The sequence below is a fragment of the Pediococcus stilesii genome (genome assembly GCF_001437075.1).
GTDB classification, from domain to species: Bacteria; Bacillota; Bacilli; order Lactobacillales; family Lactobacillaceae; genus Pediococcus; species Pediococcus stilesii.
The window spans coordinates 1-57,671 of record NZ_JQBX01000011.1 but is presented as its reverse complement, the minus strand read 5'-3'; the positions used below and the strand labels follow the sequence as shown (position 1 = coordinate 57,671).

Annotated in this window: 50 protein-coding genes and 1 riboswitch (1 of these 51 running past the window's edge); of the genes, 12 read left to right on the top strand and 38 right to left on the bottom strand. The window is 37.3% G+C overall.

Features of this window, described 5'->3' with window-relative positions:
- Window positions 1-1,084: the 5' portion of an MATE family efflux transporter gene (locus IV81_RS06050; protein ID WP_057803299.1), read on the bottom strand. The gene continues 257 nt to the left of window position 1, outside the view; the window shows 1,084 of its 1,341 coding nt (coding positions 1-1,084); the start codon lies at window positions 1,082-1,084; its stop codon lies beyond the left edge, outside the window.
- Between the two features lie 18 nt (window positions 1,085-1,102).
- On the bottom strand, window positions 1,103-1,762 hold the full coding sequence (locus IV81_RS06045) for a CPBP family intramembrane glutamic endopeptidase (RefSeq protein WP_057803297.1): 660 nt from the start codon (window positions 1,760-1,762) through the stop codon (window positions 1,103-1,105).
- A gap of 175 nt (window positions 1,763-1,937) precedes the next feature.
- On the opposite strand from IV81_RS06045, the gene IV81_RS06040 reads away from it, so the two are divergent.
- On the top strand, window positions 1,938-2,183 hold the full coding sequence (locus tag IV81_RS06040) for a hypothetical protein (RefSeq protein ID WP_057803295.1): 246 nt from the start codon (window positions 1,938-1,940) through the stop codon (window positions 2,181-2,183).
- 136 nt (window positions 2,184-2,319) lie between these two features.
- Here IV81_RS06040 and IV81_RS06035 read toward each other — a convergent pair whose 3' ends face one another.
- Together IV81_RS06035 and IV81_RS06030 are read right to left on the bottom strand one after the other, a co-directional pair.
- The gene (locus IV81_RS06035) at window positions 2,320-2,952 is read right to left on the bottom strand and encodes an HAD family hydrolase (protein WP_057803293.1); all 633 of its coding nucleotides are present in this window, start codon (window positions 2,950-2,952) and stop codon (window positions 2,320-2,322) included.
- 182 nt (window positions 2,953-3,134) lie between these two features.
- Window positions 3,135-4,775: a peptide ABC transporter substrate-binding protein gene (locus IV81_RS06030; RefSeq protein WP_057803291.1), complete on the bottom strand. Its 1,641-nt coding sequence runs from the start codon at window positions 4,773-4,775 to the stop codon at window positions 3,135-3,137.
- Between the two features lie 449 nt (window positions 4,776-5,224).
- Here IV81_RS06030 and IV81_RS09530 point away from each other — a divergent pair, with 449 nt between their 5' ends.
- Window positions 5,225-5,719, top strand: a complete 495-nt coding sequence (locus tag IV81_RS09530; protein ID WP_236696839.1) for an FAD/NAD(P)-binding protein — start codon at window positions 5,225-5,227, stop codon at window positions 5,717-5,719.
- Complete coding sequence (locus IV81_RS06025) at window positions 5,641-7,092, top strand: FAD/NAD(P)-binding protein (RefSeq protein ID WP_236696838.1); 1,452 nt, start codon at window positions 5,641-5,643, stop codon at window positions 7,090-7,092. The genes IV81_RS09530 and IV81_RS06025 overlap by 79 nt, the downstream gene beginning before the upstream one ends.
- Before the next feature lie 144 nt (window positions 7,093-7,236).
- On the opposite strand, the gene IV81_RS06020 is transcribed toward IV81_RS06025, so the two are convergent.
- From IV81_RS06020 to IV81_RS05985, 8 genes are all read right to left on the bottom strand, one after another.
- A complete protein-coding gene (locus IV81_RS06020; RefSeq protein WP_057803289.1) occupies window positions 7,237-8,067 on the bottom strand; it encodes a YitT family protein in 831 nt (276 codons plus the stop codon).
- 100 nt (window positions 8,068-8,167) lie between these two features.
- Window positions 8,168-9,451 carry a D-alanyl-lipoteichoic acid biosynthesis protein DltD gene (gene dltD, locus IV81_RS06015; protein WP_057803287.1) on the bottom strand — a complete coding sequence of 428 codons (1,284 nt, stop codon included), beginning with the start codon at window positions 9,449-9,451 and terminating at the stop codon, window positions 8,168-8,170.
- Window positions 9,452-9,453: 2 nt separating this feature from the next.
- Entirely contained in the window at window positions 9,454-9,687 is a 234-nt protein-coding gene (gene dltC / locus IV81_RS06010; RefSeq protein WP_057803285.1) for a D-alanine--poly(phosphoribitol) ligase subunit DltC, read from the bottom strand.
- A gap of 21 nt (window positions 9,688-9,708) precedes the next feature.
- Window positions 9,709-10,905, bottom strand: a complete 1,197-nt coding sequence (gene dltB / locus IV81_RS06005; RefSeq protein ID WP_057803283.1) for a D-alanyl-lipoteichoic acid biosynthesis protein DltB — start codon at window positions 10,903-10,905, stop codon at window positions 9,709-9,711.
- A complete protein-coding gene (gene dltA, locus IV81_RS06000) occupies window positions 10,905-12,431 on the bottom strand; it encodes a D-alanine--poly(phosphoribitol) ligase subunit DltA (RefSeq protein WP_057803281.1) in 1,527 nt (508 codons plus the stop codon). Before dltA ends, dltB begins: the two co-directional genes overlap by 1 nt.
- An 18-nt stretch (window positions 12,432-12,449) precedes the next feature.
- A complete protein-coding gene (locus IV81_RS05995; protein ID WP_057803279.1) occupies window positions 12,450-12,599 on the bottom strand; it encodes a teichoic acid D-Ala incorporation-associated protein DltX in 150 nt (49 codons plus the stop codon).
- Between the two features lie 422 nt (window positions 12,600-13,021).
- A complete protein-coding gene (locus IV81_RS05990) occupies window positions 13,022-13,603 on the bottom strand; it encodes an ECF transporter S component (RefSeq protein ID WP_057803277.1) in 582 nt (193 codons plus the stop codon).
- A 125-nt stretch (window positions 13,604-13,728) separates the two neighbouring features.
- Window positions 13,729-13,851: riboswitch (FMN riboswitch) on the bottom strand.
- A 56-nt stretch (window positions 13,852-13,907) separates the two neighbouring features.
- Window positions 13,908-14,360, bottom strand: coding sequence for a MerR family transcriptional regulator (locus tag IV81_RS05985; protein WP_057803275.1), 453 nt, complete (start codon window positions 14,358-14,360; stop codon window positions 13,908-13,910).
- A 149-nt stretch (window positions 14,361-14,509) separates the two neighbouring features.
- Between IV81_RS05985 and IV81_RS05980 the strand changes: the two genes are divergently transcribed.
- Together IV81_RS05980 and IV81_RS05975 are read left to right on the top strand one after the other, a co-directional pair.
- Window positions 14,510-15,988 (top strand): MDR family MFS transporter, encoded by a 1,479-nt coding sequence (locus IV81_RS05980; protein ID WP_057803273.1) that lies wholly within the window; start codon window positions 14,510-14,512, stop codon window positions 15,986-15,988.
- Window positions 15,988-16,752, top strand: a complete 765-nt coding sequence (locus IV81_RS05975) for a DUF4811 domain-containing protein (RefSeq protein WP_057803271.1) — start codon at window positions 15,988-15,990, stop codon at window positions 16,750-16,752. The genes IV81_RS05980 and IV81_RS05975 overlap by 1 nt, the downstream gene beginning before the upstream one ends.
- Before the next feature lie 100 nt (window positions 16,753-16,852).
- On the opposite strand, the gene argH is transcribed toward IV81_RS05975, so the two are convergent.
- The 8 genes from argH to IV81_RS05935 all read right to left on the bottom strand — a co-directional run bounded on the left by argH (window position 16,853) and on the right by IV81_RS05935 (window position 28,763).
- Window positions 16,853-18,235, bottom strand: coding sequence for an argininosuccinate lyase (gene argH, locus IV81_RS05970; RefSeq protein ID WP_057803269.1), 1,383 nt, complete (start codon window positions 18,233-18,235; stop codon window positions 16,853-16,855).
- A 364-nt stretch (window positions 18,236-18,599) separates the two neighbouring features.
- Complete coding sequence (locus tag IV81_RS05965; protein WP_057803267.1) at window positions 18,600-19,823, bottom strand: argininosuccinate synthase; 1,224 nt, start codon at window positions 19,821-19,823, stop codon at window positions 18,600-18,602.
- A 21-nt stretch (window positions 19,824-19,844) separates the two neighbouring features.
- Window positions 19,845-21,314, bottom strand: a complete 1,470-nt coding sequence (locus tag IV81_RS05960) for an ABC transporter permease subunit (RefSeq protein ID WP_057803349.1) — start codon at window positions 21,312-21,314, stop codon at window positions 19,845-19,847.
- A 209-nt stretch (window positions 21,315-21,523) separates the two neighbouring features.
- On the bottom strand, window positions 21,524-24,466 hold the full coding sequence (locus IV81_RS05955) for an LTA synthase family protein (protein WP_057803266.1): 2,943 nt from the start codon (window positions 24,464-24,466) through the stop codon (window positions 21,524-21,526).
- 165 nt (window positions 24,467-24,631) lie between these two features.
- Window positions 24,632-25,822, bottom strand: a complete 1,191-nt coding sequence (locus IV81_RS05950; RefSeq protein ID WP_057803264.1) for a CDP-glycerol glycerophosphotransferase family protein — start codon at window positions 25,820-25,822, stop codon at window positions 24,632-24,634.
- A 212-nt stretch (window positions 25,823-26,034) separates the two neighbouring features.
- Window positions 26,035-27,156 carry a serine hydrolase domain-containing protein gene (locus IV81_RS05945; RefSeq protein ID WP_057803262.1) on the bottom strand — a complete coding sequence of 374 codons (1,122 nt, stop codon included), beginning with the start codon at window positions 27,154-27,156 and terminating at the stop codon, window positions 26,035-26,037.
- Window positions 27,157-27,230: 74 nt separating this feature from the next.
- A complete protein-coding gene (locus IV81_RS05940; protein ID WP_157059757.1) occupies window positions 27,231-27,776 on the bottom strand; it encodes a hypothetical protein in 546 nt (181 codons plus the stop codon).
- 171 nt (window positions 27,777-27,947) lie between these two features.
- Window positions 27,948-28,763, bottom strand: a complete 816-nt coding sequence (locus IV81_RS05935; RefSeq protein WP_057803258.1) for a glycosyltransferase family 39 protein — start codon at window positions 28,761-28,763, stop codon at window positions 27,948-27,950.
- Between the two features lie 225 nt (window positions 28,764-28,988).
- Between IV81_RS05935 and IV81_RS05930 the strand changes: the two genes are divergently transcribed.
- Window positions 28,989-32,279: a CDP-glycerol glycerophosphotransferase family protein gene (locus IV81_RS05930; RefSeq protein WP_057803256.1), complete on the top strand. Its 3,291-nt coding sequence runs from the start codon at window positions 28,989-28,991 to the stop codon at window positions 32,277-32,279.
- A gap of 258 nt (window positions 32,280-32,537) precedes the next feature.
- Here the strand turns inward: IV81_RS05930 and IV81_RS05925 are convergent, their stop codons facing one another.
- Entirely contained in the window at window positions 32,538-33,599 is a 1,062-nt protein-coding gene (locus IV81_RS05925) for an ABC transporter ATP-binding protein (RefSeq protein WP_057803254.1), read from the bottom strand.
- Between the two features lie 15 nt (window positions 33,600-33,614).
- The gene (locus tag IV81_RS05920; RefSeq protein WP_057803252.1) at window positions 33,615-34,430 is read right to left on the bottom strand and encodes an ABC transporter permease; all 816 of its coding nucleotides are present in this window, start codon (window positions 34,428-34,430) and stop codon (window positions 33,615-33,617) included.
- 192 nt (window positions 34,431-34,622) lie between these two features.
- On the opposite strand from IV81_RS05920, the gene IV81_RS05915 reads away from it, so the two are divergent.
- Window positions 34,623-36,125, top strand: coding sequence for a DUF6056 family protein (locus IV81_RS05915; RefSeq protein ID WP_057803251.1), 1,503 nt, complete (start codon window positions 34,623-34,625; stop codon window positions 36,123-36,125).
- A 63-nt stretch (window positions 36,126-36,188) separates the two neighbouring features.
- On the opposite strand, the gene IV81_RS05910 is transcribed toward IV81_RS05915, so the two are convergent.
- On the bottom strand, window positions 36,189-37,115 hold the full coding sequence (locus tag IV81_RS05910) for a glycosyltransferase family 2 protein (protein ID WP_057803249.1): 927 nt from the start codon (window positions 37,113-37,115) through the stop codon (window positions 36,189-36,191).
- Window positions 37,116-37,214: 99 nt separating this feature from the next.
- Between IV81_RS05910 and IV81_RS05905 the strand changes: the two genes are divergently transcribed.
- The gene (locus IV81_RS05905) at window positions 37,215-37,634 is read left to right on the top strand and encodes a GtrA family protein (protein WP_057803247.1); all 420 of its coding nucleotides are present in this window, start codon (window positions 37,215-37,217) and stop codon (window positions 37,632-37,634) included.
- An 11-nt stretch (window positions 37,635-37,645) separates the two neighbouring features.
- Here IV81_RS05905 and ligA read toward each other — a convergent pair whose 3' ends face one another.
- The 5 genes from ligA to IV81_RS05880 all read right to left on the bottom strand — a co-directional run bounded on the left by ligA (window position 37,646) and on the right by IV81_RS05880 (window position 43,765).
- A complete protein-coding gene (gene ligA / locus IV81_RS05900; RefSeq protein WP_057803245.1) occupies window positions 37,646-39,673 on the bottom strand; it encodes an NAD-dependent DNA ligase LigA in 2,028 nt (675 codons plus the stop codon).
- Between the two features lie 22 nt (window positions 39,674-39,695).
- On the bottom strand, window positions 39,696-40,451 hold the full coding sequence (locus IV81_RS05895; RefSeq protein WP_057803243.1) for an exodeoxyribonuclease III: 756 nt from the start codon (window positions 40,449-40,451) through the stop codon (window positions 39,696-39,698).
- 142 nt (window positions 40,452-40,593) lie between these two features.
- Window positions 40,594-41,223 (bottom strand): TetR/AcrR family transcriptional regulator, encoded by a 630-nt coding sequence (locus IV81_RS05890; protein ID WP_057803241.1) that lies wholly within the window; start codon window positions 41,221-41,223, stop codon window positions 40,594-40,596.
- A 9-nt stretch (window positions 41,224-41,232) separates the two neighbouring features.
- Complete coding sequence (locus tag IV81_RS05885; protein WP_057803239.1) at window positions 41,233-42,843, bottom strand: ABC transporter permease; 1,611 nt, start codon at window positions 42,841-42,843, stop codon at window positions 41,233-41,235.
- On the bottom strand, window positions 42,833-43,765 hold the full coding sequence (locus IV81_RS05880) for an ABC transporter ATP-binding protein (protein ID WP_057803237.1): 933 nt from the start codon (window positions 43,763-43,765) through the stop codon (window positions 42,833-42,835). The genes IV81_RS05885 and IV81_RS05880 overlap by 11 nt, the downstream gene beginning before the upstream one ends.
- 165 nt (window positions 43,766-43,930) lie before the next feature.
- Here IV81_RS05880 and IV81_RS05875 point away from each other — a divergent pair, with 165 nt between their 5' ends.
- Complete coding sequence (locus IV81_RS05875; protein WP_057803235.1) at window positions 43,931-44,431, top strand: YbhB/YbcL family Raf kinase inhibitor-like protein; 501 nt, start codon at window positions 43,931-43,933, stop codon at window positions 44,429-44,431.
- Window positions 44,432-44,515: 84 nt separating this feature from the next.
- Here IV81_RS05875 and IV81_RS05870 read toward each other — a convergent pair whose 3' ends face one another.
- The 3 genes from IV81_RS05870 to IV81_RS05860 all read right to left on the bottom strand — a co-directional run bounded on the left by IV81_RS05870 (window position 44,516) and on the right by IV81_RS05860 (window position 47,818).
- The gene (locus IV81_RS05870; protein WP_057803233.1) at window positions 44,516-45,058 is read right to left on the bottom strand and encodes a plasmid pRiA4b ORF-3 family protein; all 543 of its coding nucleotides are present in this window, start codon (window positions 45,056-45,058) and stop codon (window positions 44,516-44,518) included.
- Window positions 45,059-45,178: 120 nt separating this feature from the next.
- Complete coding sequence (locus IV81_RS05865; protein ID WP_057803231.1) at window positions 45,179-46,150, bottom strand: AEC family transporter; 972 nt, start codon at window positions 46,148-46,150, stop codon at window positions 45,179-45,181.
- Between the two features lie 39 nt (window positions 46,151-46,189).
- Entirely contained in the window at window positions 46,190-47,818 is a 1,629-nt protein-coding gene (locus tag IV81_RS05860; protein WP_057803229.1) for a malolactic enzyme, read from the bottom strand.
- Window positions 47,819-47,954: 136 nt separating this feature from the next.
- On the opposite strand from IV81_RS05860, the gene IV81_RS05855 reads away from it, so the two are divergent.
- Complete coding sequence (locus tag IV81_RS05855) at window positions 47,955-48,842, top strand: LysR family transcriptional regulator (RefSeq protein WP_057803227.1); 888 nt, start codon at window positions 47,955-47,957, stop codon at window positions 48,840-48,842.
- Window positions 48,843-48,967: 125 nt separating this feature from the next.
- Window positions 48,968-50,362: an FAD-binding oxidoreductase gene (locus tag IV81_RS05850; RefSeq protein ID WP_057803225.1), complete on the top strand. Its 1,395-nt coding sequence runs from the start codon at window positions 48,968-48,970 to the stop codon at window positions 50,360-50,362.
- A 59-nt stretch (window positions 50,363-50,421) separates the two neighbouring features.
- On the opposite strand, the gene IV81_RS05845 is transcribed toward IV81_RS05850, so the two are convergent.
- The 7 genes from IV81_RS05845 to IV81_RS05820 all read right to left on the bottom strand — a co-directional run bounded on the left by IV81_RS05845 (window position 50,422) and on the right by IV81_RS05820 (window position 55,932).
- Window positions 50,422-50,724 (bottom strand): type II toxin-antitoxin system RelE/ParE family toxin, encoded by a 303-nt coding sequence (locus IV81_RS05845; protein WP_057803223.1) that lies wholly within the window; start codon window positions 50,722-50,724, stop codon window positions 50,422-50,424.
- Between the two features lie 431 nt (window positions 50,725-51,155).
- Complete coding sequence (locus IV81_RS05840; RefSeq protein WP_057803222.1) at window positions 51,156-52,526, bottom strand: FAD-dependent oxidoreductase; 1,371 nt, start codon at window positions 52,524-52,526, stop codon at window positions 51,156-51,158.
- A 113-nt stretch (window positions 52,527-52,639) separates the two neighbouring features.
- Window positions 52,640-52,957, bottom strand: coding sequence for a TMEM175 family protein (locus IV81_RS09525; protein ID WP_236696837.1), 318 nt, complete (start codon window positions 52,955-52,957; stop codon window positions 52,640-52,642).
- A gap of 48 nt (window positions 52,958-53,005) precedes the next feature.
- Entirely contained in the window at window positions 53,006-53,179 is a 174-nt protein-coding gene (locus tag IV81_RS09520) for a TMEM175 family protein (protein ID WP_236696836.1), read from the bottom strand.
- 88 nt (window positions 53,180-53,267) lie between these two features.
- Window positions 53,268-54,062, bottom strand: a complete 795-nt coding sequence (locus IV81_RS05830) for an alpha/beta hydrolase (protein WP_057803220.1) — start codon at window positions 54,060-54,062, stop codon at window positions 53,268-53,270.
- A 255-nt stretch (window positions 54,063-54,317) separates the two neighbouring features.
- Window positions 54,318-55,232 (bottom strand): aldo/keto reductase, encoded by a 915-nt coding sequence (locus tag IV81_RS05825; protein WP_057803218.1) that lies wholly within the window; start codon window positions 55,230-55,232, stop codon window positions 54,318-54,320.
- Window positions 55,233-55,305: 73 nt separating this feature from the next.
- Complete coding sequence (locus tag IV81_RS05820; protein ID WP_057803215.1) at window positions 55,306-55,932, bottom strand: HAD hydrolase-like protein; 627 nt, start codon at window positions 55,930-55,932, stop codon at window positions 55,306-55,308.
- A gap of 103 nt (window positions 55,933-56,035) precedes the next feature.
- Here IV81_RS05820 and IV81_RS05815 point away from each other — a divergent pair, with 103 nt between their 5' ends.
- The gene (locus tag IV81_RS05815) at window positions 56,036-57,556 is read left to right on the top strand and encodes a ClC family H(+)/Cl(-) exchange transporter (protein ID WP_057803214.1); all 1,521 of its coding nucleotides are present in this window, start codon (window positions 56,036-56,038) and stop codon (window positions 57,554-57,556) included.
- The last annotated feature ends 115 nt before the right edge of the window (window positions 57,557-57,671 follow it).

The window sequence follows — 57,671 nt, the reverse complement described above, 5'->3', positions numbered from 1 at the left end:
TAACAATTACGAAATATTCGTGCGCTAAATTTGTGATATGTGTTTCTGAATTACCAATAAATAAATTAACTAACAGTCGACTATTAAGAATAATCAACGCACCCATTATAAAACTATAACTAACCGAGGTAATTAAAGTTTGTTTGATGCCCTTTAAAATTCTTTGATACTGACGTGCTCCATAATTTTGCGCCGTGAACGTTGCCATTGTAATTCCCAATGACATCATTGGTTGTGTCGCAAGCTGATCCACCTTGCCAGCTGCCGTATAAGCTGCAATCGCCGAAGATCCCAGATGGTTCAGTGAAACCTGTAAAATGATCGCACCAATTGCAATAATTGAAGCTTGGAAGCCCATTGGAAGTCCAATTCGAATTTGTTCTCGAACTAGCTTCATGTTGGTTTTAATTTCACTTAATTCTAGTGATAAAACCGGTACTTTTGCTTTTATATAAAACCAGCATAGAAAACACGAAATCAGCTGAGCACTAACGGTAGCAATCCCCGCTCCAGCAATTCCCATATGTAGGAAAACGATTAGCACAATATCTAAAACCACGTTGATAATACAGGCAATTACCAGAAAAACCAGCGGTGAGCGACTGTTTCCTAAGGCTCGTAACATATTTGAAAACAGGTTAAAAAACATTGTTGCGACTAGTCCAGCACAAATGATGGTTAAGAAAACTGTCGCTCCATCAATGATATTTGCGGGTGTTTGCATGGCCTGTAACAATGGTTTAGCTGCTAAAATACTAATCAATGTTAATCCAAATGTAAAAACGCCACAAATCCAAATACTGGTTGCAAAGCTTTGCTTAACGGCCTTTGCATCACCCGCACCGTAATGTTGTGCAGTAATAATCGAAAGCCCAGTCGTCATCCCCTGTGCGAATCCAATGATTAAAAAGGTTAACCCATTAGTCGCTCCAACGGCAGCCAAGGCCTTTACTCCCACAACCCGTCCCACAATCAGTGTGTCGGATAGGGTATAAATTTGTTGAAAAATGTTTCCTAAAAGGAGCGGGATACTAAATAAAATAATCCCTTTAATTGGACTACCCTTTGTTAAAATACTGTCCATCCGAGTCCTCCATGTTCTTTAAAGAAACGCAATAAAATTATTTAAAACGTGAATTGCCATTCCATACTTAACGTCCTTCGTATACACATAGGTCCAAGCCAAAAGGATTCCCATCAATGCATAAATTGGAAAACTAAGCCCCGTGTCATGGAGGGCTCCAAACATTATCCCATTCACAATCACTCCAATAACTTTCGTTGCACGCTCATTTTTTCTAAAGAATAATTCAAAAAATAATCCTCTAAAAATAAGTTCTTCCATAATCGGTGCAATTACGACGCCGTCAATAAATGTCCAGACTGGCATATTCTTAAACAACTGATTAATAACCGATTGATTCTCAGATGTGCTAATTCCAAACTGATTGGTATACCACGTTTGTAAGAATAAAAATACTGCCCACAATACCACCATCAATATCATAAATTTCAGCCGTTTCCGATTGATTCGGTGATTACCATAGATGCTATGATTTACCCTCAATCGCTGTTGATAAAATTGGATCAGAAATATAATTACCGCCGTTGCGGTCGCGGCGTAGACAATCACCAAAAGTACTAATATTATCACATTTGGATGCGTATACATCGCAATTATCTGAGGGACGGATACAATTTGATCCATTAAAAACAGTAAAAACAGATAGAAACAGTTTTTTAAAATTTCTAATATCTTCATTAAGATCTCCTTTTAAATTCATATTTTATTTAAAGATCACATTTAGACTATTAATTATAACTCACAAACTCGTAAACGTGATTTTGTTAAGATGCGATTAATTATTGGTATATTTTACGAATAATGTTCCATTCGGTGCTATTCTTAACTTGTGAGGAAGAAAGGTGATGCTTAAATGCTTATTAACGATAAATCAACCAATCAATATCTAGAAGTCCAATTAATTGGTCACGAGGATAATAAAATTAAGGCTCGGACTAGCGCTGGTAAATACATATTTGTTTATCCAACCGCCGAACAATCAAGTGATCCCTTATTTTGGAAATGTCTAAAAGATATTATTAACAATAAACTTTGGTTACCCATCACAAAGCAGTTTCATCAACTTCTAGAATGCGACTGGTTAGTGCCAACCATATAATAATGTAGATGATTGAGGAGTGTAACAGGAATCAGAAAGCGTTTATCGCACAGCTGATTTCTGGTACACTCCTTTTAATTTTTGCAACTCATCTACCGCAAAAGTCTCGGCTTCTTCAACAAATGGTGCTTTTTTGCTACTTAACGACCTGTAACAAATCCAACGGCGTTTTTAAAATGTACTCTGCTTCAGAAAAATCATTCGTTGGAATCGCACCCCAACGAGCATTAGCAAAAGCGACCCCTGCCGCGTGTGCTGCTTGCATATCAAATAACGAATCACCGACGTAAAGAACCTCTTTTTTATCAATATTCGGAAAATATTTTTTTATTCCAAATTCTAAAGGTTCAGCGTCAGGTTTATGTTTCTTAGTATCGTCTGAAAAGACAACCCGCTTAATTCGTTCAATTTTAGGAAAATGTTTCATCTCATCATCAAAAACCCGTTTTAATTTTGAAGTTACAATTCCAAATTCCACCCCTAAATCGGTTAAACCGGCAAACATATCATCAATTCCGGCATATTCTTTAATTAAATCAACTTCTTGCTTGATTTGTTCGTTGAAAATTCGAATTGTTTTTTCAGGATCCGGTGCACCAAGTTGTCTTGCCATATCAAGTCCGGGAATCCCCATTAATTTAATAATAGCTTCTGGTGTAGCCGTCATTCCATCTTGTTTTAAGGCATAGGTGAGCGCTGCCACGGATGCATCTTCAGTTTTTAACAATGTGTTATCTAAATCAAATAAAGCGACCTTATATTTAGTCATAAAATCCTCCATACGCTATTTAATATTTAACCTTTATACTACGCTCTCTGGTTCAATATAAAAAGAAAAAATTAGAAAGCTCAAAAAGGCCGTGACAAAATTAATTCGTCACGACCCTTATTTATATTATTAACCCTTGAAAACCACTTTCTAAAACAAATTATTTTTTAGTTAATTCCCACTTATTTTCCGATATAAGCGTATTTGTAACTCCATTGTGTACCGGCCGTGTTGTGAATAACGTCCTTTACCTTTGGATTTTTCAAATATGAATAGACTGTTTGATACAGTGGTGATACAGGTTGTTCTTTCATCACGATCTGTTCAGCCTCAATCATATCTTGCCAACGTTTTTCAGCGTTGTTGGCATCTTCATTTTGTGCTTTTTTAACAAGATTATTGTATTGGTCATTCTGCCATTTACCATAGTTATATGCACTACCATCTTGAAGGATTTGCAAGTGTGAAATTGGATCATTAAAGTCTGCACCCCAGTGTCCGACAAGAATGTCAAACTCACCACTTTGCGAACGAGAATAAGCTACCTGGGTTGGAACATTGACAATTTTAACGGTTAGTCCAGGCAATGCTTTTTCTAACGACTGTGCATAAAACTCAGCGTAGTTTTTACTATTACCTTCGTTATCCGAAGTTAAATCTAACGTCAAATCTTTAACACCAATTTCCTTTAGACCCTTCGTCCAATATTCTTCGGCTTTCTTCTTATCATATTCAATTGTGCCACTTAGATAAGCATCATCGGCAAAGTCTTTTCCTGTCTTAGGATCTTTAGCAAGCTCCGTTGGTACTAGTCCCTTGCTTTGTGTTGATGCATCACCAATTACCTTTGATATTAATTGCTTGCGGTCGATGGCATAGGACATCGCCTTTCGGATATTAACATTGTTAAAGGCTTTTTTCTTAGTTTTATCTTGGTCATTAAAATTATACTGTAAGAACGTCGTAATTGAATATGGGAACGTCGTGTAATCTTTATTATTCTTATAGTTTTTTACTTGTTCACTTGAAAGTTGGGTGTAATCCAATTTTCCAGATTGATAAAGATTTAGCTTGGTTTGTGGATTTTCCACAACCCGGTAGTTAACCTTATCCAGTTTAACGACCTTTTTATCCCAATATTGATTGTTTTTAACAAAAGTCCATGTATCATTTGTTCCCGTCCAACCTTTAACGGTAAATGGACCTGAATAAACTGTATATTGAGATTTTGTACCATATTTATCACCATATTTATCAACAGCTTTTTTGCTAATTGGTGAAAATAGTGGATAACTCATCAATACTTTGAAGTACTGAATCGGTTGATCGAGATGAACCACAAATGTTTGATCATCTGTTGCTTCCACCCCTAATTTTGAAGGATCCATTTTACCGGCATTAATCTTATCGGCATTTTTAATTCCTTCAAATAAGTATGCGTATAACGCTTTAGTTTTAGGATCGATCGTTCGCTTCCAAGAATAAACAAAATCATTGGCCGTAATTTTGCTGCCGTCACTAAACTTAGCATCGTCCCGAATTTTAAAGGTCCACGTCAGACCGTCTTTAGAAACACTAGAACTACTAGCAAGACCGGGCGTAACCTTTCCGTTATTTCCTAGTCGATAGAGACTTTCAAAAACATTTCCAGTTTGTCCATATCCGTTAGCCTTCGAAACATCGAGCGTGTCTAAAGGAGCATCTGCTGATAAATTCAATTCTTGTTTAGCAGCATACTTACCAGAGTTTGACCCACATCCGGCAAGTACCACCACTGAAATGAATACAACTGCAATAACTCCCAACCATCTTTTAATCTTCATCTTTCTTCTCCCCAAACTATCTTTTTATCAATTGCTCTTCTTTGTACTACAACAACTACATTCAGATTCCACTGTCATCACGTCCTCGTAAACAAAAAACCGGCTAACTACACCGCAGTGTAATTAACCGGTTCAACTGACACAATCTGCCGAATGTGCCCTTAATCGTTGAGTGACTCCGTTATTTACGCCTGCCAAATAACATGTTATCTTGATGACAACATGTTGCGCAATCTGCACTTTTGGCATTAGTAAAGAACACAGCAATCACTCCTTGTTTTTATTTCACTTTCAAGAATACACAATCACTTATTTTTTGTCAAACGAAAAATAATGCGAAGAATAAATTATTTAATAGTATCATGTGAAAACGTTTCGAACGTTACGCTACGGAATTTTTAATTATTATGATATTATGATGGTAATTAATAAACGGGGTGGACAATACAATGAAAATAGCACTTATCGGCGCCGGCCCACGGAATCTAATGGCTCTGGAACGTCTTGTTTACTGGGCCTTGGATCGTCGTTGGACTAAAGACGTTCGAATTCTTATATTTGATCCTTTTGGTATTGGTGGACGTGTTTGGAATCCTAACCAAAATCACGAATTAAAAATGAACTCACTTGCATCTAAGATCACGTTATTCACGGATGACTCGATCCAGATGGAAGGTAAACCGCACTTTGGACCCACGCTCTACGAATGGTCAACAAGCATTGGTCCCGACTTTATTCGCGACCATGATTTCAAACATCAAAGTCTCTTACTAGACGAAGTTACAAATCTAACCAAGTATTCCTACAGCTCGCGTGCCTTATTTGGAATCTATCAACAATGGTTCTTTGCACACGTTAAAAAAGGATGCCTGCTAACTTTTCGATTGAACTTTATCAAGAAACGGTTAATAACGTTCAACCAGATAAGGATCAATACGTTTTAATTACAGACGAAGCGGCTTTCCAAGTTGATGCCATCTCAGCTTTTCTTGGCGAAGGTGCGGATGAACCTAACAAAGAAGAAATTGATATTAAAAAGTTTGCAAGTGAACATCACTTAAAGTATGTTCCGATTCGATATCCAGCCGAAGTCGACGTTGATGACGTTGCTCCCAGCGATCATGTGATTATCCGTGGCCTAGGTTTAAGCTTTATCGATTACCTGGCTGAATTAACCGAACGCCGTGGTGGTACATTTACCCGCGATGAACAGGGTGAACTCACATACACTCGTTCAGGCGATGAGCCGACCGTTTACGCTAGTTCTCGGCGCGGTCTGCCGTACCATGCTCGAGGATTAGATCAGAAAAAAGTTGGCGAAACGTATCCACGCTACTTCCTTTCGAATGAATATGTTAATCGACTTGTTCTTCAAAATAAAAAAATAACCGGGCAAGAATTCTTGAATCGCATCATGTTAGATGTCGAACTCGCCTATTACGTTGCTCTAGTCAATGCTAGCTATCCTGATATCGATCGTAAAACCTTTGAAAGCGAACTTGCCGACAGTACTGACAGTTTTAAGAAAGTTTTAGATAAGTATGATATCAAACAAAGTGAACGCGTTGATTGGGCGAAGTGGGCAAACCCAATTCCGGCCAACATTACGGATACTACAATGTTTACCAAATTTGTCAAAGACTATCTCGAAAAAGATATCAAGCTCGCTAACGAAGGTAATAAAACTGCTCCTTTTTCAAGCGCAATGGAGAAGCTGCGTGAGCTTCGATCTAACATTCGTAAAGTCGTTACTTACGAACTAATTAGTGATGACGACTACGTTAAGTACGTTTTAAAACAGTTTAATCCAATGAATAACTTTTTAGCCGTTGGACCTCCTGCATTTCGTGTTGAACAAATGTTGGCCTTAATTAAGGCTGGCGTTTTAACCTTAATTGGTCCTGGAATGGTTGTCGAAGAAGTTGATGATCATTTTGACACTTATTCGTCTCTTTTAAGCGATAAGAAGCACTATAGTGGAAATGTCCTAATTGAAGGTCGTTTACCGCAACCCAACGCTAATACGACTCGCAACGTGTTAATAAAGAATTTACTAGCTAATAACTTGGCCAGAATTTATTCTTTACATTTAAAGGACGGCTCGACACTTAAAACGGGTGCGCTTGACGTAACGACCGAAACGGCCGAGCTGGTTACACCAGATGGAAAAGTTGTCCCTCAGTTCTTCATGTGGGGACTTTCCACAGAAAATCGGCACTGGCTAACAAATGGTGCCCCGATTCCAGGCGTTAATGATGTTCGTTTACGAATGGCTGATATGATTGCCGGTCAAATTGTTAAAAAGGCAATGGAGTAAAATACCTGAACTCAGATGTACAAAAAAAGCACTGAATTTTTCAAACAGTTTTCCGACTTAAGATCGTCCGTCGGTGGATATTTGAAAAAAGCAGTGCTTTTTTATATGCTCTAATTTAATTTTTTGCTTACGGAGTACTACTAATTAGTACTGTCCCCCGTGAACTTCGGCCACATTATTAGTCAAAATGAACGCCTTTGGATCAATTTTTCTAATTCTTTCGATGATGCGGTGATATTCTGAATTTTCAACCACCAGCATCAACATTCTTTTGTTATCGCCAGAAAAGCCACCTTGAACATCAATGCTAGTATAGCTTTGATCCAAGGACTCTGAAATAATTTCTTCGACTTCTTCTAACTTACTGCTCATTATATAAACACTTTTTTTACGATCAACACCGGTCTCGATGTAGTTCATTATTAGCAAAGTAATCACAGAAGAAAAGAGCGCCAAAATAAATGCTTCAATTCCTGAGCCAAAAATATTCATCACGCAGACGATTGTATCAATTACTAACAAGCTGACGGAAGTTTTGAAATTGAAATATTTTTTTAGAATCAACGGTGGCACCGTTGTCCCACCGCTAGAAGCATCGATCTGGTACAGCAGAGCTACTCCAATTGCATATAACGCTCCACCAACAATTACCGCTAGCGTCCGATCAGAAACCAAACTGATGTTGGGAGTGATTGCCATACAAACTGGCAACAACAAACTTCCAATTGTAATCCTGGCGGTTGTTTCTTTTCCTAAGGTAACGTATGACATCACTAGCATGAAAACGTTAATAATGAATACGACGAGTGCTTTATTCCATCCCAAGGCATCTTCTAACAGGATTGATATCCCCGTTGCTCCCCCGGCGGCGACATTATGGGGTGAGTAGAACATGTTAATACTAACTGCTAATACTTCAAGTGCGATTAGCATGATGGCAAATTGACCGATTAATCTAAAACTTTTATCTCTCATTCAGTTCCTCCGTTTTATTGTATTAAGTAATTAAGGTGATTAAAAAAAGGAGCGAGCCCAGAAACGGGTTCATTCTCCTTTCATTATAAACTAAAAGCGACTAATTATCTTTAATATAAGTGTTTAAGTCCCTTGGATCAAGTTTCTGCCATGTTGTATCATAGAATTTATCGTTCAATTGATGAGTTTCGTTTTTTGAATCCTCATCGATAAATGACTTAATTTTTTGATCAACTGCAAACCATCCGTTCCATCCAAGATGAATCGTATCTTGCATGAAGTATCGCTTAGATCCATCTTTGGATAAATCAACGATGTTGTTAAAACCTTGGCTCTTCAATTGATAATTAATCTTTTTGTTGAATCCGTTAAGCATATTTTCTGAAAGTCCCACATATTTAGCCCACTTTTCATTTACAGGTGGAATAATAAATAAGACGTCCGTGTTATCCTTAGCAAATTGGTTTAGAACCAACTGGAAATCTGAAAATTCAGGTGATTTTGTATAGTTAAAGTTCTTTTCCATCCCCTTGAAGGATTTAATGCGCTTCTTCAAGCGTTGGTTATAAAACGAATTCTTAATTCCAAAATTGTTGCTAGAAGTTTGTTGTTTAGCTTGCTTAGTAATTGCCTGACGAATCAAACTATCTGATTCGTTATCCGGCAAATTCTTAAGCTGCTTATTAACTTTATCTTCATTTCCACCCTTTAGGCTAAAATCAGAAAACAGTTGGTCTTCATGTGATAGCAAACGTTTGTAGTATTTTAAATACGTTTTTTCTGTACCAGACAGCTTTTTACCTTGACTAACCTTCTGCAAAGCTCCGGTTACTTCGCTATTAGTACCTTCAGTACCGCGCGAAATCTTTAGTAAGCGCCTTGCAGCATACCGATCGCTCTCATTTCCCGTTTGATTTTGAAGAAAATTGACCGCCTGTAATTGAGAAAAATAGAATGAAAATGCTTGCGGATCTGCACCATTTTTTACAAACCATTGTGGTGAAATAACAAAAACCGCTTTTTTATTTTTCAGCTGCTTATTTACCCCTTGCATCTGGAAAAAATGCGTTAACGACTGGGTTCCCGCTGCCCCCATTAAGAACGGACGGAAATTCCAATCATATTTTTCTGAAATAACAGATGGATGCGTTAAATCAAATCGTGAAAACTCAGATGAACCGAAAAATGGCACATAATATTTTTTTGACAATGCCGCTTTCTTAACCGAATCACCTTTTAAAATATTGGGCGAAAGTGACGTTGCTGCTTGTTTTTCAATTATTGAATTGATCCGGTTTATTTTGAATGGGGAAAATAAAAGTCCAATCAAAACAACGGCAGCCACCACTAACGGACCAAATATCATCCATAGTTTTTTTCCCACGACTACTGTAATTCCTCAACTTTTGCGATAATTTTATTTGGTGTATCCCATTCGCTTCGTTCAAATTCTGAAACTGGTGCTTCAATTCCTAATTCTGTTTGAAGTTGAAGTAATAGTTGAACAGTTCCCATTGAATCAAGCAATCCTGAGTCAAATAGATTTTCATCCATACTTCCGCTAACATCATTACCTGTTAAATCCGCTAGAATGTTTAATACTGTTTCTTTTGTGTCCATAATTATTTACTCCCCTTTATATTAATGAAAAAATAGTTTGTCTAGAAAACCTGAGAATACCAAGAACGTGAAACATACAAAGTTAAACGTTATAAAAATCGCAAAGTATTCTGTAAATTTATTATGTGGAAAACGTCCTGGATTCTTCTTTTTAAATCCAAGCCACCAATCGTTAACGACTAAAGCTACACCATGGATCAATCCATATAAAATGTAGTACCATGTTTCACCGTGCCAAAATCCCATTAGTAGCATGTTTAAAATATAGGTTATATTGGCAGTCGTTTTGGGATTTTTGAACGTTTTATGCTTCATGAAGAAGAAGACTAAGCGCATATATACGTAGTCTCTAAACCAAAATGACAGCGTCATATGCCATCTATTCCAAAATTCTTTGATATTTCTAGATTTAAACGGCTGATTAAAGTTCATTGGCGTCTCAATTCCCATAAAGTAACTAGTAGCGACGGCAAACAAACTGTATCCGGCAAAATCAAAGAATAAGTAGAAACTATAAACGTACATTACTCCCAATAATCCCCATGATAAACCATGAGATTGTAAAGCAATGTGTTGGACCTTTGGATAAAGATATGTTCCGAAGAAATACGACAACATAAACTTATACACAAATCCTAAAAAGATGTAATGTAATCCCTTTTCCAACATCCCAAGATACTTTTCTCGATCTGGAACGGTATCATAGTCTTTTTTAAAACGACGATAACGATCAATTGGACCGGAGGAAATTGTTGGGAAGAACGCCATAAATTGTAAGAAAAACCACGGATTGAAGTCTTTCAGTACTCCATCACGAATTTCCATTACCGTTTGAACAGCTTTGAATGTTAGATAACTGATCCCTAAAAATCCGATAATCGAAGCCGCTCCCGTCTGTAATAACGGGGTTAATTTAACCACCACTAGTGGTGCAATCGCAAGTAGAACCGCAATAATAAACACCCATGTGTCATTTTTCTTCTTACGATATAAATTATAAAGTGAAACCAAAATCACTTCATATACCAGGTATCCAATTAAAGCAATTCCCTGTTCAAATTTTGGTCCCCCGAAGGTTAGCAAAATAAAGAACAATGAAACTAAAATTTCATACCAGTGAAATCTTTTGCCCCAAAGCATTCCAATCACGATTGGAATAAAGGCTACCGCCAGCATAATAAAATATGCCGGATTTTCGTATGGTGTCAAAGATGGCATTATGCGTTAACCTCTGCAATAACAGTCTTAATATCGATCTTTCCATTGGCCGTCTGCGGTAAACTGTCAACAAAAATGAAACGATTAGGCACCATGTACTCCATCATATTATCTTTTAAGCTATCCTTGATAGCCACTGTTAGTTTTATTTGTGAATCAAAATCATTCTTTTCAGGAACAACATAAGCCACTAATTGAGCGACCTTATTGTCCTTACCATATTTAGGAACAGCAACCCCAGATTGAATTAGTGGGTCGTTGTTTAAATAATGGTTGACCTCTTCTAGCTCGATTCGGTAACCATGCAATTTAATCTGAAAATCAGTTCTTCCACGATAATAAAGCATTCCGTCCTCATCCATAACCGTTAGATCACCAGTTTTATATGCTTGTTGTCCGTCATATTCAAAGAAAGCCTCGTCGGTTTTTTCTTGATTATTTAGATAACCTTTTGAAACACTTGGACCAGCTAATACAAGTTCGCCTTCCGTCCCCGCATTTGCAATGTCTTCGTTATCGTCAAGAATAAAGCCAGCCGTGTCATCCTTTAGATGGCCAATTGGTAACCGATCGTACTTTTCTAGAACTTCGTCGGTTATTTCAATTGAAGTAACTGCGACAGTTGCTTCTGTTGGGCCATAAGTGTTAAAAATCTTAGCGTTTGGAAAACGTTGTTTTAACGCTTGTGCAGTCGCATGGGTTAATTCTTCACCACAGAATAGGAACCGCGTTAATGCAGGAAAATGTTCTGCGTCAAACGTTGGTTGTAGAAGACAAATATCCATAAATGATGGTGTTGAAACCCAAACGTTAAGTCCTAACGTTGGTAAAACTTCAAAAAGCTTTTTAAAATCGTCCGTTACTTGCTTTGGAATGGCTTTAAGTGTTCCACCTAGAACTAGCGTTGGATACAAGTCCATCACGGATAGATCAAATGAATATGGTGGTTGAGATAGCGTTGCTGGTTGTTCTGGCAAATCAAAATCATTAACCTCCCAGTTTACAAAACTCAAAAGATTGTTATGACTAATTTGAACACCCTTTGGTTTACCAGTTGTTCCAGAAGTAAAGATAATGTAGTAATTATCATCACCAGTCACAAAGCTATTTGGTGTGACACTTTTATTTGACTCAAAGACGTCTACTAATTCTTGACCTTCTAGAATTGGTAAATCTTTCAGCGAGATTGGTAGATCTTCAACTGCAATACAAAGACCCGGCTCAGCAATTTCGTTAATCATTGTTAACCGTTCTGCTGGAGAATGACGATCAATTGGCACGTATGCATGTCCACTTTTAACGATTCCAAGAAATGTCGCAATCATCTTGAAGGTCTGTGCTCCATACACCATGATTGGTGATTCTTCTTTAATTCCCCGCGTCAGTATATATGAAGCTAAGCTATCTGAATAAGCTTTTAATTCTCCATAGGTGTTCTTTTCACCTAAGTAATCATATGCAATCCAATCTGGATGCTTTGTTGCAATTGCATCGATTTGTTCGATAACATTAATAACTTTTCCCATAAGTAATAATTCCCCCAGTTAAAACTCGTTATAAATGAATGTCCCACCAGACATACCACTATACCCATATAAATAAAGTAATATTAGTAGAACCGCAAAGTAGAACACGGTTCGGGTAATAAACTTCACTGAATTATGTTGCCATAGATCCTTAAAAAAGGTTAGCATCACAATCCCCCCTTGTTGATTTGACGTTTACTATTTACAACTGTCTGTCATAAAATATCTTTATCAAGACATTAAGTAAAAGTATGCCATTAAATCTCAAAATTGTAAAATGTTTGTAACATAATGTGCCTAAAAAATTCATAAATTCATCCAAAATTCATATGTAAATTCAGTGAAATTTCCCACTACGTACCTAATTACGCAAATTTAAAATTAAAAAGTAAAAAAAAACTAAAAATTAACAATATCGGCTTAACATTTTACGATATTAATTATAATCTTTAGCTTTTTCATTTTCTATTATTTTGACCTGATAAAATGGATAAATATAGTAATCATTAATTGATAAGTGATTTAACTTCAATACTTATACTAGCAGTATTAATTCATTCTAATCTAAATCATTCCAGTTATCTAAAATACTAATTAGCTGCCCTTCTGATGATCGGAAGTAATCTGAAGTAAACTAGTGCAATAGCAACTCCTACAATCAATCCTTTTAGTAGATTGAACGGTACGATTCCATAAATAACCATGTTTAACGTTGAAACATTGATTTGGAAGCTTGCTAGCTTCATATATAATGGCAACATAACAAATAGATTTGCTAGACTCATAATTACCGTCATCAAAATTGAACCAACCAAAACACCCTTAATCAGTGCACCCATTTCTTTTTTATGTTCGCTGCCATGGGCGGCTTTCAAAAAGTAATAAATCGGTAAAACATACGACACTGCTGCCATCCAATTTGCAACGGCTCCTAATGCTCCAGCAGGATTACTATCCCGTAAAATAATATCCATTAACCCCGCCAAAGCCGCGGTTGCCATCCCCCAAATTGGGCCAAACAGCACCGTCCCAATTAATACCGGAACATCCGCAAAATCAATCTTCAAAAAAGAAAATCCCGGTAATAGCGGAAAATCAATGAAAATTAAAACAAACGAAATCGCGGCCAACATTGCTACTACAACCATCTTATTAACTTTAGAAACACTCATATTTACTGCCTCCTTGGATTTGGAGCACCTTCTTGGTTTTATTTACACAAAAAAACACCAACGCTTAAAATTCGGGGCGTTGGTGTTTAAGTTGGACTGCTAGCCTTCCAACTCGCGCAAATAAATTCAATCTCCCTTTATCTAGACTTTAACTATCGGTTTCGGAATTACACCGAATCGACCATCCAAAGATAGCTCATGGACTTTACCACCGGTCGGGAATCACACCCTGCCCCTTGAAGATGAACCTTATTATTCGTAAGTATTTCATCTATAATATATAGCACCGCGTACCATTCGTCAATTATTTGTCCTTCTTTTTGATCTGAAAAAAACTTTCCCCGTCTTCCATGAGATCAATATGCAGATGCTGCTCTGCGTCGACGTCCTTGATTTCGCCTAAATCAATTTCATAACCGCCCTCAATTTCATAGCCATTATCAAATCGGGTTTGTAAAAATTGCCGCAACCTTTTCATAATTCGGGCATTGTTCGCCGTTTTTTCAGCAGCGCTGGCCAGTGTATATCCTTCATTAATGTATCCGGCAATATCACCAGCCTGTAGTAGCGTAAAATAGGTGTACTTTCGCTGACCCGATTTTGAAATTTTAGATTTAATGTAACCTTTTTTCTCCCAATAGCGTAGTTGTCTAGTTGACACGTCAATTGCGTTGGCAACATCACCAATACTTAACAGTAATGAATCGCTATCAATAATTTTTTTAAGCGTATTAGCGTGATTACTGGAACTATTCATAATTCTCCTCCTAGTTAACAAGTTCAACCTTATCCTATTAATTAAACTAATTATAACTTACCTAACACCTTTGTCAAATAAGTTGACAAACAATTCAAAACGACTTATAGTATCCAAAGAAAAGTTTTTTGAAAAGGGGTTGTAAGCTTATGCCACAAGCAATTGATGCACACGGAAAACCATACAAGCGTTCCTTGTTAATCCTTGTGCTATTAATAGGTACTTTCTGTACCGTTTTGAACCAAACCATCTTAACCACTGCGTTTCCAACTTTAATGAACGCCTTTGATATCAGTACCTCAACTGTACAATGGCTCACTACTGGATTCCTAATGGTTAATGGGATCATGATTCCTATTAGTGCCTGGCTGACAAGTCGCGTTCCATCCAAACGACTATATTTATCAGCCATGTTTATTTTCTTAATTGGAACCATTCTTTGTTATACTGCTCCATCATTTCAAGTTCTACTCGCTGGTCGTTTAATTCAAGCCCTTGGTGTGGGTGTTACAATGCCACTTCTCCAAACCTTGATGTTAACTATTTTTCCAGCAAATCAGCGTGGTTCAGCCATGGGACTTGCTGGTTTAGTTATCGGTGTTGCTCCAGCAATTGGCCCAACACTTTCCGGTTGGATTATTGATAATTACAAGTGGCGGACCCTATTTGGAATGATTATTCCAATTGTAATTTTTGTTTTATTGGCCGGATTTTTATTTATGAAAGATGTTCTAAAAACTGATCAAAAGAAGCTTGATTGGATTTCAGCTGCTCTTTCCACAATTGGATTTGGTAGCCTTCTTTTTGGATTTTCAGAAGTTGGCGACAAAGGCTGGGGCGACTCACTCGTTGTAACAACTCTGATCGTCGGAATTATCTTTGTTATTTTATTTGGATTACGTCAATTAAGATCCAAGAATCCGTTCCTTGATTTACATGTTTTAAAGATTCCAGAATTTTCAATTTCAGCCGCATTGAGTTCTGTATCGATGATTGCAATGGTCGGAGCCGAAATGGTATTGCCACTTTATATTCAGACCGTTCGCGGTGAGACCGCCTTTCATTCTGGATTAACCCTTTTACCAGGGGCATTAATGATGGGGGTTTTAAGTCCCATTACCGGACGTCTATTTGATAAGATTGGTGCAAGACGACTAGCCGTAACTGGAATGTTTCTTTTAACCGCTGGAACGATACCTTTTGCATTTATAACTACGACAACCCCAATGATTTACATTATTGTGTTATACGCCGTTCGAATGGCTGGTATTGCGATGACCATGATGCCCGTTACGACATCTGGAATGAACTCTCTTTCATTCGATAAAATGGGCCATGGAACTGCTGTTAATAACACGTTACGCCAAGTAGCTAGTTCAGTCGGAACTGCTATTTTGGTTAGTGTTTTAACAAACGTCACTAAAAATCAAATGCCAGGTAAACACCTGCTAACCACTGAACCGCTAGCCTATAAAAATCAAGCTCTTGACGCCACCGTTGCTGGGTACCATGCAACATTTTGGATTGCAATTGCATTTAGCGCACTCGGATTGCTCATTGCATTCTTTGTTAGCACCCGTGCCGGTGGTTCTGCCAAGGTCCAACCTCAAGCTGGAGGTGAAAAATAATGATTATTTTTCTTTTAATTATCGCTGCCATTGCACTATTCGTTTCGATGACGCTGATTTCTAAAACGACAATTAGAATTATTCTTTCCCTAATTTCGGCAGTTGTAGTGGTGGGTTCTTCCGTTTTGATGGTCATGAATGACCGCGAACATTTTGGGATGCATAAAACTACCGAAACAACGACTCAGGAAATTTACTCTGTTTCCCCATCGAAGCAGATGAACATGTTACTTTATAAAAGTATCGGAACGGCTGACAAAGAGCGCGTTTACCTTTATAACGAAACAGATTCTCAGAAAACACCTAGCCATACCGCTACTGATAAAACGACCAATACGGTTCATACAACAACAAAAGATTCCGCTCGACTAGTTAAGAAAACTACTCGTTGGGTTTATAAAAACGGTACGTATCAATTCTGGTTTGGGATTGCTGGTAATAATCGCGAAGTATCAAAGCGCGTTAATACTTTCTATGTTCCTAAAGACTGGTTGACTTTATCAACAACTCAAGCGACAAAACTGGGTAAATTGGTTAAACAAAATCAAGCCCAGATGAAAAAAGATGCAGCACAATATGTTAAAACCAAGGTTACAGCAACGGTTAAAGCAACCCTAACCGATGCAATGAAGAAAAATCCAACAATGAGTGCTGCTGATCAAAAGAAATTAACCGAAGAGACAACTAAAAAAGCTTCTGCGCAATTTGCTGCTCAGTATCAAGCACAAGCAATGCAAAAACTAATCGAGGAAGCTAAGAAGTAATTAAATTAACACCGGATTTTCTACGTGAAGCATCCAAATTAGTTATTAACTTCGAACAATAAAAAAGCAATCCAAAACTGGATTGCTTTTTTTGCTGTCTTTAGCGATTCGCTATTATTTTATAATCACGTTCAACTTCTTTTTTTACATTTGAAATTGCGGTTCCGCCAATTGAGGTTCGACGTTCCACGGCCACTTTTGATTTTAAAACTTCGTAAACATCATCCTCAATTTGGGCCGAAGCCTGCTTTAATTCAGCTAATGGCATCTGAGTCAACGTGGTTTGGGTCTGAATCCCTTTCAAAACCAGTTCACCCACAATTGCATGGGCCTGTCGGAATGGGATTCCTTTACTTGCCAAATAGTCGGCAAGTTCAGTTGCATTCGAAAAATCATTTTCGGTTGCCGTACTCATCCGTTCCTTATGCACAGTCAACGTTGCCAGCATTCCGTTAAAAACATTAATCGATGCAAGAATGGTATCCATTACGTCAAAAGCGGCTTCCTTGTCTTCTTGCATATCCTTGTTGTATGCCAACGGAATGGCTTTCATTGTCGTTAACAATCCCATTAATCCACCATAGACCCGCCCCGTTTTACCACGCACAAGTTCGGCAAAATCTGCATTCTTTTTTTGCGGCATGATTGATGAACCTGTGGAAAAAGTATCATCCAGTTCAATATAATTAAATTCGTACGTTCCCCAGAGAATTAATTCTTCCGCCATTCTGGACAAGTGCATCATCAAAATTGATGCGTTGCTTAAAAATTCCAAAGCAAAATCACGATCGGATACTGCATCTAAACTGTTGTGATAAATTTTATCAAATCCTAGTTCTTCCGCGACAAATTGCTGATCAATCGGAAAAGTCGTCCCGGCTAACGCAGCAGCGCCCAAAGGAAGAATATCAGTATGTTTTCGATTAAATTCAAAACGCTCATAATCCCTCTGGAACATTTCAAAATATGCTAATAAATAATGTCCGTACGTAATTGGTTGCGCATGCTGCAGATGCGTATATCCGGGCATAATTACATCCGCATTTTGATCAGCTAAACTAACCAATGTTTTTTGAAGTTCGGTTAGTTCATTTAGCACCCGTGGTAAACGATGCTTCATCCAAAGATGAAAATCAGTTGCTACTTGATCGTTTCGTGACCGTGCCGTATGAAGCTTACCAGCTACAGCACCAATCTTCTTTGTCAAAATCGATTCGATATTTAAGTGAATATCTTCATTAGCAATTGAAAACTTAAGTTCACCATCATTTAACTCTTGCTCAATTTCTAGTAAACCCTTTTGAATCTGGTCCACTTCATCCTGACTTAAAATTCCTTGTTTTCCCAACATTTTTGAATGTGCCAACGATCCCTCAATATCTTCAGCCGCCAATTTGTAATCGAACGGAATTGAAGCTCCAAATTCATCGACCCATTCGGCCGCTTTTCCCGTAAATCGGCCACCCCATAATTTATCTGTCATATTTTACCTCGTTGTTTTTTTGTTTTTGAAATGATTTTTGGTTTGTATACTCTGGTTAAGTAGACGCTTGCTTGTAGCCTAGTTGAGCTTCGAAAAACAGAAGCCTATGGATATTAGCCACGCCTAGACTAATCCTCAACTCTTGACCACCTTTCTCCGTATCCTTTTTTCAGTTGAACTTCGAAAGATTGTGTTCTGCGGCTAGCCTAGCTAGATAAAACATCCACTGATGCTTCAATTTAAGTGGACGCTTGCTTGTAGCCTAGTTGAACTCCGAAAGGCAAGAGTTTCCGGTTAGTTACGCCATGGCTAACATCCACAAACTCCCGTGGATATTAACCATAGCCAGACTAATCCTCGACTCTTAAACGCCTTTCTCCGTATCCTTTGAATGCACATGGTTAACCTGTTCGAACACCATCGTTGGTAAACTCCACAACTTGATGAATCCACTGGCAGCGACCTGATCGAAGCTGTCAGATGCTGTGTATGTTGCCAAATTTTCGTCGTATAGTGAATTGGTTTCTGACTTACGTGCGACGGCTGTGGCGCCTCCCTTGTATAACTTCATTTTGACCGTTCCATTCACTACTTGTTGGGTATGGTCGATGAAGGCTAGTAGTGAGTCAAATAGTGGTGAAACCCACATTGCGTTATAAATTAAGTCGGTAATCTTGTCTTCAATAATTGGTTTGAAATGAGCAACGTCGCGTTCGAGCGTTAAATCTTCCAAATCTTTGTGGGCGGTCATGATTACTGCTGCTCCGGGAGCCTCGTATACTTCACGGGACTTGATTCCAACCAGTCGATTTTCAATTTTATCAATCCGGCCGATGCCATGTTGGCCAGCCAATTCATTCAACTTCACAATCAACTCGCTTAATTTCATCTTTTCATCATTTAAAGCTACTGGAATTCCCTTTTCAAACGTTAAATCTAAAAATAATGCTTCTTCTGGCGCGTCTTCTGGTGCGACCGTCATTCCCCACGCATCATCGGGAGCCTGATTCCATGGATTTTCAAGAATTCCAGCTTCATTGGCACGGCCCCAGAGGTTCGCATCGATTGAATATGGCGATTCTTTTCCAATTGGCACTGGAACATTGTGTTCTTTAGCATAATCAATTTCTTCTTCACGTGACCAATGGAAGTCACGAATTGGTGCCTCAATTGAAAGTTTAGGATCAAGAGCATGAATTGCAGCCTCAAAACGAACTTGATCATTTCCTTTTCCGGTTGATCCATGGGCAATTGCGGTTGCTTCATTATCATGAGCAATTTGAACCAATTTGTCGATAATTAATGGACGCGAGAGTGCTGAAACTAGTGGATATGCCCCTTCATACAGCGCATTGGCCTTAATCACTGGAGTGACATATTTATCAGCAAATTCATCCTTGCCGTCGACCACGATGGAATCAATTGCGCCAACTTTTAGCGCTTTTTTCTGAATTTCAATCAAGTCTTTTCCGCCTTGACCGACGTCCAAAACGACCGCAATTACTTCGTATCCTTTATCCATTAACCATGGAATCGCAACTGATGTATCTAATCCGCCTGAATATGCTAAAACAATTTTTTGTGTCATTTTTAAAATTCCCCTTTAAGTTTAGTGTTTAAATGAATGTGTTTCGATTAACGCTAAGATTCTTGAAATTCCAAACGTTAGTACAAAGTAAATCATTGCCGCGATAAAGACTGGTAAAAACGGCTTAAATGATGCTCCTTGAACAATTGAAGCCTGAAACATTAACTCGGTTGCTCCAATTACTGAAAGTACTGATGATTCCTTAATTACGGTCACAAACTCATTTCCAAGTGCCGGCCAAATACTCTTAAGTGCTTGTGGCATTATGACAAAGCGCATCGACTGACTGTATGAAAATCCGAGCGAAGCAGCTGCTTCTTTTTGACCCAGTGGAACCGAATTAATTCCTGAACGAATAATTTCAGCAACGTATGCTCCTGAATTAATTGCCATCGCCACCGCTCCGGCCATAAATGGCGATAAGTTCAATCCAATAATTTGAGTTCCAAAGAAGATCATAAAGGCTTGTACCAACAACGGCGTTCCTCGGATAAATTCAATATAGACATTAGCAATAATTTTCAAGATCCAATTTTTGCTAATCTTCATCAATGCCATGAATGTACCAATGATTGAGCCAAAGAATACGGCAATTGCCGCAAATGCCAGTGTCCATAGCGTTCCGGTAATAAAGAAATTACCGTATTTCGCCCAAAAACTGCTATTTTGGCTTTGAATCTTATATGAACTTGTTAGGTATTTTTTGAAAAGCCCTTGTTTTTTGATTGTGTTAATCGACTTATTAACTTGTGTTTTAAGCGATTGAGCTTTGAGTGGCATTGCAACCGCGGTTGGTGATTTTTCCGTTACGAATTTGGGATAAATTACTTTTAAACTCTTATCTTGATATGCATAGGAATCGGCAATTATTCCCGCCAATACCGCTCCATCAATCTTTTTGTTAATAACCTGTCCAACAATATCCGTGGCCTTCTCTAAGGAACGAACTTTAGCACCCGGAAGCTGCTGTTTAGCAACCGTCTCTTGCATCGTCTGCTTTTGAGCGCCAATTGTTTTACCGTTAAAATCCATAATTCCCTTGTACTTCTTTTCGTCCGCCTTCCGAATTACCATCGCCTGTTCTTCATACATATATGGTTCGGAGAAAAGCACCTGTTTTTCACGTTCCGGCGTTTCGCTCATTCCAGAAATAACCATATCGACTTTGCCAGTATTCATTGCTCCAATCAAGGCGTCAAAGCCGAGCTCTTTAATTTGAAGTTTCACGCCCATGTCGTTGGCGATTTTTTGTGCCACTCGCACATCAGCACCCACAATCGTATCCTGACCTTTAACCGTGGCATGAAATTCCAGCGGTGCATAATCGGCTGACATTCCAACGATCAGATAGCTTCTTTTTTTGATTTTTGTTAAGTACTCATCATTTTGGGTCTTGGCCTTGCCATCGTCCGCAAATATCGTCGCAAAAGCTCCTGAAAAGCTCATAAAAAATATTGCTAAAACGATGATCCACTTTTTCAGTTGCTTCATAACGATCATCCTCATTTTTCCCTCATTTAAATTTAATATTAATATACTCTTATTTTATCTTTATGCAACATTATATGATTATATTTATATTTTTATACATTGATGCATTGTATATTCATATGGAAAATGAATAAAAAAAGCAATTCAAAATAAAATTTGAATTGCTTAAATGTAAAATATTTAATTTTGAGGTAGCATTAGTTCAACCGCTATACCTTGAAAAAGCTCGAATTTTCACCCAAATAATGCTTCCCAGCCGTAATATCATATTGAATTAATTTATATTCATTTAATAGTTCTTTTTGCTTAGCAGTTAGATCTTTTTCTGAAACTTGTTTACCATTGTCTAGCATATACTTGTCGCGCTCACCCGCAGGCAACTGTTCCATGCACTTCGTCAATAAGGCGTAATATGGTGACACTTTTGAATTAGTCTGTTCTAACATCATCGGGGTAAACATATATGGTGCTGCGACCGCTTTTTTAACTTTTCGTTTACTATGATTCGAATAGATAAAGTAATCCGTCTGATGAATTTCAGAATCGTATTGGACTAATTTTTGATCACTATCTTTTTGCCATTCATAAAGTCCCGGCAAATGGTCGCCATAAAATACTAAGGTGACATCCCTTTTTTCAGAATCAACCTGTTTAATCAATTCTTTTAAATCCTGGTCCGTTTGATTAATTCCATACGCATAAGTTCTTAAACGGTCCAAACTTGCGTCACTCAAACTTCCACTGGCAGGAAAATTATTTTCTTTGCCATACTTATCCTTAAAATATGGCATGTGATTTTGCATAGTCGATAATTGAATAAATTGACCACCTTGATGTTGATCCATAATGAGTTTTAGTTCTTCATACGCTGATTTATCCGAGATGTATTTGGAACCACTCGCAATACTGTCTCCTGAAGACTCTACCCCGCCAATCGCTTCTTTATATTTCACCTGATCCGGCGCATAGGTATTATAAAATTTTTGAAAACCTAACTGTTTAAACGCGTTAATTCGGTTGTAATAAGTTGGTTGGAACGGGTGGATTGCATTTTTAGTCTTAAATAAATCTAGTACAGAAGGCTGATACTTTATCTTAGGCATTAACTCAACATATGGTGTTGATAATGCCGGTGCAAAGTTATTTAAGGACATACTGGTGAGTGCTTCATATTCCATGTCCGCGGTTCCACCGCCATATCCATAACTATCCATCAGGCCCGATGTGGTTGTTTTCTTCAACTGATCCGTATTGGGAATTGGATCATTCATCTGAACTCCAGGAACGCGCTGCGGATTTGAAAAACTTTCACTTAAAATATAAACAACCGTCTGCTTACTAATATCATTTTGACGATCCTTATTGATGCTTTTGGCTTCTTTTTCTAATTTTTGCGAAAGTTGCATAATCGCTGCTTTTGAATATCCACTAGGTTGCTCCATTATTGGAATAATCATTCTACTAACCAGTGTAACAACCGGTCCATTTGACCTAAAGTCTCCCTTTATGCTTCCAGGATGCGCTTTATATTTAAATTGATTAGCCATCACATCGTTAAAAATCGTGTGATCCTCTGTTTTCCACGTCACGACCGAACTAGGCATTAATGGCAATTTGATCATAAAGAAACCTAGAAAGGCAACTCCACTAACTAGCAATAATAAGCGTTGCTTCCAACTAAATATGGGAACAAATTTGGCTCTTCTTTCTAAATAAACTCCCAGGAGGACTAAGATAACCAAAATTGCAGCCACTGCAGCAACCAACCACACGTTTACTAAGCTTGTAATTTCCTTAATATTTTTCAAATTACTCGATATATCAACGGGCAGTATTGGTTCATCCCTTGATAGTATTTTCTGATAATTTGCAAATACAAATACCAATAGAACTACCGAAAATGCAGTAATCGAAATTACCAAACGATTAATTAATGCAAAAATTATCATTATAAACGCAAAAATCATTAACATATTTAAAAGCATCAATTGCGGTTTATACCGGACGACAGCAACCGCCGAACGCACGCTAAACGAACTATTGGAAATCAGCATAATCACATTGGCAAAAATCGATAAGGCAAGTGCAATCACCATCGCAACCGTTTTTTTAGGTGAGAAAGCCAGTACCTGGTGTTTAAAGTTGCCTCTCAAAATTTCAATTAGTATTGCTATTAAAGTGGTCACAACTGCCGAAATTAGTATGGCGCCAATCAGATGAAGTGGCGTCTGCTGCATCCAATATACCGTCCCCCACATATTCCGCCAGAATGGCTTTATAAACAAAAAATGGGTCGAAAATAAACTAGCACCAAAAACTAAATCCCACGATATGTAATTTGTGATATTTTGCTGCTTAAGTAAAATGAACACCGATAATCCAATAAAGAAGGCCCAAGAATTTGTCATCAAAAAGGACAAGCGGTTAATTGCTATATCTCCGTTATTAAAAATTATGTTATGTGGACCAACCAAATTTAACAGCAAGGTTAAAACTAATCCGCTACCAGCAAATATTCCTAAAAATCGCTTAGCATATTTAACTTTGTTTTCCGCAGAAATTTGATTAAGATACTTTGTGGCTAATAGTAAAAATATTCCCCACAACATCGTCCCAAAAGAAAAGCTTGCATCTCCTGAGAGCTTTGTTATCCACAAGATGGTTGGCATAACCGAAAGCACTAAAAATGCATAAATTAAATATCTCAATTTAATTTTTTCAATATTGATTTTCCTCAGTAAAAACGCACCCACGCAGACAGTTAACGCTGCCGTAGCGAGCTTATTCGTTTGGAATAAAATCGGAAATGAACTTCTAAAGATGTCAAAAGTATTAAACCTGACAGCGATCATTCCCCAAACTAGTAATGAAAAAAATAATGAGTAGAAAACTATTTGTAGCCAAACATCTCTAATTTTATTGAAGTTGACCTTTTTTAAAACCCTATCTGCCAGAATCAACAAAACTATATTCTCAATAATTGGTTTTAAACTACTTAAAATTTCAAATAAAAAAGCTCTCTTTGCATCAATATTAAAATGCCATACCCCACTAGAGTAGGCCGTTGCTGAACCTAATATAATTAAAAAAACAATCAATATATTAATTGCAAAACTTAATCGTTTGTTGACTCTTACTTTAAAATTGTCCAATATTTTCGCCTTCTAACTTATGTGTATACATTTAAATCATACGCTTACTTTTGTGCTTCCACCATATTGAATAAAATAAAAGTCCTCTTCCAACTCATTTCGTAATGAAATATAGCTTGAAGAAGACCACTTATTGATCTTTATTTTAGAGGGGCGCATCTATCGCTAGCGTTCTTTTAAAATATCGTCGATTTCCTCAACAACTCTTTTAGACGCGTTTCCCGCATTAATTTTACAAAAGCGATTGTAAAACTTCATGAAGTTTTCATCGCTTGTCATATCCGTCACCTGTAAACCATGAGCAATATTTGCCAGAAGCGCATCAACATCATAAGCAATTTCACCCGGTAAATCCTTTGTGTAATTCAAATAAAATCCGCGAAGTTCATCTTTATAAACCTCAAAATCGTAAGGAAAAAAGACAATGGGGCGTTTAAGATATGCGTAATCAAAAAACACGCTTGAATAATCCGTTACTAACAAATCCGATATTAAATATAAATCTGAAATGTTGGAATAACTAGATACATCGTAGGCAAAGCCTTCCATATCTGAAAGGTCCACTGCATTAGAAATTAAATAATGCATTCGTAGCAACAATACGGTGTCTTTTCCGAAGGCCGCCTGCATTTGCTTTAAATCAAATGGCAGTTGGAACGAATATTTGCCCTTCGTAAAAAACTGATTATCCCGATATGTAGGTGCGTATAACACAACTTTTTTATTCGCCGGAATTCCTAAGCGTTGCTTAATTTTATTGATTAATGCTTCGCTCGGCTGCGCCAATTCATCATTTCGCGGGTATCCAATCTCGAGAATTTTATTCTCATAGCCAAACGCTTTCCTAAAAATTTGTGTTGCATATTCGTTTGGACTAATTAAATAGTCCCATCGATTTGCCTCTTGAACAAAATTTTCGTGGTATTTTTCAGTTGTTGTTCCGGGCATCATGACGTTTTCAATGTCCAATCCCAATTTTTTCAAAGGCGTCCCATGCCACGTTTGGATAATCTTTACGTGCTCTGGTTTTCGTACCCACTGTGGTAAACGAGCATTTTCGACCCAGATCTGGGCCTTTTCAATGACCTTCACCCACTTAAAGCTGCCACGAATAACATAATCGTATCCATTGGCCTGTGCCAATTTCTCCAATTCCTTGTTGATAACCCATACCAACTGGTAATCAGGATGGCTCTTTTTCAGTTCTTCATAGATTGCCAGTGGTGAATCACTAATTTGACGTCCCCCAAAGCTTTCAAAAATAACTGTCTTTTGTTTGTAGGGTTTGTAGTTGATTTTAAAATTATAAGTCAGTAGTCTTCTTTTTACTTTTTCTAAAAATGTTATTAAGTTCATTGGAATCCGTCTTTCTGATAGTTTTTTTACATAACCAGTATAATATAGTTTTTCTAACTTAAATTAGATAATATATACATCAATAACAAGTTAGTACTGGATTGCCGGCGAACATCTTAGCTAAACTAACCAGGTTATTGAAAATAATTATGAGTAAAGAAAAGAGATAGTAAATTATTAAATCCACTACCTCCTTCATACAAAATTCTTCTTTATTTCAATACTTCACTTGATAATTGATCTACAGCCTTTTTTAGCTCCCCATGTCCTGAATATTGGTAATTACTAAATACCACAACAGCCTTCTTACCGTCCTGACTGATGCGAATATGATCCTGGTAGCCATATCCATATCCGTTTGCATATCGATATACCGGGTCTTTAGAGGTGTACAATCCGCCGTAGTATTTTGCTCCGTTTGCCACACTAGACAGATAGACTTCATTTGCAGCCTCTTTCCCAAGTAAATTACCATTTAACAGGTTAGATAAAACTTTATAAAAATCTTTAACTGACATATAAACTTGACCTGTTCCAAGTTCAGACTTAATAGTTGCTTTATTCGGCTTCTGAAGCGTCTTTTTAACTGTACCACTGTTCTGATCCACTAGAATATATCCTAATGAACGATCGGTTTTAATAACTTTGTTATAAGCCATTTCGGTTTCTTTAAGCTTTAATTTCTTAACATACAAATTATTAAATAACTGGGCGTATGTCCTTCCCGATGTTTTCTGGATAATTTCTGATAAAATTACAAAATTAACCGGTTGATAGCTCCACGTACCCTCATTATCAGCAGTAAATTTAACGTTGTCGATCACTTCATTCAAGAGTTCATCGGTAGTCAAACTATTACCAGTAAATTTTAATTTTCCCATTGACAGACCCGAGGTCATATCTAATAGTTGTCTAACAGTAATTTTGCTGGCACCGGGTAAATTTGGAATATACTTGTTAACTTTATCCGTAAATTTTAATTTTCCATCGTTAATTTGTTGCATTACTAGCCCAGCAGTGAGAGATTTTTGTAAAGAGTCAATTTCATATGTCGTCGTCAAAGTGTTTTCTTCACCCGTCGCATCATTTGCGTTTCCTTTTACATAGCTATCAACCACTTTATTATTTTCAACTAAAATTGCTGAACCATTAAACCCAACCGACGAAAGTGTTTTTTTTAATTTCCCTTTATAAGGATTATCTTTAGGCTTATCTACTACTTTGGTTTTATCGGTTGCCACTGCACTGCTTTTTTTGTTTTGTAGTGAAATTCCACCCAAAATAACACCCACAATAATGATAGCTCCCAGAAGCGCATATAAAATTTTTTTCATGACTCTAATATTATCCCCCTACTTGTCAATACTTAGTTCATAGAATACACGAATTAAGCATGAAAATAAAACTTTTACTTTCTCTCCATCAAAATAACTCTAACCGAGCTAAGTCTCCCACTAAAATTATTGGAAAATACGTATCTAGTTTTATTGCCCAGACTAATTTTCTTATAATTTTGTTTAATAATCGGATTTTTTAAATCTCCTTGCCCCACAATGATAAACTTCGTACTCTTATTCTTTACAGACATATCTAGTGCTTTGGTTTGTGGAGCAATAATTAAATTCGTTCTTTCAAAAAAATATCCAGATTTTTCCACATTTACATATCTTTCTACGCCTAAATCAATGGTTCGATAATATAGCAATGTTATCTTTTCACCATTTGCTCGATTTTTAATTTCATCTCCAAATTTTTTTGCAACATTGAACGGACTGCCCTGCCTAAAACCCGAGAGTTTTATTGACGGATTGGTTTTAGGTGCTATCACCATAAAGAACAAAAATAGTGCCAACGTTGAAGCAAACACTAATCCTACATTAAAGTCCATTTTCGAAATAACATTGACAATAGCATATACTATTGTTGAGATCATAATAAATTCTAAAACCAGCATCACGTAGTCCCCTGGACGTAGTGCCCAAAAACTGATAAATCCTGTAATTGTAAATACTAGCATAATCGACGCTGCTACAAAACGATCTTTTAGCAAGATTAACGTAAAAATAAATACTACCAAAATTAAAATACTTGTATTTACTAATCCATTTAAAAAGATGCTCATAGATTACAAAAAATGAGAAAAGATTGGTAGAGTTTCCTTTGTGTACGATGTTAAATTTGTGACAAAATATACTTCAAAATATTTTTTTATACCACCCACATAAGCAAAATAACCCAACATGGGTAAAAAAACCGTTAGAGTTCCTAAAACACTCCAGATCAAGATTTTACCAATCGTTTTACATGCTCTTTTCAAATCTTGTGATACAAAAATTTTAAACAGAATTATGATAGCCAGTGCTATCCATGGACCAATAAGCGAGTATTTCATATTAAAAACCCAAGCAAATGAAACTCCCACCAGGAAAAAGTGCGAATATTTTTGATTTTTAAAAAAGCTTTGAATCATGTATATGCTTATTAAAATCCAAGGAATGGAAAATTCTTCAGGGCTTCCGCCGTTCTTAAAAGTGAAATTAGATACCATCCACATAGGAACTAACAGAGCACCTAAAATTGACAAGCTTGTTTTTTTATTAACCAACTGTATATCAAAAATTTTCTTCAATAAAAATTGGATAACCAGTAAGTTAACAATTTCTACAATAAATAACCCGATATATCCACCTTTAGAAATCATATTTGCAATTAAATATAAAATATACATCGAAGGACCACGCTGTTCAAAAACATCCTTAAACGGGATGTATCCCTGACTCCATAATTGTCCAATACGCAACATCGCATTAGCATCATCCCAAGTATTCCCACTTCTCAGAGGCGTTGAGGTAATATTTATAAAGCAAAAAATCGCTAGCAATATGATTGTAAAAATATATAAATAATTCTTGACCTCAAAATTTTTAATTCTTAACAACATGTTTACCCTTCCCAAATTCGATTTTAGACTTTTTTGAGTATAAACAATTATTGTTCAGACCTCAAGGCGTGTGTGGCACGCATTATCACACTTACGATACTTCTCGAAAAATTTTATGAGTTATGAAATTGTGGTAAAATTACAAACGTTGATGCCAATAAAAGCTTACCGCATATACACTTATAAAACCTTTAACAATAATGTTCAATATTGGGAGAAAATTTCATGAAACAGCTTGAAGTAAATTTAATAAAAAATGTACTAAACATCAGAATGTTTGAAAGAACAGACTTTAAAAACCTATCTTTAAATTTAGTAGATGACGTTAGCTCTGTACCATTAACTAAAATTAATGAATTTCCTATTGATGATCCCGATTATAAAGGATATGAATTTCAAATTGATCTAGGCGAATTTCTAGATGACCGATTTAAAAGAGGCTTGCCACTAACTGATGAAAGTTCATCTAAAGTTATTATTCAATCTAACTACACGATCGAATCTTTTCCCAGTTCAGACGACGTTCAATCAGAACCCACGTTTGAGGAATACCATACGTCTTTAAGAGTTCCTTTTAAAAAGAAATGGTCTCTAGATAATTTCCATAAGGTTTACGATAGTGCCAATTTACATTTTTTAAATGTATACGTAACTAAAAAAAATGCTTTAGCGATTCTAATCGATCAAGAAGTTAGGCCTTCACAGTACTTGCGCCATCGAATGATAACAAAACTTGATATTCATGAAAAAGAAATGAAAATCAAGGGAGAGATCAAATTAAATTACTTTAGTTTACTGGATTGTCACGTTGAAATGATTGAACGCGGCGGTAAACAAAAAATATCTTTTCCCGTAAAAATTAAATCAGCACCGATTAAAAGTAATAAATCTTTTCGCTATGAATATGAAGTCTTTATACAAATGGATTACGTCTTAGATTATCTAAAAAATCTTAAGCAAACAGAGGAACTTAGTTTAGATCTTTTCTTTGTTGTTAATTTAAATCAAAATGATTCTTCATCTACTTTTAGAGTGGGAAATCCAAAATTTCTAGTCGATTATTTTATGAAGGGTGAATTGGCTTCATTTGATTCACAAAATAACCAATGGTACTCCCTGGTTCCTTATTTCACTCTCAAGGCTACAAATTTGTCGTTTACGTTCAATGTATACGACAAAGAGGCTTATGATTATTTTCGATCAAATAAAAACAATTGGAACAGCGTTGCAAAATCTGGAGAAGAAAAAGATATTTGGATTATCGGAGAGCGTTCGTATAAAGCACAAGACAATGGATACCATTTTTTCAAGTATCTTCGGGAAAATCACCCAGAGATTAATGCCTACTATGTGATACGTAAGAATTCAATTGAGAGACGTAACGTTGATCCCTTAGGTCATGTAATCTTTTTTAACTCTAAAGAGCATTTTGAGAAAGTTATCCAAGCAAAATACATTTGTGGAACTCACCATCCAGACTCTCTTTATCCAATTAGAAGCAAAGAGTATATTAAACACATCAAAGCAAAAAAGATTTTTTTACAACATGGTGTGTTTGGAACCAAGAATATAGCCCCAATTTATGCTAAATCGGTCAATGAATTCTACACAGATTTATTTATAACTAGTTCTCCAAAAGAAAAAGGAATTGCGATGACTGACCTTGGCTATTCCAAATCGGAGGTTGCAGTCACCGGTCTGGCCCGATTTGACACCTTATTTAAAAATGACATTAAAGTAAAGCGTCAATTATTAATCATTCCTACTTGGCGAGATTGGATTACGAACGCAGAGCAATTCGAACAAAGTGAATATTTAGAAAGGTATCGCGCTTTGTTATTTGATCCACGATTAAAAGCATTTAGTGAAAAAAACAATCTCAAAATTATTTTTTGTCTACACCCGAACATGCAAGATTATATCGACTATTTTAAAGACGTTCCGGCAACATTAATAAATCAAGGTAAGGTTGACGTCCAGGCTTTAATCAAGGAAAGTATGATGATGCTTACTGATTATTCGAGCGTGGCCTTTGATTTTAGTTTTCTACACAAACCCGTTTTATATTATCAATTTGATCGAAATCGTTTTTTGGGTAAGTATCCTTCCCACCTTGATTTAGACAATGAATTACCTGGTCCAATTGTTGATAACCTTGATAACCTATTTAATGAACTAAATAACTCTGCCGCAAACAATTTCTCTATGGAACCCGAATACGTTACAAAGGCAGATTCCTTCATTGCTAATCGAGACACTCATTCAAGCGAGAGGATTTACAAGGCTATAGTCAACCTTAAAAATAAAACTTTAAAACAAAAAGTACAGGATGACCCACTTTATTTAAGAATAAAACGCCGATTTAGGAGAAGTAAACACTACTTCCCAACTATGAAAAAATTATATTGGATCTGGTCACACACTTTACCCGTTAAAGAAAATCAAATTTTATTTGAAAGTAGTCTTGGAAAACGTTTCGAGGACAGTCCACGGGCTATCTACGAAAAGATGGTAGAAAATAATGAACCTTATGAGTACATTTGGGTTTCCAATAATAACATGCCATTGAAAGCGAACCCCGATACTAAAGTCATCAAACGTCTTTCTTTTGAATATTATAAATATCTTGCAACAAGTAAATATTGGGTAAATAATCAAAATTTTCCCACTTATATAACCAAGCGCAAGGAAATATCATACCTTCAAACTTGGCATGGTACGCCCTTGAAAAAAATGCAACATGATCAAACCATTATTGAGGGGCGCGATGATTCTTACTTAAAGAGAGTTACGCATGCCAAAGATCAATGGAGTAAGCTTGTTTCTCCTTCTCCATATGCTACTAGTGCATTTCGATCTGCATTTCAATATGATGGTTCCGTTATTGAAAAGGGTTATCCAAGAAATGATGTTTTTTACAGCTCCGATTCAAATAATATTCGTGAGCACGTTCGAAAAGATTTGGGTATTCCTGCTGATAAAAAAGTGATTTTGTACGCTCCAACATTTAGAGACTATGAAAAAAGTGGCAAAAAATTTGTCATGGAAAATGAGATTGACTTTGAGCAATTTGAAAAGAAACTTGGCGATAATTATGTCCTTTTAATGCGTCAGCACGTGATCGTTGCTTCTAAATTATCAATCCCGGCTGAAATGCAACACAATATTATTAACGTCTCTACGTACCCAAATATCCAAGAATTAATGCTGGCAAGTGATATGCTGGTCACAGATTATTCATCCGTTATGTTTGATTACCTCAACGTTAATCGTCCAATGTATTTCTTCACCTACGATCTAGAAAAATATCTCGATTTAAGGGGCGTTTATTTTGACTTTGAAAAAGAGGTTCCTGGTCCGATCGTTAAAACTTCGGATGAACTGTTAAATGCCATTGCGAATAACGAAACTTATTGGGATACCTATGGTGCTCTGTATAAAGATTTCCAGAATAAATTTATTCCTTTTGATGGACCCAACACTGCGGAGACCGTTTATAAAGATTTCTTTAAGTAACAAGTTTAAAAAACACCTAAATTCATAAATTACTTTATGTTAATCCTTCTATTATCAGCAGACGAAACACTTAATTCTTCTGGCTGATCATGGAGGGATTTTTTTATACTTCAAAAATTAAACGTTTGCAATAAGTTAACAGAATTTCGGCATAAAAATAGCTTTACTCCTGATAAATATCGGAGTAAAGCTATTTAAGTATGAGATTAAAGTTCTATGTTATTTTATTTACAAGGTTAAACATTTTTCAGCATCTTTTTATCGTACTTTATGTTGAACCGGATGAATCAAGGTAGAAGGACTCTCTAAGGACTTTGTTATAGAATGTCCCGACACATTAACCATTGCAAAAAATATGAAGGCCAAAATAGCGATAATAACAACCATCCTTGTCGCTATTGACATTTTATCAGGCAATACCTGCCCATACATTCGTTTTTGTATATTTTTTTCGGCTTGTTTAACTTCCACGCCAACTTCAACCTGATCGTTAATCAATGATTGTTGATATCCATCAATACTAAATTCAATTTGTTGTCGTTTCTTATCTTGTTGATATTTTTTTCGTTCTTTAGCAGTTTTTTTCTTAAAACTACTAGAGAATTGGCGATAATGCGATATAACTTCATCAGTATCACCCACTTCTCGTAACTCTCCAAAATGCATCCAAGCAACTCGATCACAAATCATTTTCACCTGACTTAGAGAATGACTAACAAATAAAATCGTCTTACCTTGCTTTTTAAATTCCATGATTTTATCCACACATTTTTGATAGAAAGTATCATCTCCAACGGATAACGCCTCGTCAATTATCATAATGTCAGGATTAATGTGCACTGCTATGGCAAAACCTAAACGTGAACGCATTCCACTAGAATAATCTTTAACGGGCTGATTAATAAACGTTCCTATATCCGCAAAATCGATAATTGAATCTCGGACATCATCAATTTCCTTAATTGTTAGTCCTTGCATTAATCCTTTTAAACGAATATTTTCGGCTCCTGTTAAATTCTTCTTTAATCCCGCTCCAATTGCAATAATTGACGTATCTCCTCTAACATCCACAGTTCCAGTGGTTTGAGGAATAATTCCAGAAATAATATTTGAAATGGTCGATTTTCCAGATCCATTAACCCCTATAATCCCAAAAGTTTCACCGGGTTTGATAGCCAGACTAATGCCTTTGAGCGACCAAAAATGTGGGACATCAACTTTACCAATGTTAAAAAAATTTTTTAATTTATCACTCTTAGTTCTAAAAAGATCATACTCTTTTGTAACATTCTCTAATTTTATTTTATATGAATTATCCATTTTTAAAATCCTCGATTAAATTAAATCAACAAAATTTGCACGGAATTTATTATGCAAATAACTTCCAATTGTCATCATGATGAATACAAAAAGCCAAAATGTAATCGTTAAATTTAAATTGGGTTGTTGCCATACCCACCCTTTCGAAAGTAATGATTCCCGCATTCCGTTAATAATATAGTAAAAAGGATTGACCTCTAAAACACGTACTAATACCGGAGGAAAATTCGAAGTAACAAAATTAAACAATACACCACTCATATAAAATAACATTCTTAGTACTGATTGAAGTGCAATTTGCCAATCTCGAACTAATACACTTACTGTGGAGTTAAAAATTCCTAAAGAATACATCAGTGCTATCATACAGATAAAGTAATAAATAAACTGAATCCATGATATCGTCGGCCAAATGTGGTTTAAAAACATTAAAAATACAGCAAAGGCCATCATCGTCCAGAAACTATATAAATTTCCCATAATTTTAATTGACGGCAACACATTGATTGGAAATTTCATTTTTGAAACTAATCCAACTTGTTGGTACACGCTCTTTGAAGCATCTAGAGTGGTTTTATTCATGTATAACCAAGGAGCAATTCCGGTTACCATCCAGGGTAAATATGGGATCCCGGGCATAGGATCTCCACGCTTTAACGCAACCCCAAATACTAAATAATAAATTCCTATTTGGATTAGTGGGTTCAAGAACTCCCACGTTAATCCCAAGTAATGACTTTGATAGGTGGCACGATCATCATATTTTGCCATTCGACGAATAATTTTAAAGTTAGCAAATTGATCGCCAATTATTTTAAACATTGTATTCATATTTTAACTGTTACTCCTTTAAAATGAATCATGACGCTTGCAACAGTATAATCACATTCTGTGTAAACGTCAATCTACTTAAAAATATGTATTAATAATATAAAGATATAAAAAAACAACATCATATATTATAATACATTATTGTGAATATTTTTTAATGATAGTTCCATATTTTAAAGGAGTGTATTTATATTGGACTTAGAAAAACGCGACGACTATTATAAATCGGCTTGGACGTTAATTATAATTTTAATTTTTTTCCTTTGTCTAGGCACAGTTGTCCCATTAACTGGTGATGATTGGACTTGGGGATCGCAAATTGGCATTCGTCGTCTAACAACCGGATTCGTGGGTTATAACGGGAGGTTATTTAGTAATACCTTAGAGATACTTATTACTAGATTGTCTTACATGAGAATCCCAATATATGCCCTCGTAAATACGTTACTGGTCTATTTATCAGTCAAAATCACTATTCCTAATAAAAAAGCTACTAGTTGGCATTTCCTATTCGCTACGGGACTGTATTTAACCATCTCCACACAGGTTTTCTCTCAATCATTTGGCTGGTTTGCCGGATTTATTAACTACATATTTGGAATGCTTTTAATTTTTATTTATATATACTGGCTTGTTAAGGATTTTAAGGAAAACGCAAAGTCTAATCCCGTATATTACTTTGGGCTCTTCATGTTGGGCTTACTATCTGCTCTGGTAATTGAACATGTCACCTTTTACCTATGGTGTCTCGCTTTAGGATCTATATTTTATTTAAACAAAAATCGTAAAAAATTATTACTTAATTGCTCTTACATCTTAGGTCTCGTAATTGGTAGTGCTGTCATGTTTCTTAACCCTGTTTACATTAGAATTTTTACTGGACAAGATTCATTTAGACACACCGCCGACAATGGATTAATTCACCAAGCCATTAATATGTACACAAATCAGATGGCAAAGTATGTGTTCCAGCAAAATGGGCTTTTGTTATTGGTCCTGAGCATCTCTTTGATTGTATTAATGTACAGAAATGATTTTGGAAATACAATTTTAAAATGGCTCACCAGTTTTACGTTATTAAGTTATTCTCTCTTTGCTGCTTTTATTCGTAATCTATTTCCATCTTCAAATTTCAATACGACAACAATTAATCAACTACTTGCTATTTTCAGCATCATTTATGTACTGGCGTTAATTATTTCAGTAGTGTTTTTCATTCAAAATGATGGACTAAATAAACGACTTGGGTTTTATATTGTATCTGCAGTACTATTATCTGCTCCTTTCGTCGCAATCACGCCCTATGGACCGCGATGTGCATTTAATACCATCGCATTCATTATTATTGCGACTTTAGATACTGTGAACGTAATTTTTGCTAGCAATCCCTCTCGTGAGGCAATTCATATCGTCAATTTTTATGGCATATTCTCGATGATATTTATACTTTCCATCATGGGATTAAACGGCTATGTCTATCACTCCCGTGCTCAAGTTATTCGCCAACAACTCGCAAAAAAAGAGAGTACCATATATGTCAGAAAACTTCCTTTTGAACAATTTGTTTGGGATAGTTCACCTTCTCCATCAAGATTTCAATATTCAATGTATAAAAAACGTATGCATATCTCCAATAAACAAAAATTGGTTTTTGTATCTTTTGATAAATGGAATAAAGATAAGTTCATTAAATAGGAAAATAGTTTTACTAAAATTAAAAAATAGAGGACTTGGTAAAGGATTACTTTACCAAGCCCTCTATTTTTCTTCCTTCACAATATACACCGGCCGCTTCTTAACCTCTAAATAAATTTCGGCAATGTAGCGTCCGATAATTCCAAGGCTTAGCAATTGCACACCACTGAAAAATAAAATAATTACTGCTAAAGATGGCCAGCCAAAAGCCGAGGTGCCAGGGAAAATCATGGCTCGAACGACAACAATGATTGCTCCCAGTATTGCTAACAGACATGTTGCGACTCCCGCTGAAGTGACAAACGCTAGTGGCGCGGTTGAAAATGAAATAAAGCCTTCAATGGCATACTTTAATAATCCCCAGAATGACCACGAGGTACTACCAGCCACTCGTTCACGATTTTCGTAAGAAATATAGTATGTGTTAAATCCGACCCAGTTAAATAGTCCCTTGCTAAAACGCTCGCGTTCTTGCATTGATAGGATATTATCGACCATTTGCCGTGTCATTACACGAAAATCACGGGCACCATCAACTAACTCTAGTGAGCTGACTTTATTAATCCATTTATAAAACTTACGGGCAAAAAACGAGCGAACCTTACTCTCACCGTCGCGATCTTGACGCCGAGTAGCTACGGCATCATACTCACCCTTTTCAACAATTCCAACCATTTTTGGTAATAATTCTGGTGGATCTTGTAAATCGACATCCATTACTGCTACGTAGTCTCCATCGGCTTTTTGAAGTCCAGCATACAATGCTGCTTCTTTCCCAAAGTTTCGTGAAAAACTGATGTAATGAACCTCGCTATGTAACTCTTGCAATTTTTTTAATTCGGCCAGCGTATTATCCTTTGAACCATCATCGATAAAAATCAATTCTGATTCAACGTCCATTTGCCGTTCAACTTTTGCAAATTCATTATAAAAAATCTCTACTGTTTCTTCTTCATTATATGCTGGAACGATTACTGATAACTTTTTCAACCTGCTTCACCTATCTAAACTCCTAAACAATCTTTCCTTTTTCTGAAATTCGTGTTTTACTTAATAAGTTAACTTTACAATTAATTCGGAGATGAATTTATGCTTAAGCAACTTTTCAACAAATACAAACCTGTTTTATCATATCTCTTTTGGGGCGTGATAACTACCCTCGTTAATATTGTCGTCTTTGCTATTTTATCAAAAAACTTACATCTATTCTATCAAACTAGTAACGTGATTGCGTGGTTTGCTTCCGTTCTTGTCGCCTACATTAGTAATAAACTATGGGTTTTTAATTCACATACTGAAACTGGTAAGGAATTATTTGCTGAAGCAATTCGTTTCTTCCTCATGCGTACTGCAACGCTGGTTCTCGATATTATCATTATGTTTGTTGGTGTGTCGCTTCTTCATGGGAACGATATCATTGTTAAAATTATTGATAATATTATCGTGATTATTTCAAATTACGCTTTTAGTAAACTAGTTGTCTTTAAAGACAAGAAAAAATGGGATTAAATCCCATTTTTTTATTGTTCTAATTTTTCAATTGCTTCTTCTTCGTTCAGTACGTCGATTCCCAGATCCTGGGCCTTAGTTAACTTACTGCCCGCATCCGCTCCGGCAATTACAAGGTCCGTCTTTTTAGAAACCGAGCCAACAACGTTTGCACCTTGATTCATCAGTTTTTCTCTTAATTCGTTCCGCGTAAAATGTTCTAACTTTCCAGTTAAAACAACTTTTTTATCATTAAAGTATCCGCCCTCAACTGCGGTAACCTTTGGTCCCAAATATTCCATGTTTACGCCAACGGACTTCAATTCATCAATCATTACCTCAGCAGCTTCACTTTGGAAAAATGTTGCTAAATTATTTGCCAACGTCTCGCCGACCGTATCAACCTCATCAAACTCTTCGACAGTCGCTTTCATCAGGTTATCCATTGTTTCAAACGCTTCGGCTAGAGTTCGAGCCATTTTAGTTCCAACTCCTTGAATTCCTAGCCCATTAATCAACCGCTCAAGTGAATTTTGACGACTACTGTCAATTGCTTCTAAAAGATTATTAACCCGTTTTTCTTTAAATCCATCTAACTGAGCCAATTGGTCCGCAGTTAATTTGTACAAATCATCAAAATGATGGATGAAGTTTTTGGCATATAACTGCTGAATTTGTTTAGGTCCTAACCCCATAATATTCATTGCATTTCGTGAACCAAAATGTTCCAAACGAGCTACGATTTGTGCCGGACAATCTGGATTGATACACCGCAGTGCAACTTCACCATTTAGATGAACTAATTCTTTTCCACATGATGGACAGTCAACCGGAATACTTAATGCCCCAACATCATCCGGCCTCTTCTCTAAGACTACCCGCGTGATTTCTGGAATAATATCGCCGGCCTTATGTAATAGGACCGTATCTCCAATATGCACATCTTTCGCTGTGAGTTGATCTACATTGTTCAACGTCGCCCGACTCACGGTTGTCCCGGCTAGCTTAACTGGATCCATCACAGCGGTTGGCGTAACGACTCCCGTACGCCCAACGGTCCATTCAATGTCACGCACAACGGTGGCCTCTTCTTCCGGTGGAAATTTATAGGCGATCTCCCACCGAGGTACCTTAACGGTATGGCCCAGCTCTTGTTGAAGATGCAAATCGTTAACTTTTAATACGATTCCATCAATTCCATAGGGTAACTCATCCCGTTGCCCTTCATATTTTGCAATATAATCCCAAACTTCGTCTAAATTGGCACACACTTCTTGAGTTGGATTCGTATTAAAACCCAGTTCAGCCATCGCCTGGATTGCCTGATGCTGATAATCCACATTAAGCACGGTGGGTTCAACCACGGTATAAATAAACGTGTCCAAATCACGCTTCTTAGTTACTTTTGAATCTAGCTGTCGCAAGCTTCCGGCTGCAGCATTCCGTGGATTTGCAAATACGGGTTTTCCCTCTTCTAACTGTTGCTCATTAAGCTTCGCAAATGACTCTTTGGGCATAAAACATTCCCCACGAACCTCAAACGATAACGGCTTCGTTAAGGTTTCAGGCACTGATTTGATTGTTTTCAAGTTCTTGGTAATATCCTCACCAATGTTACCATCGCCCCTAGTTGACCCTTGGATTAACTTACCGTTTTCATAAACCAAAGAAATTGCCAAACCGTCAATCTTTAATTCAACATTATATTCAACCGGATGCCCAATATTTTTTTGGATTCGATTATCGAACTCAACCAACTCATCCCGTGAAAAAACATCCCCCATTGAAAGCATCGGTTCCTCATGCGTTACCTTCGTAAATCCTTCAAGGACCTCTCCGCCCACTCGCTGGGTGATTGAATCAGGATTAACGATCTCTGGAAAAGCTTTTTCTAGAGCCAGTAGATCTTCATACTTTTCATCATATACATGATCCTCGACTTCGGGCGCATCTTTCGTGTAATATAAATTGCTCCAATGATCTAGTGTTTCACGAAGTCCCTGCGCCAATTGATTGGCTTCTTCAACACTCAATTCTGTTATTTTTTTTGGTAAACTCATCAACTCAACTCCCTACTTATGCCTATAAATCAACGTCTAACTCAACTGGACAATGATCGGAACCAAAAATTTCGGTGTGAATCTTAGCGTCTTCTAATTGACCATCCAATTCCTGTGAGCTTACAAAATAGTCAATTCGCCACCCAGCGTTGTTTGCTCGTGCGTTAAACCGATAACTCCACCACGAATAAATTCCTTCCTGATCTGGGTAAAAGTGTCGAAATGTATCTGTAAAACCACTTTGTAGTAGTTGTGTAAACTTTTCTCGTTCTTCATCGGTAAAACCCGCATTTTTATGGTTAGTTTTATCATTTTTTAAATCAATTTCATTATGGGCAACGTTCAAGTCACCGCAAAAAACAACCGGTTTGGTTTTAGCTAAATGATCGACGTATTCTCGAAAAGCATCATCCCAGCTCATTCTGTACTCTAAACGCTTTAGCTTAGGCTGTGAATTAGGTGTATAACAAGTTATCATGTAAAAATTATCAAATTCTAGCGTAATTAGTCGCCCTTCTTGATCATGTTCTGGAATTCCCATCCCATAATTCACAGATAACGGCTCCTGTTTTGTAAAAATTGCCGTTCCTGAATACCCCTTTTTTTCAGCGTAATTCCAATATTGGTGATATCCGGGCAAATCTAATTCAATTTGTCCTTCTTGTAGTTTGGTTTCTTGCACACAAAAAATATCCGCATCCAATTCATTAAAAGTATCCATAAATCCATGTTTAACAGCTGCTCTTAAACCATTTACGTTCCAAGAAATAAGTTTCAAAATAATTCCTCCCGCATATCAATTTGTCTATATCATTATCGCATATATTGCCTAAAGCGAAACAAAACATGAACCATTAGTAAAAAAAAGTGTTGTAGCCATGGCCCCAAATGGAGCGGTTGGTTACAACACTAATCGGAAATTATTTTTGAATTCCTCTTTCAAAAATACCGATATAAGTCTTTGCATGTGCAATAATTTCCTTCATATCCTTTAAACTACCATGTGGATGTTCATGGATAAAAGTCTTACTTTCTTCCGCAATTTGAAGCATAACGCCATTTATCATACGAAGTGCATCGTCGATTTGGACGTCTTCTCGTAGGTTCATTCGCTTTAAAACTGGAAGAAGCAAGTCCGTTGGAGTTTGCGAATTTTTTTCGTAAACCTGTTGAACTTTAGCATTAAATTTATTCGAAAAATCGTTAGCATTTGCATACGCATCTAGTAGAAGCTTAAATTCTCTCGGGTACTTTAATTGAAGCTTTATTTTATACGCGGTCGCTTGAACAATCATTTCTGACATATCTTTGGCGTCCAACCAAATACTATAATCGACTTTCCCATTAAAATTTTCAAGAGAATATTTAAGTGTTTCAAGATACAAATTAGCTTTATTTTTAAAGTATCGAAAAACAATTCCCTTCGAAACATTTGCATCGCTTGCGATCTCATCTACTTTGGTTCTTTGATAACGTTGACTAGCAAACCGATCCAAAGATGCGTTTAAAATCCGCTCAATCTTTTGAGGATCTTTAACAATTTCATTCATGACAAACCCCTAATCTAAATCCCGGCGTCGATAGCCCCAAGCTCCGATAATAATCAGCCCAAGTGTAATTAATAACATCACGCTGACGTTAGTGTAGTTAACTGAATGCAATGGAACTTCATTCGTCCATCCTAAACCATTTAATTTTGTTGACCAATCGGGCATTTTAATTAATTTTCCCAAATAACTCGCAAAAAATCCATAGCCTAAGTAAACCCATGAAATCCAATTCAGACGTGGAGCAAGTCCGTTAAGAAGGGCTGCCACCCCAATCGCAATTGTAATTGTTGGGGCCACGGCTACAAACGTGTGAACGTACGTATTTAAACTCAAATCTCCATGAGTCAAGACCGCGTTTCCAGCTAAATATAATCCCAAGAGTGACGCCGCAAAACTAACTATCCCAACTACGATTGAATTCAACAAATATCCCGAAAAAATGTGCGTACGTGATAATGCTTTAGCATAGACACTTTCTAAATAGCCTCGATTATTATCGCCACGCAGTTTATTAACCGCAATTAGGGCCGGCAACGATGCCAGCGCCGCCATCACAACGCTGATTACTGAAACAAAATTGAGTAAAATTTGGTGATTAGCGCTTTGGACGGCCGCCTTGCCAAAAACCTGTTGCATCGTTGGATTCGTCTTCAAAATATTTCCAATCGTATCGAAAATTGAACCATATGTGGTTCCTAAAATGAACAACGCTACGATCCAAATAATTGTGCTATGTCGTTGCAAGCGTTCAACTAACGTAATTGGTCCGCGTAATAACCAAGATGCACGTTGTTTCCCAAATTGGACGGTAATTAGTCCAGATCCTATGTCTCGGGTACGATTATACAAGAGAGCCAGTCCCCAAAGCACTACGCTCAAAAGCACCATTAGTAATACTGGAAGCCAATTATTTCCGTGAAACGCATCAATTTTTTCAATCCAACCCAATGGGACCCACCAAGTTTGATCAGGATTTTTAATATCCGTATACATGCGCGCCACATACATTATTCCAAAAATAAAATAACTCATAATTGTGGCCGACCGACTATTATCGAAAAGTTGAGCCATGAGCATGCCGACCATTCCAAACAGTAGTCCCATCGCTCCAAGTCCAAGTCCGATTAGCCATGACCCTTGTGCGGTAACCCCCGCCATTCCGCTAAACTGAATTCCAACACTATATAAGATTCCTAAGGTCAGATTAATCAAAATTAGTTCGGTTGTTGCAGCATAGAAATTTGCTCCACGTCCAATTGCATGGGCCGAAATTAATTCGGTTAGTCCTTTATCCTCTTCTCCACGCGTAATTCGAACCGCGAAATAAATATTCATTGCTATCATTACAATCGCCATAAAGATTAACATTTCTGTCGCAAAAACATCGCTACTCTTATTTAACGCGGTGTCAAAGGACCCAAACAAAGCCTTCATTGCGGGCGAATGTAACGTTGTCTGAATTGAAGCAATCGACTGTGGTGTGCCGTATATTCCTTCAAACTTAAAGGCAACTCCGGCCATCAGTCCAGCTAACGCCAACGCCCAGATCAGAATATTGAATCGGTCTCGCCGTAAGTTTAAACGATTTAAAAATAGATACCCCTTGGTATTATTTTTCATGATCACTCACCTCGGTTAAATTTGAGCTTTGCTTGTAATAGCCTAAGAACAAATCCTCAAGTGTTGGCGGAGTACTTTGAATTGATAAAATCGTTTTATCCGTTAAGAATTTCATGATTGTTTCAATCGCATCTGCGTCTGCTGAAAAATGAACTTTCTGTGAGTTACTCTGATCGACATTGAAAGTATGAACCCCATCAATTTTTTGCACATCTTGGGCGTTTTCTTTCGTAATTACTATGAACTGAGTCCGTGTAAGGTGCCGCATTTCGTCAAGCGTTCCTTGTTCAATAATTGTCCCTTCTCGAATAATTCCAATTCGATCGCACATCCGTTCAACTTCAGAAAGAATGTGACTTGAAAGTAAAATGCTCTTTCCGCGGCTTTTCAGATCCAAAACCTCGCTTTGAAAAACTTCCTCCATCAGCGGATCTAGTCCCGATGTTGGCTCATCAAATATATAAAATTCCGCGTCCTGCGAGAAAGCAGCAATCAACGCCACCTTTTGCCGGTTCCCCTTAGAATAGGTACGTGCCTTCTTTTTAGGATCAAGATCAAATTTTTTAATTAGCTCATCCGTTTTAGCCGTGTGTTTCTCACCATTCATTTTTAAAAACAGATCAATAATTTCACCACCGGTCAGATTGGGCCAAAGATACACATCACCTGGAACGTACGCTAGCCTTTGATGAATTTGAACCCGTTCCTTCCATACGTCATCGCCAAAAACCGTTGCCTTCCCCGAAGATGCCTTAATAATTCCTAATATTGTCCGAATCGTTGTTGTTTTTCCAGCTCCATTCGGTCCGATAAAACCAAAAACTTCCCCTTTATTTACGTGAAAGGTTATATCCTTAAGAGCTTCAAATTTACCAAATTTTTTTTGAACTTTTTCGATGTTTAATACAATTTCCTCGCTCATCTTTGCACCATCCTTTTTACACCTTTTGTAAAAAATTATTATCTATATTTCACGTATAGGGTACCTTTGATTGACCGGCCAGTCAATACAAAAGTTTCAATGGTAAATATTTTAACTTATCCATTGTAGATACTATAATAGTATTAAAAAGGATGGTGATTTTTTATGAAAATTAATGTAGATTTACTTGGCGGATTTTTACCTGATCGTTTTGGAAAATACGCACCCGAAGAATATCGGCTACATAATCAACCGATGCGCTCGTTTCCAATCCATATTAGCGATCTTCCTCGTGGGACAAGGGCCCTTGCTTTAACTTTAATTGATTACGATGCAGTGCCCGTTGCTGGATTCCCATGGATTCATTGGATTGCGACCGATTTTGACGTAAGTAATGAAATTCCAGAAAATATTAGTAACTTAGGTAATGGATTAGTTCAAGGCAAAAATAGTAATGATTCTAAATTTATTGATTTGGACGATCCCGTGGTAATTAATCACTATGTGGGACCAACCCCACCCAGCGATCACGACTATACTTTGACCGTCTATGCGTTAAACAATAAGACCAACCTAGAACCTGGATTTTATTTAAATGAACTACTGAAAAAGGTTGATTCCATGGCAATTGATCAAGCCACGATCAAATTTAGGTCAAGAGGATAATTCTGAATTACCCCATGAACTAGATATTGAACCACATTTAAAGTCTAAAAAAGAGGATGATAATTTTACCATCCCCTTTTTGATTTAAAACATGTCGCCATCAATGTTAATTAATGCTTCGCCAGCCGTTATCACCTCAGCGAATAGTTCGTTCACATCATCTTTATCAAATGGATTATTAGGCTCTCCATTTCCATCTTCATCCATCATTCGTGAATCTTCCAAAATCGAATCGCCTCGTCCACCGACACAATAAGGAATCTGTACGCTTGGCAATTCATCAATGCTTATCATCTTCTCTAGTTTAATCTTATGTTCCCAATCATCCCCAAAATCATAGGTATAAGTCACACTACCTTTCGCCAGATCGGGATAAATCATGTATTCATCGGTCAACCTAAAATTACCGAATGCGTCATCTTCGCCGCCGCGAGGAATATAATTTAAACTTCGATCGTGTGCAACTGTGAAACCATGCAGATAGCTATTCGTCCAATCAAAAGCTAATTGAATCAATACATTTAATTGATCATATCTAATTGTTGTCGGCACGATAATTCTTCGCCAAACTGGTGGTTTAACACCACTAATTTGAATTTTAAGTTGCATTGCACTTTTTTCTTCCATGGAATACTCACTCCATCACGTAGATTTAGTTTCAATCAATATCATCCTAGCACCCCACAAATATACCACGAAAATGTACATTAATTAAATATTTAATAGCTCGTGAAAAAGTCTGTCACCCTATATGAATTGAATCAAAGTCATTACGATCGGAACAACGACGATAAATAAAATTGTACTTGTTGTCACCAAGTTAGTGGCATACTTAACATCGCCATGCGCCTCATTTGCTAAAATTGGCATAACCGCTAAACCTGGAGCCGCGGCTTGCACAATCAGTGTTTGCATTTCCATCGTTGGTAATACATGTCCTGTATGTGCTCCTAACAAAATCAATCCCGTAATTACTAAAGGTGATAGTACAAAACGACCAATCAAAGCAAAAATTGTATCTCGATCAAAATGAATACTTTTAAGTCCCGCATCGTATAATACGATTCCAATATATATTAATGATAGCGGTGTTACCAGATTACCAACGTAACCGAGGGTATTTCCCGCCCAACTTGGCACTGGCAATCCTAAAATTAACCAAACAATCGCGACCAAAAAGCCTAATAATGGCGGCGGCAAAAGCTTTTTCCAATTAATTTTCCGTTTAGATGTTGCCATCGTTTCTTCCTTCGTTGGGTCATCATTAGAGATCAGGAAAACCCCAAAAGCCCATGTTGAAACAGTATTTGTCACATAATATACGAGAAAATACGCCAAACTTTGGGTTCCAAATAGCGCAATATTTAATGGTAATCCGATAAAAATGGTATTAGCATTGACCACCATGTTCATAAATAGCCCACGACGTCCTGGCCGAATTTTCAATAGTTTAACCGTTATCCAAGCAATCACGTATCCAATGATCACGCCGCCAAACGAATAAATTAATCCGCTAGATAAACCAATCAGTTTTGGTAACGTCAAATATTTCATCACTGACACAAAAATTGAAGCTGGGAGCGCCACGTTCATAATTAATTTTGAGATGCTTCCGCTAAAATGGTCGTCAAACCATCCCATTCCTCGTAGTCCAAATCCTAATGCCATCATCAATAGAATCGTTACGATGCTCTCAACCGATGTTACAAATGCTGTCATTTTTTACACTCTTCTCTCATCCACTTTAAAGTTTTAAGTTTAATATTTAGCCGTCCAACGGGCGTTCTGTACTGCTTTTTTTACATCATCAATTGCTTCTTTAGTCAGCTTTTGATCCACTGCACTTTGAGCAATTGCCTCGGCCACCGTGTTTGAAAAATCACTTAGCTTTGATACTGGAGGCAATACAGCCGCACCCGGTTTACTAACGTCAACAATTCCACCCAATGAATGCGCAGCTTTTGAGATCATCGTGTCATTTAAAACTTTTGCCGTAGAAGCAATTACACCTAATCCTAATCCTGGATAAACAAGCGCATTATTAGCCTGACCAATCTGGTAAGTCACTCCGTTATATTCAATATCATCGACTGGAATTCCAGTTGCGATTAGCGCCTGACCGTCAGTCCACCGCAGTAAATCTTCTGCTTTTGCTTCGGCTAATTTAGTTGGGTTGGAGAGTGGAAAAATAATTGGACGCTTAGTATGTGCAGCCATTTCACGAACAATCTCTTCGGTAAATGCTCCCGGTTGGGTCGAGGTACCAACCATAATTGTTGGGTGAATTGTCTTAACAACCGCTAATAAATTGGTCAATTGATCGGCATTCTCGAATTCTTGGCGTTTTCGAGCAAACGGTTTTTGTTCCGGTGTTAAAGTTGGATCGTCATCGAATAATAACCCTTGCTTATCGACCATATAAAAATGTTTTCGAGCCTCATCTTCAGGCAAACCGTTTTCAACCATTTCTTCAAAAATCCGGCTTAAGATCCCTGCTCCAGCCGTTCCTGCCCCGAAGCTTAAATAGATTTGATCGGTAATCTTTTCTTTTGAAATATTTAATGCGCCTAATATGCCGGCTAAAGTAATGATTCCCGTTCCTTGAATGTCATCATTAAAAATTACGTACTGATCCTTATATTTATTAAGGATGTTAGCAGCATTGTCTCGACCAAAATCTTCAAAATGTAGATACATTTTTGGGAATAAGCTTTCGGCCATCTGGACAAATTGATCAACAAATTGATAATATCGGTCGCCCTTAATGCGTTCATGACGATTGCCAAGGTACATTGGGTCTTTGAGTAAATCCTGATTATTCGTCCCAACGTCTAAAACAACGGGTAACACTTGACTTGGATCAATTCCCGCTGCCGCAGTATAAACCATCAGTTTTCCAACTGAAATGTCAACTCCGTTGGTTCCCCAATCTCCGATCCCTAAAATTCCCTCTGCATCGGTTACGACGATTAGTCGAATGTCACGTCCAGCCGCAGAATTCTTTAAAGCCTGCTCCATCATTTCTGGTTCATCGATTGATAGGAAGGTTGCATTCTGCGATTGAATGTATAGTTCGCTGTAGTTTTCAATCGTATCCGCAATGGTTGGATCGTAAACGATTGGCATAAACTCCACTACATGTTGACTAAACAACTTATAAAATAGAACTCGATTCTCGTTAAAAATCTGCATTAAAAATAACCGTTTTTCAAGGTCATTTCCCTTTGATTGAAACTGTGCATAAACCTGTTCAACCTGTTCTTCCAGTGTTTGAACGTATGGTGGAATTAAACCATTTAATCCCAATTGGTCCCGCTCTTCTTTCGTAAAAGCGGTTCCCTTATTTAAGTACGGATTATTTAAAATATTCATTGCTTTTTCTGTCATTTTTCTTCCTCCGTTTTTAATTACTGAATCAGTCTATCTCCATCAAAAAACTATAGTCAAATATTTGATTAATTATAAATAATTTTTATATTTATTGATGAAATGTTATTATGATGGGATAAACGAGGTGATCATTATGAACATTAAAGATTTGAAATATTTTCATTCGCTGGTACAAAACAAAAATTTTTCAATCGTTGCTGAAAAATTTAAAGTAAGCCAACCGACGATCAGTATGGCTATCCACCGGTTAGAGGAAAATTTTAACACGGTCCTCTTTACTCGGGATCAAGGACGGCATCTATTATCAGTAACGTTGAGTGGTCAACAACTAGATGAGCATGTTCAAGCGATTTTAAATCATCTAACCGTTGCGCAAAATAGCATTAATAACATTAATACTAATAAATTCATTCTTGGTCTGCCGCCAATCATGACCAAATATTTCTTTCCCAAAATTGCCAAACATCTAACTGAAAACGATTTACTGCGAGACATTGTTCCCGTCGAAAGAGGTTCCGCCGAACTAGAAAAAATGCTTCTAGAGGGTAGTCTTGATATGTCTCTTATGGGTTCGATTCAAAATGAACAGCATCAAAGCTTAAGCTATCAGCATCTTGGTGATGACCACTTTACCGCGATTGTAGGCACCCAGTCAGAATTTTTCGAACAAAATAAAATCTGGTTCTCCGAATTAAAGAAGGAAAAAATCATTACTTTTGATAGTAATTTTGTCCATTCGGAAGCCATTAAAAGCTTTAGTCATATGAATAATTTTCGTCCGAACATCGTCTACCAAAGCAATGACGCACAAGTTATTCAAGAAATGGTTGCTCAAAACGTTGGCGTTGGTTTTATTGCTAAATCTGCTATTATCGACCGGCCGGACGTTCAAGTTCTCCCTTTTTACGACGAACAACAACCACTTTTTCACATGAATCTTGTTCAACGAAAAGACCGTATTCTAAGCTCTAAACAACGGCTGATTGCTGATTTGATTTATAAAAATGCTACTTTGATTTGATTTGGTTAAGGTCAGCCAAGTTAATCCTCAACTTCTATTCGGTTTCTTTCACATCCTTTTTTCTTCACATCCCCGTTTTTTAATAGTACACTTAGCTTGAAATTATAATTGAGAGGGTGAACCAAATGTTGGAGTTTAATGTAAAGAATAATGAAGAAATCATTCAGCTATTAAAAGAAGCCGTTCCTCATGGTGAAGTTTTTGCGGATGCCGCTTCGATTAAAGCGCATAAAAATGATCCCCGTGGAATGAATATGGCGGATGGTGATGAACTGGCCTACGTTGAGGTTGAGGATACGGAAGATATTCAAGGCGTTTTAAGAATTGCACGACAATTCCATATTCCAATTGTTCCACAGACTACTGCTACCAGCACTGTTTCAGGTTCAGACGCGGTTGCCGGATCAATTATCTTATCCGTAAAACGAATGAACCAAATCATCGAAGTCGACCCCAGAGATCAGGTTGCTGTGGTTCAACCGGGGGTTATTAATCAAGATCTAGATACCGCTGCGCGCAAGGTCGGCATGTTTTACGCTCCCGATCCCGGTTCTAAGCCAATTTCTGCAATTGGTGGCAATGCTTCCACCAATGCCGGTGGAATGAGCACCGTTAAGTATGGTGCCACCCGAGACGCCGTTTTGGGTCTGAAAGTTATTCTAGCGGACGGCCGCGAATTAAAACTAGGTGGTCGAACTTTTAAACAAGCATTCGGATACGATTTAACCCATCTATTCGTTGGCTCGGAAGGAACCCTTGGAATCATCACCGAAGTCACGGTTAAGTTAGAACCAATCCCACTGGGAGACCCGTTAGTTGGCTTAGCCTTCTTTAAAGATTTAGAAACACTTGTTCAAGCAGTCGGCGATATCCGAATTTCTGGGGTCTACCCCACAATGCTAGAAGCACTTGATGCACGAAGTACTGAAACCATTGACCGCTATCTTGGTACCCACTACGCACAAAAAGATGAGACCATGTTGATCTTCAAACTAGATGTTGCTGATGATCGTTCAATTAAAGCCATTGAAGATATTCTAAAGCGCTATGAAGCAAACAATATCCAATTAACTTCTGATGAAGAAAAAATGGCCCAAATTATAAAATTGCGTCAATCCATGCTTCCAGCAATTTATCAGGGTCAAAACCATGTTATGGAAGACATGGCGGTTCCCATGTCTAAAATGGCTACTCTCATGAATTACATTGAACAGGTTGGAAAAGACTTAAATCTTTCCATTTACATCGCTGGACATGCTGGCGACGGCAATGTTCATCCGACTTTTGTCTGGCCGGAAAGTCAACCAGACATGCCCGAATCTATCAATGAAGCTCTTCGATTAATCTTTGAAAAAACACTTGAGCTTGGTGGCACCATTTCAGGTGAGCACGCCGTTGGAATGTTGAAAAATAAATGGACCTATGAAGAGTTAGGCGCTGAAACTGATCTCCTTCAACACCAAATTAAAAGTCTACTAGACCCGATGGGATTACTTAACCCTCATCGTAAAATTAATTAAGTCAAAAATGTACAACAAAAAGACTGTGATAAAAATTTCGTCACAGTCTTTTTTTAATTTCACAATCCAGTAATATCGAGATCGCGTCCCTTTTTAAAAACCACGTCGTGTGGCCCAACATCGATTAATTCCGCCCGTTGTTGGTCGTTTGAAATGTAGTAGATAATCACCAAATTAGTGCTTAGATGACAGTCACGCACCCCTTGAATTTGGTGACGCAACTGATGGTCCTGTAAATCCGTCGGCATCTTCTTATTCTTGTAAAAAAAATCAATCACGTTGGATAAGTTTTTCTTTTCCAAAGGCGTTTGAACATATTTTTTGGCATGCTTACGAAAATTTTTTCGGATTTTAACCTTCATTACGTCACCCCCTTGTAAAATTGAACGATACCTTCAAATTTATTGTACTAAATCAGCCAATCCAACTCAATTTCCAAACTTTTATGTATCAGCCTAAAAAAATATTTTTCAACTTAAATCTTTCGCTTCTACATCCCCATGCAATCAAAAAAAGTTCCGCTAGCCTAGTTTTCACTAGTTGCTATCGGAACTAATTTTAAGCTATTTTATTGTTCGGTTAACCCAACCATCGCACAAAACCCTAACCCGGGCTTGTCCGCCGGTCACGTTAATCCTCGATGGCTCCCGATTTTTTCCACACTTCTTTTTTTAATCGGTTCCAAAAATCAGCCTCCTCCGGTTAACCCAACCATCGCACAAACCCCTAACCCGGGCTTGTCCGCTGGTCACGTTAATCCTCGATGGCTCCCGATTTTTTCCACACTTCTTTTTTAGAATCTAGCGTAGCCAAGTGCGTGTTGTGCAGCAAGATTAATCAAGCTCCATTGACGGTCGTATCCTGGTTGGAAGAAGAAGTCAGCTTCGGCCAAATCTTCCACCGTTAATTTATGTTCAACGGCAAGTGCTAATACATTTCCTTGTGCAGTTAAATCATGTGTTGAAAGTACAGCTCCACCTAAAACAACGTGTGTATGTGGATCGTAAGTGATATCAACATCAACTTGAACGTTGCCTTCGCCTTCTGGAACATATGCTGGACGAATGTGATCAACATAGTGTGAATTTACAATTTCAACGTTTGAGCGTTCTGCTGTAAATTCGTTCACACCAGTTGATGCAAAGTTTTCGTCAAAGACGTGCAATGCTGATGAACCAACAACACCCTTAAAGATTTGTGATGGTTTCTTTTCAAAAATATGGTTTACAACGTACTGTGCTTCACGACGTGCAGTTGTTGCTAAGGCAATTGGTGATGGTTTTCCTGCTGGAATTGAAAGTGGTAGAATTGCATCTCCAATTGCAAAAACGTCTGGTAAATTAGTTCTTAGATAACTATCAACATCAATGAATCCTCTGTCAGTCAAGTTAACAACGCCCTTCAACCATTCGGTATTTGGTTGAACACCGGCTGCTTGGATAACAAGGTCAGCTGGATAACTGCCCTTCTTTGTCTCAACGCTTTCAACTTTGCCATCGCCGGCAAATGAAGTAATTGATTGACTCATTTCAACTTGAATTCCGTTATCCTTCAATGTCTTATCAATAATATCTGTCATTTCATGGTTAAGGTAGTTTCCAAGAGGACGATCAATGAAATCAAATAGCGTTACATGCTTACCGTTTTTAGCAAACACTTCGGCCGCTTCGATACCAATATATCCTGAACCAACAACAGCAACATTCTTAATACTATCGTCTGTTAAAGCAGCTTTAATCTTCGTTGCCCAATCATATCCACGCATTAAGTAAACATTCTTCAAATCAGTTCCTGGTACTGGTAAATTCTTTGGTGTAACTCCTGAACTTAAAATTAACTTATCATAATCAACTTGTTCTTCAGTACCGTTCTTTACATCTTTGACTGTCACTTGTTTCTTATCGGCGTCAATCGCAGTAACTTCATGGTTATTGTAAATATTGCCACCTTTTGAAGTGATGTCTTCAGGACGGAAATTACGAACATCGTTTACATCTGTTACCTGGTCTTCTAAGTAAAGTTGCATCCCACATGACATAAATGAAACAAAATCGCCGGCTTCATAAATTGTTACGTCAACGTTTTCATACTTATCTAAAAGCTCAATCGCTGATTCATGCCCACCATGTGATGCTCCAACAATAATAATTTTTGTTTTATCCATATGTATCTACCTACTTTCAACTTTTTTACAATGCCAGTCTAACACCTTGTTAAACCGTTTTCAATTAAAACGATTCTAAATTGTAAAGAATTAAGAAAATAGGGCTTTTCAAACTAAATCACTGGTTGAATTGCCCACAGTGTGACATCTAATAATAGACTAATTAAAATAAATGGTGGCCAGATAAAGACGATTAAAACGGTCAATACGTTAAATAGAACTGATATGAGTCCATATTTAAGTTTCCGTTGTAAATAATCGTTTGACCGCTGAACCTCGTAAATTAAAATTAAAAAAGCTAGATTATAGAATAAAACATTAGTAGCGTATAGTAATGCCGCAAGTTCCGACTCAATGTCTGAGCCAAACCAAGCCGTTGTTGCCGGTAAAATTGTTGCCCAAAATAACAACAAAATATTAATGTAAATCATCTTGTGATTAATCCCTTTAACTCTCAAAAATAAATAATGATGATTAACTCACATAACGGCAATTATAATGAAGGAAACGATGTACGCTGCAAATTCAGGCAATACATTAATTAAAACCTTCAAAGAATGATTGTTACTATTTAGATGAATATCAAGTACCAATATCGTTAAAATAATTGCAAGTACCCCGTCTGTAAAAGCTTCAAAACGATCCTTTTTCATCAAATCAACCTTCTTTTAAAAAAAGGTGTATCTGCATACAATTTTTCATGTTTGCAAATACACCCCGTGAATTTCTGACTACTTTTGCCTATAGATGGTCATCAAAAAATGCCAGCGTTCCTTTTTGAGCGTGTTCCATGTAAGCTTCGCCATGACCGTGACCACTTACCGTTTGAAAAACTGATTCAATTCCGTTATTTGTTAATTCTTCCTGCAATTTTAAAACACCATCCATTGGTACTATTTCGTCCAACGAATTGGCAATAAACATTGGACCGGCCGACTTGTAAATTCGATTAAGTAGTGATGCTTCTTTTAAAAGTTCCTGATCGTTATTCACATAATTGAGAACGAACCACTTATAATACGGGTCATTACCGCCATCCTGGTTGATATTTTCAACTGGAGTGCCTGGAATCGGAGCGTTTTTCTTAGAGGCGACCACATCTGGATGAGTTTCAATCCAGTGATCTAAATCAATGATTCCCGACCATGATGCAATTGGAATCCCTAATCGGAGTCCCAGCTCAATTGCTAGATTTCCACCCGCGGACATCCCAACCGCACCAATTTTTGATCGGTCAAACTGATAATCGGAATCTTTAATCCAGTTATATAATCCGATTAAATCTTCAATCGGTGCTGGAAACAAAGCATCCGGGGCCAATCGATAATTAGGAACAAACACGATATATCCGTTTTCAGCAAAATTATTCGCCCAACCGGTTTCTTCTTCCTTATAGCCTAACCACCAGCCACCGCCATGAATATCAATAATTGCCCGCCGTTCGTCGCTTACGCTATCCACGTCTTGATAGACATCCATTTGTAAACCGTATTTTGAGTTATATACAACATCTTTTTCAACTTTCACGTTTGACATTAACTTTCCTCCGTAAAATCATGTTTTAATTACAGTCATGTCTGTCTACGATGCTTGTAAACGTTAACAGTATAAGACTAATCATATTTTGGTGTAAAACAAAACGCCCTAAATCACATATGGAGTAAAAATTAACCACCATGCAAAAAAGACCGATGACAATTCAAAGAATGTTATCGGTCTTTCTTATTTCAATCGACTAAATAATTTTTTAGAGGAAATTTAGACGGCCGTCATTAGCCTCCGGATTCTTCTCTAAAATTTAAATAATTGGTCAATTTGTTTATACATTGAATCGCTCAATTCAATTTGAAGTGCCTCGGCGTTACTCTTAATTTGGTCAGCCTTTCGAGCACCGGGAATTACCACCGCAATTTCAGGATTTTTAAGATACCAGGCCAAGATTAATTGAGCTACGGTAACACCTTTTTCTTCCGCCAAGCCCCGAACCTTTTTAATTGATCCAATAATATCTCCAAATTGTTTTTCAGTAAAACGAGGGAACTTCATGTAATCCGAACGTTCATATTTACCAGTTAGCAAACCTGATGCCAATGGAAAATATGGCACAAAGGAAATATTATTTTCGCGTAAATATGGTAATAAATTTTCTTCTGGGCTTCGGTAAACCAGACTATAATTATCCTCAACAACGTCAATTTGATTATCAATATTTGCTTCTTTAATTTGATCCAAAGAGAAGTTCGATAATCCGATTGCCCTAATCTTACCAGCCTCGCGTGCCTTAACTAGGGCTTCAACGGCATCCCGCTTATTTGTAACTTCATCAGGAAAATGGATATAAAAAATATCAATGTAATCCGTTTGAAGACGCTTCAACGCTGCATCAATTTGTTTTGTTAAAAATGCGGGATCATTATTAGGAGCGTACCCATTGTTATCATCTTGAGCTGCTTTGGTCGCAATCGTAACCTCATGTCGATCGTAATCTTTCAATACTTCACCGATGATTTCTTCTGAGCGGCCGTTTCCATACGCAAAAGCCGTATCGATCATTCGAATTCCGTCATCTAAAGCTGTCCGAACAACTTCGTAACCATCCTTATCGTCTAGTCCCGAGAAGATATTATGACCGCCAACCTTATTGGCACCTAACCCCATAATGGTTGATTCGACATCACTTTTACCGATTTTAATAAACTCTGACATGTTAGTCCCTCCATTTCTTTTATTCATGGATAGGATACCAAAGATTAAGGATATTAACTAATAAAAAGGGTTGTTACAAGTTATCGATTGTATCCATCAATGACGCAATCGATGCTGACTCATTTTTTCGATCAATTGGAATTACTCGCCAACCTGCCTTTTGTGCGGGAACAATATCTTTATCCATATCCACCGCAATATGGATATGTTCATCTACTTCGCCCAACTGTTCGTTTACAAAGTTAAAAAATTCTGGGCTGGGCTTGTATGATTTTGCATCTTCAGCAGTAAAAACCGCATTGAAATTATGGTCTAAATTAATCATGTTACTTCGGATCAGGTCTTTTGAATGATTCGTCATCAAGACGGTTTCATAACCCTTTTCTTGAATTTGATACAGAGCAGTTGGTGCATCCGGAAAAGGCTTGACCACCGTATGTGCGATTAATACATCGCTAAAGTCACTTGGCGTAATTTCAAAATTCAATTCTTTTGCCGTTTGGTTCAAAGCATCTTCCATTAATTTTGAATATTTTTCAAAAGGAACTTGTTGCATCAGCTCCCGCTCTTTTGCCTGATAAGTATCACGAATTAATTTTTCATCGATGTTATATCTCTTTCCTAATCTTCCAATCGCATCATAGAAGGGATCGATATCAAACAACGTGTCAAAACCTGCAAAGCTTACAATTTTTTTCATTAGTTTTCCACCTAACTTAAATTTCTTTCCATTATATTATACAATTTATCATGTAATATTGTGATACGATGAAAACATGACATTTTTTGGGGGAGACGAGAACTTGCACTTTAAAATTGAAGATACCCGTTTGTTAACATTATTAAATTCAATCGTAATTGGCACGCTGATTGGACTAATCGTTAGTACTTTTAGATTATCAATTGAACACATGTTAAAATTTTTTCAACAGCTTTATCAACAAGCAGCAAATAACTGGATCTGGATTCTTATTATTTTGGCTATCAATGTCGCGTTAGCCTTCATTGTTGGTTTTTTTGTCAAAAAGACTCCTGAAATTTCTGGCTCCGGAATTCCTCAAATTGAGGGACAGCTCGCCGGCGAATACGAAGAAAAATGGTGGCCTGTCCTCTGGAAAAAATTTGTCGGTGGAATTCTCGCAATCGGATCCGGACTAATGCTTGGACGCGAAGGACCATCCATTCAGTTGGGGGCCGTTGTTGGCCAAGGATGGAGCAAATTTCGTCACTACTCTGGATCTCAACGTCGCGTAATGATTGCCGGTGGGGCCGCGGCAGGTCTATCGGCAGCCTTCAACGCTCCCATCGCCAGCACGCTTTTCGTCCTCGAAGAGATTTATCATAACTTCTCACCTTTAGTTTGGATCAGTGCCCTGACTAGCGCAATTGTTTCCAATTTCGTTTCACTAAACTTCTTTGGATTAACTCCTGTTTTAGCAATGAACCATCCTCGCTCGTTACCACTTGGAATGTACTGGCATTTAATTCTTCTTGGCATCCTGCTGGGAATTTTCGGCCGGCTATATCAAATTTGTACCCTTCGTTTAAAAGCTTGGTACGGAAAATTAACTTTTCTACCACGTTGGCTACATAGCATTGTTCCATTTGTTCTTATTATTCCGGTGGGTTTATTATGGCCGAGTTATCTTGGTGGCGGGAACGAATTAATTACATATATCGCTCGTATTCATCCTGTTTTATTAACGATGATCATCCTACTGATAGTTCGATTCGTCTTCTCAATGATTTCGTATGGTTCTGGTTTACCCGGAGGAATTTTCCTACCGATCTTAACTTTAGGAGCCGTTTTTGGAACAGTCTATGTTAGTGCTATGACTGGCCTTCACCTGATTAATCCCAGCTATCTGCCTAACTTTGTCATTTATGCGATGGCCGGTTACTTTGCTGCAATTGGTAAAGCGCCTTTTACTGCCATTTTATTAATCACTGAAATGGTTGGCTCGTTGCAGCATCTAATGCCTTTGGCCGTGGTAGCCCTAACGGCGTACATTGTTCTTGATTTAATGGGCGGTGAACCAATCTATGAATCATTACTACATCAGTTAGTCCCAACAATTACGGCAACCCCATCTGGTCCACAAGATCGGGTGGAAGTCCCCATAACAGAAGGATCTCCACTCGATGGAATGGCCGTTCGTAACATCAAGTGGCCAAAACAAAGCTTACTTATCAGCATTCATCGTGGCTCAAGCCAACTGATCCCTGCCGGAGATTCCGTTATTAAGGTTGGCGATACATTAATCGTCACCACCCACCACGGACAACGTGGCCGGGTTAAGGAGTATTTTAATAATTTAATGTAAAAAAGTAAGCGAAAACTGCCTATCAATAGTATAAATGTAAATAAAAAAGTTTCGAACCCCAAATTCGAAACTTTTTTCTATCACTCAAAATATTGGCTGTACAATATTTGGTGTG

Excerpts from the sequence above, each read along its gene's own strand:
- IV81_RS05975 (WP_057803271.1), top strand. The coding sequence starts at position 15,988 with ATGATTATTTTTCTTTTAATTATCGCTGCCATTGCACTATTCGTTTCG.
- IV81_RS05875 (WP_057803235.1), top strand. The coding sequence starts at position 43,931 with ATGAAAATTAATGTAGATTTACTTGGCGGATTTTTACCTGATCGTTTT.
- ligA (WP_057803245.1), bottom strand. The coding sequence starts at position 39,673 with ATGAGTTTACCAAAAAAAATAACAGAATTGAGTGTTGAAGAAGCCAAT.
- IV81_RS05885 (WP_057803239.1), bottom strand. The coding sequence starts at position 42,843 with ATGAAAAATAATACCAAGGGGTATCTATTTTTAAATCGTTTAAACTTA.
- IV81_RS06025 (WP_236696838.1), top strand. The coding sequence starts at position 5,641 with ATGCCTGCTAACTTTTCGATTGAACTTTATCAAGAAACGGTTAATAAC.
- IV81_RS05935 (WP_057803258.1), bottom strand. The coding sequence starts at position 28,763 with ATGTTGTTAAGAATTAAAAATTTTGAGGTCAAGAATTATTTATATATT.
- IV81_RS05930 (WP_057803256.1), top strand. The coding sequence starts at position 28,989 with ATGAAACAGCTTGAAGTAAATTTAATAAAAAATGTACTAAACATCAGA.
- IV81_RS05945 (WP_057803262.1), bottom strand. The coding sequence starts at position 27,156 with ATGAAAAAAATTTTATATGCGCTTCTGGGAGCTATCATTATTGTGGGT.
- IV81_RS09520 (WP_236696836.1), bottom strand. The coding sequence starts at position 53,179 with ATGAAAAAGGATCGTTTTGAAGCTTTTACAGACGGGGTACTTGCAATT.
- IV81_RS05830 (WP_057803220.1), bottom strand. The coding sequence starts at position 54,062 with ATGTCAAACGTGAAAGTTGAAAAAGATGTTGTATATAACTCAAAATAC.
- argH (WP_057803269.1), bottom strand. The coding sequence starts at position 18,235 with ATGACAGATAAATTATGGGGTGGCCGATTTACGGGAAAAGCGGCCGAA.
- IV81_RS05920 (WP_057803252.1), bottom strand. The coding sequence starts at position 34,430 with ATGAATACAATGTTTAAAATAATTGGCGATCAATTTGCTAACTTTAAA.
- IV81_RS05995 (WP_057803279.1), bottom strand. The coding sequence starts at position 12,599 with ATGCTAACCTTTTTTAAGGATCTATGGCAACATAATTCAGTGAAGTTT.
- IV81_RS05990 (WP_057803277.1), bottom strand. The coding sequence starts at position 13,603 with ATGAGTGTTTCTAAAGTTAATAAGATGGTTGTAGTAGCAATGTTGGCC.
- IV81_RS05860 (WP_057803229.1), bottom strand. The coding sequence starts at position 47,818 with ATGACAGAAAAAGCAATGAATATTTTAAATAATCCGTACTTAAATAAG.
- IV81_RS05965 (WP_057803267.1), bottom strand. The coding sequence starts at position 19,823 with ATGACACAAAAAATTGTTTTAGCATATTCAGGCGGATTAGATACATCA.
- IV81_RS05855 (WP_057803227.1), top strand. The coding sequence starts at position 47,955 with ATGAACATTAAAGATTTGAAATATTTTCATTCGCTGGTACAAAACAAA.
- IV81_RS05925 (WP_057803254.1), bottom strand. The coding sequence starts at position 33,599 with ATGGATAATTCATATAAAATAAAATTAGAGAATGTTACAAAAGAGTAT.
- IV81_RS05850 (WP_057803225.1), top strand. The coding sequence starts at position 48,968 with ATGTTGGAGTTTAATGTAAAGAATAATGAAGAAATCATTCAGCTATTA.
- IV81_RS05980 (WP_057803273.1), top strand. The coding sequence starts at position 14,510 with ATGCCACAAGCAATTGATGCACACGGAAAACCATACAAGCGTTCCTTG.
- IV81_RS05950 (WP_057803264.1), bottom strand. The coding sequence starts at position 25,822 with ATGAACTTAATAACATTTTTAGAAAAAGTAAAAAGAAGACTACTGACT.
- IV81_RS05940 (WP_157059757.1), bottom strand. The coding sequence starts at position 27,776 with ATGCTGGTTTTAGAATTTATTATGATCTCAACAATAGTATATGCTATT.
- IV81_RS05870 (WP_057803233.1), bottom strand. The coding sequence starts at position 45,058 with ATGGAAGAAAAAAGTGCAATGCAACTTAAAATTCAAATTAGTGGTGTT.
- dltA (WP_057803281.1), bottom strand. The coding sequence starts at position 12,431 with ATGGGAAAAGTTATTAATGTTATCGAACAAATCGATGCAATTGCAACA.
- IV81_RS09530 (WP_236696839.1), top strand. The coding sequence starts at position 5,225 with ATGAAAATAGCACTTATCGGCGCCGGCCCACGGAATCTAATGGCTCTG.
- IV81_RS05890 (WP_057803241.1), bottom strand. The coding sequence starts at position 41,223 with ATGAATGAAATTGTTAAAGATCCTCAAAAGATTGAGCGGATTTTAAAC.
- IV81_RS05865 (WP_057803231.1), bottom strand. The coding sequence starts at position 46,150 with ATGACAGCATTTGTAACATCGGTTGAGAGCATCGTAACGATTCTATTG.
- IV81_RS05880 (WP_057803237.1), bottom strand. The coding sequence starts at position 43,765 with ATGAGCGAGGAAATTGTATTAAACATCGAAAAAGTTCAAAAAAAATTT.
- IV81_RS05985 (WP_057803275.1), bottom strand. The coding sequence starts at position 14,360 with ATGAATAGTTCCAGTAATCACGCTAATACGCTTAAAAAAATTATTGAT.
- dltB (WP_057803283.1), bottom strand. The coding sequence starts at position 10,905 with ATGCCATCTTTGACACCATACGAAAATCCGGCATATTTTATTATGCTG.
- IV81_RS05845 (WP_057803223.1), bottom strand. The coding sequence starts at position 50,724 with ATGAAGGTTAAAATCCGAAAAAATTTTCGTAAGCATGCCAAAAAATAT.
- IV81_RS05960 (WP_057803349.1), bottom strand. The coding sequence starts at position 21,314 with ATGAAGCAACTGAAAAAGTGGATCATCGTTTTAGCAATATTTTTTATG.
- IV81_RS06030 (WP_057803291.1), bottom strand. The coding sequence starts at position 4,775 with ATGAAGATTAAAAGATGGTTGGGAGTTATTGCAGTTGTATTCATTTCA.
- IV81_RS06035 (WP_057803293.1), bottom strand. The coding sequence starts at position 2,952 with ATGACTAAATATAAGGTCGCTTTATTTGATTTAGATAACACATTGTTA.
- IV81_RS06045 (WP_057803297.1), bottom strand. The coding sequence starts at position 1,762 with ATGAAGATATTAGAAATTTTAAAAAACTGTTTCTATCTGTTTTTACTG.
- IV81_RS09525 (WP_236696837.1), bottom strand. The coding sequence starts at position 52,957 with ATGATTTACATTAATATTTTGTTGTTATTTTGGGCAACAATTTTACCG.
- IV81_RS05840 (WP_057803222.1), bottom strand. The coding sequence starts at position 52,526 with ATGGATAAAACAAAAATTATTATTGTTGGAGCATCACATGGTGGGCAT.
- IV81_RS06020 (WP_057803289.1), bottom strand. The coding sequence starts at position 8,067 with ATGAGAGATAAAAGTTTTAGATTAATCGGTCAATTTGCCATCATGCTA.
- IV81_RS05825 (WP_057803218.1), bottom strand. The coding sequence starts at position 55,232 with ATGTCAGAGTTTATTAAAATCGGTAAAAGTGATGTCGAATCAACCATT.
- dltC (WP_057803285.1), bottom strand. The coding sequence starts at position 9,687 with ATGGACACAAAAGAAACAGTATTAAACATTCTAGCGGATTTAACAGGT.
- IV81_RS05905 (WP_057803247.1), top strand. The coding sequence starts at position 37,215 with ATGCTTAAGCAACTTTTCAACAAATACAAACCTGTTTTATCATATCTC.
- IV81_RS06040 (WP_057803295.1), top strand. The coding sequence starts at position 1,938 with ATGCTTATTAACGATAAATCAACCAATCAATATCTAGAAGTCCAATTA.
- IV81_RS05820 (WP_057803215.1), bottom strand. The coding sequence starts at position 55,932 with ATGAAAAAAATTGTAAGCTTTGCAGGTTTTGACACGTTGTTTGATATC.